We start from the raw sequence: 46,298 nt of genomic DNA on the forward strand, positions 1-46,298 counted from the left end.
GTATTAAAAAATATAGATAGTTCTATAACAATAGATGAAAGTAGTGTTAGAACTCAAACTATAAACAATGAAGAATGGTATGTATTTTCAGCTAAAAAAGAAGGTATATCCTTTAACTATTATGTATGTACAACCAAAGACGAAAATGGTAATATCAGAATGTATAATGATTTAGATAATGCTGGACCAAATGAAACACCAACTCCTGGAACTGATCTATCAGATGATCCTAACGGAGATACTGGTGACGACTACAACCAAACATAAAAATAATTCATAGGTAGATGCTTAAATTTCTAAAAGGATTTATTAAGACAATATTATTTATTTTTGAGATTAAGTAAAATCTCAAATTATACTTTTTTTATAATTAATTTTTAATTAATTTACTTTTTAAATACTAATAACCAAAATATAAATAGTAAAGAAATCATATAATAATATAAGCTTAAGTACTAAAATGTACTTTTTAAGGAACGAATTATTAAATAAAAAAAACAGGGGTTAAAACATGGATTTTGTAACAATTGTAAGTTTCATTGTTGTAGGAATGGTTGTTATAACATTAATCGGACAAGCAATGGGTAGTTCAATAGAATAAAAATATAAATACTTTTTTTTTAAAATATTTTTTTAAAGAAGTTTATGCTTGCATTTATTATTCATAGCATAAAAACTTATAAGTTATTAAATTATAACTAACTAAGTTATAAAAATTAGATATCATAACCAAAAAGTAATGAAAAATAAATACGGATTTGGAGGGATTTGAACCCTCGGTCTCCAGATTAGGAGTCTGGTGCCCTATCCAGACTAGGCTACAAACCCATATATAATAAAATCACGAGAAAATCAATTAAAAATAGTTTTTATAGTATAAAAGATAGCGGACCTGGGGGGATTTGAACCCCCGGCCTTTGGATTAGAAGTCCAACGCCCTATCCAGTCTAGGCTACAGGCCCATATATTAATACATATACTACTATTATTAGTTTCTATAGTTTATCCTTTTTATACTTTACTATTTTAAAATAAAAATAAAAACAAAATATAAAACAAAACTGTATTCTATTCAATTTATTTTAAAAAAAAAGATAAAAAAATAATATGAATTAATTAATTAATTATAATTAACCTCACCATACTGTCCTCCACGACCAGGAATTACATCTAGAGTGTTATCTCTATATGATTTAATAACATTAGCTAACAACATATCGACAGTGGCTATTTTTTCTATAGGAGTATTAAGTAAAACATCAATCTCATTTCCAAATAAATCTAACAATCTATCATATCTTGTTTGAACATACTTCGTAGTAACACCCTTATCATGCACAGTACTTAATAACTCAGCAAGAGGTAATAAATACTGATAATGTGGACGATGACTTGGATGATGAGGTTTATCAAACGATGCTAACTCTTGTATTCTACCTTTTACTCCCTTCTTTATTCTTCCACCACAGGAACATTTCATATCACATTCAACTGCATCATGGATATTATATATTCTATGACAGTCAATACATCCAGTTTCATGATATTTACCCATACGAGGATCAAAACCATAATTCTCAATTATATCATTATTTTTTATTGAAAAACATAACGACTTAAATGATAAATCCTTAAGTTCCATTCTATTAAATTCCCTACCTATTCTATGAGGCCATGGTGAATGTGAATCAGAATTTGTTAAAAATGTATAATCTGCTAATTCCTTTATTGTATCAGCCAAATCAGAATCACTAGATAAACCTAATTCTACAAAGTCAGGTTGTTGACCATAACAATCAGTAACTGAATCATAGGATTTATATAAACCAGTCCATGGTGTAAAAATATGAGCAGGACCAATAATACAATTATAATCTCTGGCAATATCCATAATTTCTGCACCATTCATACGAATTCTTGGTCTTCCATCAGCATCCATATTCTTAACAGTAAATTCATCCCTCATATTCCATGCTACTTCAATAGATGGAATTATAATTAAATGATGTATCCTCTGATTATCTTCTACTTCAGTAGTAGTTATAAATTTAGTATTGTTAGTTTCAATAGTATCATTTGTTTTGTAAATTCCAGTATTATCAATTTCCACTAATGAATCTTCTAATTCATTCAACCATCCAGAATGGAATGCATCACCTGTAGCCACAAGATCTAAACCCTTTTTAACAGATTCAAGAGCCATTGTTTCTGGATCCATATTTTTAGAAGTTGCCATTGAATATTTACTATGAACATGTAAATCTGCATTAATTATCATAAATATCATCAAAAAATAGTTAAAAGAGAATTTAACCAATATAACGTAGATCTTCACCAGGTTGATTTACACCATGTTCCACCATATTTTGGTTAAATTTTGGATTAAGAGCTAATCTTTCATTTGTAACTTTTATTTGCTCATCTAATTCTTCAAAGTCTAATTCAAATCCAAATAATTTAAATAATACAAACAATACTTCCTTTGCTGAGCTAGGATCTACATAAAATCCAGGTGTTTCTCCCATTAGACATGCAGCATCAATACCTTTTTGTTGTGCATAATATAATAATAATCCAGAAGCTCCAACTATTGCTCCACCTTCATCTTTTCTAACTTCAGTATTGTCGATTTCAAGTATTTCATCGATTAAATCCTTATTATTTCCAGCAACAAATACTTTACTTCTTTCACTTAATTCACCAGTACCTAATCCACCAATTGTAAAGATTTTTTCTGAACCAAGATCTTCAAAATAATTCATTAATACTTTAGAAATCATTATTTGTCCTTCAAAATCAGATCCTTGAGTATTTCCCGTTAATAATACTATATCCTGATTATTTTCTCCAAAATCTTTAATATAAAAGAATTCCATTTTCATATGTTCAATAAGTCCATCCTCTTTCATTGTAACTTGTGGAGGGAAATAATCTGATTGAAGTTCTGCAAATTTTTCACCATTTAAATGTTTAACTATTTGGTCTACAACGATTTTTCCTACAAAACCAATTCCTGGTAATCCTTCAATAACTATTGGATTATTTAAGTTTACTTCCCCTATTTCTGTTATTTTTGTCTCATTTTCCATGTTATTCCCCATTTATTTATTTTAATAGATGATATGATGAAAATTATTTTTCCATTTGTTGTCTTTTTAAAATACGTCTATATTTACCATATTTATCTTGTGGTGAATATCTTGCAGGAAATATTACTCCAGTTTTAACATTACATTCTGGACATGATTCCTCTAATGTATATTCTCCACATTCTTTGCATTTTCTCATCTGAAATTTCATATTATTATATCTTTGTTTATGAATACTTATAAATTATATAATTAATTATCAAGAGATATAATTTCTAAATTTTTACACTTGAAATACACGTCTAAAAAAGTAAATATATGAAAAATATTTTCTTTATTTAAATGATGCAAGAAAATCTTCAAGTTCATCATGAATCTTATCAAGTTGTGATGAACCTACATGTCCAAGATATGAATTAAAACAAACTAAAGTAGAATCTTTAATTAAAGTATGCATTGGAATAGCATCTAATTCTGGTGGAAAATATTGATCCTCATATATTCCAATAATTAAAGTTTTAGCAGTGATATTTGAAATAATATCTGTTAAATCATAATTCATAGATGCATTGTTTCTATAATAAGCATCAAGAACATCTTCTTGTGAATCTTCCATTGCAAATTCATCCATATACTTATCAATATCAGATGTGGACTGATCCATATAGAATTGACGAGATAATCCAAAGGAATACATTGCCTTGCTAGATAATTCAAGAGCTCTTTTAAGATCTCCTGTTACTTTTTTATTGTTGAAATCCTTATCAGATGTTATAATATCGTTCATAACCTTGCTTAAAACGTAATTTTGGCCACCAACTTTATAACTACTTACTAAAGATATTAAAAAAGAAATATCATCAGGATATACTGCAGCCCATGTTACTGCTTCAAATCCCCCCATTGAATTACCTATAAGTCCTAATGGTGAAACAATATTTAAACATTCATCTAAAAACTTTTTATTAAAATTAACCATGTCTAATATAGTGTATTCAGGATAATCTGAATTTAATTTAGAAGTACTTGGACTACTACTACCTGGTGTTCCAAGTGTTGATAAAGATACAAAGAAAAACTTATTTGTATCAAAGGGTAAATTTTCACCCAATGCCACACCTATTCTTTTTATTGATCCATAATTTCCACTTGTACCATGGAAATATATTATAGCATTTGTTATATGTCCTTCATCATCATACTGTGGTGTACCCATAGTCATGTATTCAACAGTCTGATTTTCAAGTACTTTACCATTATTAAATTTAAATTCCTTTAAAGTATAATATTCAGGCGATATTGATTCTATATTCATAATAATCTCCTCATTTAATAAAAAAGATATTTTTCATAAAAAAAATAAATTTATTTTTAATTTACAAAATTTAATAAAAAAAAATAGTATAAAAAAGAATTAATCAAAGAATTAATCTTCTAATTCACGATGGAAAGAACCTTCCCCATCATTTTCTTCAACAATTCCAATACATTTATTAGCTGCTTCACTTAATATTTTTTCAGCTGTAGGGTAATCCTCAGTTGTTACCATGATTCTGTATGTAGGTGATCCAACACATTGAACTTCAACATTATCTGATTCAATAGATTGAAGAGCTTCAATAATTATTTCAACACCATTTGATTTATATGAGGTAAGATCCACATACCCTGTTATTTGTACTTCAGGTGTTGATATATTTTTCTTAGCAACTTCTGTAATTATTTTAGCCCATTCTGGACTAACATCCACATCTAAAAGTACGTTTTCCCCATCATCTGATGCTAATTCGAATCCTTCGTATAAATCTCCAAATTCTTCCATTATTAAATATCCTACTTCATCATAAGCTTCATCTAAAGTTTTATTAATTGATTTAGCAGATATTTCTAATAATTTTTCAGCTTTTTGTTCTATTTTCCATTGTTGCATTCTACGTGTTCTTTGATCTTCACGTATACGTTTAAGAGATGCATCTACATGACCTTTTTTAGGATTAACTCTTAATACACGAGCTACAATTTTTTGATTTTCTCTAACATAATCTCGTATATTTTTAACCCAACCCGAAGATACTTCAGAAATATGAATAAAAGCTTCTTTACCTTCATATTCTTCTAGTTTTGCAAATGCACCATATCCTAATACTTTATGTACGGTTCCAACAATTAGATCACCTTCTTCAGGCCATTCTTTGCTCATTCTAACCATATAATCACCTGGATAAGTAATCTATTTTTAATATTTAGTGATCTAGAACTTCTACAATTTGTGCACAAATTTTAGAACGGCCACCTTTTGGTTCAACTAATGTTTTACCACAGATAACACATTTTACTGTTGATGCTGCATGATCAAATATTATTTGGTGGTTTTCACAGTCACCACATTTAACTTTTAAAAAATTACTTTGTTGTTTAGGCATAAATAGTTCCTCCTTAAGTTAGTAATTCATCATTTTTTTAATAGAAAAATTTAAAAAAAGAGATAGAAAAATAAAATTCTATTACTTTATAACTTCTAAATAAACCTATTGTGAAATCCATTCAACTTTTCCAACACGGATGTTTGTTGAACTTTTAATGTGAGCTTTTCCACATTCTTTACATTTGTATCTTAAATCTAATTTTTTAATAGGTTTACTTCCTGATGGTAAAGGCCTTGGGTATCCTCTGTAACCAGCAGTTACACGCCTAAATTGACGTTGTCCCCATTTTAATTCGCTAGCTTTTCTTTTTTTTGCTGTGTGTACTTCATGTACTGTGTGTTTTTTACATTTTGGACAGTAAGTCCTTCTTTCTCGTGGTATTTTCATCCTTTTCGCCTCGTTTTCTTTTATAAAAAATAAATTATCCTTTGATTGAAATAATTTTTATTTAAAATGTTAAAGTAATGACAACAAGTCTTACTTCAAGATATCTTAATTTAGATATATAAATAACTCTTAATTACCTTCAGAGTAAAAATTCATTGAAAATTTCAATATAATACAATTAAAAATATTGTATTTTTCTTAGAAATATACATAATACTCCTTTAAACTATTAAAATTGATAATAGTTTTAAATCCATGTATATTATGTCTTATAATTAAATCCTAATCGTTCTTATAAATCTTAGAACAATCAATAATTTATCTATATATTATTATGATAAACATCTATATTTATAATTATGTATAGTATATATTCTAAAAAAATGTTATTATAATCTCTTAAAAAAAAATAGTTTCATGTAATTAATATTTATTTTATTATGTTAATTACATTTCTATGATTTAATATTTTTACAATAGATTTAGGTAGTAATACCATGTCTTTATTTTCAAAAGGACCATATGTTTTCTCATTCTCATCTAATATATCAGTACATATATCTTCTTTAAATTCCACTAACTCTTCACTATTATATATTACAGTATCATCTACTTCATCATTTAGTATTTCATCAGGTACTACTAGATCTTCTTCTGTTTGATTAGATTTATCATCAATATTAGGTTTAGATTGATTATTTTGTAACACCACAGTATCTTCTACTGGTGGCTTTGGTGGTGTAAATGGTGTTGTTATATCGGTTTTCTTTTGTTTTACTTCTTTTATGGGATTGTTATTTTCATCAAACAATAGTTCATCTGGTGCTTTTCCATACATCATGGCTATTTGACTTTCATCAAGTTTAGGTGCTGGTGGTTGTTTTTCAACTTCCATGATATGTTCATGATGTATTGGTCTATCTACCTTTGTAAATTCTTCTTTAATCTCTTTAGAAACTTCATTTGGCTTAAAACCGATCTTCGTTTCACTATTTCTATGTGGAATAATTTCTTCCATTAAGTTTTCACGATGAGATATAATTGTATTTACAACATCTTTATATAATTTCTCTTCTTCTGGTGTTACATTATATGGAATAACTTCATATAATTCAGAGTTTTTATTATGTCCTTTAAATATATCATGTGCCTTTTGAACATTAGATATTGCTGATGAAATTATTTTTGCTTCCCTTCTTTCACAGATTTCAATGGTTATTCTTTGAGCATCTCTTAATTGGTATGCTTCTAAGGATAGGGGATTATCATCAACTACTTTTAATAGACTTTGAAGATAATTAGATGCATCATCATAAAAAGAATCATCAATTTCAGATAATGGTCCATCAGTTCTTTCTTTCTTTTGTATATCTCTTAACTTTCGAAAAAAATCATTCAATTATATTATCCCCTTTTTTTAGTATTTTTTATATAATTCAACTACTATTTTTTCCTAATTTAAATTCTTTATTAAAAAAAATAAAGAGAGCATCACGTTATTATTAATCTTCTTCTTCAAGTCTAGGTGCTAATAGGAATGAAAGTAATCCTTCCTCATTTAGAAGTTCTAAATATAATGTTAAAGGCATGTCTGTACCTATTGAGAGATATGTGTTGTCTGAAAATTTTTCTGCTTTTAACATTTCCTTAATATTACTTATAGCATAAACAGCTCTTGCTTTTTCATTTATTTTTTCACCATGAAGATATTCTATTTTTGCATCAGCAAAGTCTCCAACAGCCTCTAGAGTTAATTTATCTTCATCTACTTCAAATGATACTCTATCAGATACTATTTCAATATCTTGTATTGCTTCTTTAAGTATTGAAACTGGAATAGGTATTTTTATGTCATATGGAATATCTGGTTGGGAGGGAGTATCATATTCTAAATCTATAAGTTTTACTTTGAATGTCTTTTTAACTGCTCCTTCAAATGTTAAAATAAGATTACCAACATCTACTGTTAATTCCATTACATCATCATTTTTTGATCTTTTAAGTACTTTCATTAATTCTTCAGTATCTAAATTTAATTTAATTGGTTTATCACATTCATAAATATCAAATAAACTTTCCTTTAATTCCAGGTGTACATATGTAATATGGCTTCTGTCAATTGCATTTAATCTAAGTCCATCAGAATCAACTTCTATTTGTACTTCATCAACTATTGATGAAATTGCATCAAAACTTGTTTTAAAAATACTTGGATCACTTAATACTAGTTTAAACACTATAAAATACTCTCCTTTATAAATTCAATTTTTTTATATTATATATAAGATTTGAATTTAGATAATAATAAATTTATCATTTAATAATGAATTATTATAAAAATAGTACTGCAATACTTAAAAATAGAATGAATCATATAAACAACTACTTTAATTAAAAAAAGATTTTTCATGAATCGATACCTAACTTATTTTTCCTTTTTTTCATGTTTTGGTTTAGGCATTTCATCATTTGAATCAAAATTAGCAATTTCATTAAGTCCAAGGAATGATATTATTTTATTGTAGAATGCTAATACCATAATAAGTATTCCAAGTAATATAAGTCCCATTGCAAAGGATTCATGTTCTCCATTTATTACATGATCTGATACTGTAATAACTTCAGTAAATGATTGTATTACTCCTATCAAAAATATAATTACACCCAATACACATATTGCAGTTTGAAGTAGTGAATTTTTGTTAAATTTAAAATTACCAGATACTGATACTTTTTTCTTAATTCTATCTGTGTTAAATTGATTTAATAATGGAACTCCATTTTCATCAACTTTAACATCATCAATTATTTTAGTAGATTTATTTTTAGATAAAGATTTATTTGAATCGAATTTTTCATCTTCATTTTTATCTTTAACTTCAGATTTAACTTCTTTTACATCTTCAGATTTAGTATTATCTTTAACTTTAGGTTCTACTATTTCTGTACTTTCTTCATTATCATTATTAATATCAACTTTATCAATGACTTCCATTAGTTTAGATGCTTTATATGATGAATTTTCTTTAACAATAGCCCCTGATTTACTATCATATTCTGGAATAAATTCAGCACCTTGTTGATCTATTACATCTAAAGGATCTTTTTCTGTTTCAATAGTAGGTTCATCAATTTTATTTAATTCATCCAAGGGATCAATTTCAGCATGATTATCCTCATTTGAGTTTTTATCTTTATTTGACACTGTCATCACAAATTAAATAATTAGGATATATTTCCTTATTTTATTAAAAGTTAATAATATAATTCCCAGTTCATGTAACAAAAACAATATAACAACATGAACATATGTTTTAATTCTTAATTATTAATTTAAATCTTAATATAATAAATAACTTACTATTAAGTAAAATAATACAAAAATAAAATATAGTAATATTTTTCTTTAAAAAAAGATAATATTAAAGATTATACTTAATCATATTCTCTCCAAGTATAATCACATTCAGTACATCTGAAAAATCTTGTTTCTGATTCATCAGCACTTCTTGTTTGTTGTAACCACCAAAATGCTAATTTATTACCACATTTTGGACAAATAACCTTTATTGTAGGTAATGTTTTTACATTTCCATCTGTAACAATCACTGTATCTTCTTTATCAACCTTTTCAGCAACTTCGTATTGTTTTTTTGATTCTTCAGTTACTCCTTTTTCATATCCACATGCATCACATGTAAATTTACCATCTTTTGGAAATAATACTTTTCCACATTCAGGACAAAATTCCATTTGTAATCTAAATCTCCTTATTTTTTTATGATTTATTAAGTTATATTTTATCTATTACAATTAATATTAAATTATGTATAATTACTTTTATTTATAAACTAGCATCATTAATTATAATTTCATGATCAAATGCTAAATCTACATCTTTTAAATCATCAATTTCAATAAATATTGCATCTTTTGCATCAGAATCAGAATGAAGTTTTCCTCCAATTATATGTGCAATATATGCTACTGTAACAGTATGTCCTCTCGGGTCACGATTTGGATCTGAATAGACCCCTACTAGTTTATCTAATGCTATATCCAATCCAGTTTCTTCTTTTGCTTCTCTCACTGCAGCATCTTCAACCTTCTCCCCATATTCCACAAATCCTCCAGGTAGAGCCCAGTGATTTTTAAATGGATTGTTTAATCTTTTTATGAGAACAATTTTATTATTATCTATAATTAAAGTATCTACTGTTAATGCAGGATTTCTATATTTTGACATGAAAAAATATATATTTAAAATAATTAATGTAGATTTCGAATATTAAATTTCATAAAAAAAAGAAGAACGTTATTAATTTATAAAATATCATTAATAATATTAAAGATATGATGATAACATCGATTAAAATATTCACAAAATCAATTATTTGATAATTAAAAATTTAATAGAAAATAAGTTAAAAATTTCAAAAATCCAAATAAAAAAAATAAAAAAGAATTAATTATTCTTCAAATCCCTTAATTAATGCATCTTTAAATGATAAAGCTTCTTCTTTAACTTCTTTTGCAGCGTTAGTCATTGATTTTCTTGGATTTGAACTACGAATTTCAAATTCTGGTTGTCCAATAAGAGGATGTGTAATATCATATGCAGCAGCATCAACCTCATCATAATCCATGAGTCTTTTTCTTAAAATATTACATATTGTATGACTTTCTCCAGTAATTTCCAATACTAATTTTTCAGGTTGTTCTTCAATAACTTTCATCTATATATTCTCCATATTTACTTGATAATTTACGTGAATCAATAGTTCCACATTCACATTCTAACACATGTTTTTTATTTAACTTCATGTATTTACGGCAATTAACACACATTGCCTTTATAACACCTAGATTATCCTGTAAAGTTGATAATTCAATATACTCTGGACCTAAAATAGAGTTTACCTCTGCTTCAACAATATCCCCTATCTTAAATAAATCATATACTGTTGAATTATACTCATCAGATACCTTTGATATATGAATATAACCCTTATAAGCTGCAACCAATTCACGATTAGAACCCACAATCTTCTTAATTGTAATTAGTACTTTATGTGCTTTAACATCAGTCACATACCCAATAACAGTATCTCCTACTTTTATCTGCTTTGGAGCATTTCTAGAAATTACAGATATTGTTTTTTCAACATCATCAACAGATACTCTACCATAAATACTTGATTTAACATATCCCTCATCAATATATGTCCAATCAGAGGGAGTATATTCCTCATAAGTACATAGAATTTCTCCAGGTAATACTATTTCATTTTCTTCATGATTCATTTAAATTACTACCTATAATAACATGAACTAATGTTTTATCAATAGAATTCAATAAATTTATATTATATTAATATCTTTTTTTAATTAATAATAAAATTATCCATAACTCATGTTTGTTCATCATGGATTATAATCTCATCCATTTGATAATCATCCCAATCCCTAATACCTAACACAATTTCCAATTCACCTGGTGTTAAAACAGGCTTCTTATACATTGCACTATCATCAATAGCAATTCTTGGACATGCAGTCATTACAAATGCATCCAAATCAAATGGTAATAACCTATCTGGAGAAATATAATCCATATTTAGTAATTTAGCCTTGAATCCATGCTTTTTAATTAAATTTTGTAATGATATGGCTAAATCAAAACGTAATTGACCTTTTTTTGAAGAAATTATAATTCCATATGATTTTGCCTCTTTAGCTTTAGTTATTCTTGCAAATCTTACACGAAGAATCTTATCATAAAATGCTTCAATATCCCTTGACTTACCAGTAAATGGATCAGCCAATAGAACAGGTTTTTTTGTAAATAATTTAACTCCAAGAGCATGAAAATCTCCACTTCCCACATAGATTATAACATCAACATCTAAATTCTTTATAGACGTAAAATTACAACCTAACACCTGTGCTTGAGAGGTTCCCATACCATTATCAAGTTTTACAATATAACCTTCATCTTCTATCAATGAAATCATTTCATCTAATTTATGAATATGTTGTGTTGTTGTTACAAGACCAATTGTTTTAACATCATCATCTAAACTAGATAATGCATCTTTAATTGGAACTTCAACATCAGCACTAGAATATGCTTCTATAAACAAAGTAGGACATTCTGTTTTAATAGGCAATGGAGTATGTGCAAAATGCACAACTAAATCAATATGATGATTTACTTTATTATCTGCTAAATCACATGCCCCAAAACATGGATCTGCATCTATTATAATGTTAACATCATCTACAACTTCACTAATTCTATCTGCAACATCCATTGCATCAACTTTAAGTCCTTCTGGAAATTGTAAAATAACATTAGAAGCACCTATTTCTTCGATTTTATCTCGAATAACATCTATTTTATAGTCATAATCTATTGTTGCCATTATCATACACCAAATTAATCTTCAACAATTGTAACTTTTCCATCAACCATTTTAATTCTAACTAGTGTATCTATAGTATATCCTGTTTCTTTTTCTACAATTTCCCTACCTTGATCTTTTTCTATTGGTAAAATAATATTAACCAGATTTGCTCCAATTCTATCAAATGCTTTTATTACACTAAGAAGAGTTCCACCAGTACTTACAACATCATCTATAAGTAATATATTATCATTTTCATAAATTCCATTGATATATAATTCATTTTCACTATAACCTGTTTGTTGATGTACTTGACATTCACCTTCAAGACCATATGATCTTTTACGTACAACAACAAAAGGTATACCTGTTTTAATAGATAAAGCTGTAGCCAATGGAATTCCCATTGATTCTATACCTACAATTTTATCAATTAATTCAAGATTATAATTATCAATAATATAGTCAATAATATCATTTAATAAATCTGGTTCTACAAGAGGTACACCATCACTTATAGGATGTACAAAGTAGTAATAATCACCTTTTTTAACAACAGGACATTCTAATAACGATTTTTTTAACTCATCTAACATGCAAAAACCCCATATCAATTAATAAAAAGTATAATTCCCATTAAGTATTCAATGTTTATAATGAATCCAATTAAGATAACTTTTCTATTAAATATATATAAGTTGTTCTAAATTATTATTTTTTAAGGAAGATATTCCATATTAGAAAAATAGGAAAATATTTAGATAATTTTATTAAATTCATAATATCAATATAAAAGTAGATAAAAATAGTATTTAATTATAATCTATTACCAAGGAGGTCAAAAATGCTAGAAGGATTAAGTGAGAGTCTAACACAAACAATGAAAAAATTAGCGGGAATGTCTATAATCGATAAAAAAACATTGAAAGATGTTACAAAGGATATACAAAGAGCACTCATACAATCAGATGTAAATGTTAAAGTAGTATTTGGTCTTACAAAAAAAATAGAAAAACGAGCACTTGAAGAAGAATTACCAAAAGGACTAAGTCCTAAAGAACATGTAATGCGTATTGTATACCAAGAGCTAGTAAATTTAATTGGTGAAAAACCTGAAGAACTAAAAATTAACAGGAAACCATACAAAATAATGATGTTAGGTCTACAAGGTAGTGGTAAAACAACTACAACAGCAAAATTAGTGAAACATCTGAAGAAAAAAGGACATACATCAGCAATAGTATGTACAGATACTTGGAGACCTGCAGCATATGAACAGTTAAGACAACTAACAGAACCATTAGATGTACCAGTATTTGGAGATCCTGAAAATAAGGATGCAATTGATCTTGCCAAGAAAGGACTTGAAAAATGTGGTTCTAAATACGATGTAATATTAGTTGATACAGCAGGAAGACATAAAGAAGAAAAAGACCTACTTGACGAAATGGCTGAATTAAGCCAAATAGTTCAACCTGATGAAGTAATACTTGTTATAGATGGAACAATAGGACAACAAGCACGTAGCCAAGCAGAAACATTCAAGAAAACAACAGATATTGGTTCAATTATAGTAAGTAAACTTGATGGATCTGCAAAAGGTGGAGGTGCATTATCTGCTGTAGCTGAAATAAGAGCACCAATAAAATTTATAGGTACAGGAGAACGTGTGGATGACTTTGAAGCATTTGATCCTGAAAGATTTATTTCACGATTACTTGGAATGGGCGACCTTGACACATTAATAGAAAAAGCTGCAGAAGTAACTTCAGAGAAATCTGATAAAGAAATGATAGATTCCATCATAAGTGGTAAATTTACATTAAAAGATATGGAAAATCAGTTAGAAATGATGAATAAAATGGGACCTATCCAACAAATAATGAAATTAATACCAGGTCTTGGTAATCAACTACCAGCCAATGCATCAAAAGTAACAGAAGAGAAACTAGGAATGTATAAAATACTAATGAATTCAATGACAACATATGAATTGGAAAATCCTGAAGTAATTAAAAAATCAAGAATAAATCGTATAAGTAGAGGAGCAGGACTTACAAATGATGATGTTAAAGACCTACTTAAATACTATAATGTAACTAAGAAAGCCTTAAAAGGTATGGGTAAACGTAACATGAGTGGACCTATGGGTAAACTTATGCGACATATGCAAAGATAACCCCCATTCACCTTTTATTTACCACACTTTTTTTCATAATCATCAATAATTTTATCAACACGTTTCTTAAATGTATGCTCTTTTACAAGACTTGGATTAATAGGACCTATCTTTAAAGCTTCTTCTATCTTATTATTAATGTCTTTTTCACCATCATACAATACAACAGCATTTTCTGGGAAAATATCCCTAATACCATATATATTATCTGACAAAACAACAGTTCCACAAGCTACAGCATCAAATATTCTGTTGGATATAAATCCCTTTTCACGCATATCCTTCCAATGATCATTTAATACAACTTTTGTAGATGAATATGCTTTATATAACTGTTTATTTGGAATATGTTCCGCTATAATGTATTTATCATCAACAATTCCATTCCAACCATCACCATACACATTCAGGTCATATTCTGTTGGTAATAAATCATGAAGTACTTTTCTATATACATTTCTTGAATTACCTACAAACAATAATTGAGTATCATATTCTGGTGTATATTGTCTATGAAATAGTGTTGTGTCAGTACATTGTAATAATTCTTCAACATCTGTTTTAAGAACATTCTTAAGTGCATTTGTCCAGTATTTTGATGCAACATAAACCTGATTATATGAATCATACTCACCAACACTTACCAAATCAGGATGAGATATGTTCCACATGATATTATAATGTATTATTTTAGGAACATATTCATATAATCCCCTAAGTAGAATTACAACATCATACAATCCATCACTAACTGAATCCCAGTTAATTTTTTTCTGTAATTTACAATAATATCCTTTTTTATTAAATTCATGTTGTAAGTGGATGGCAAAATGGTAATCACCCCATATTCTTTTATCATATTCCTCAGTTACTGGTATTTTTATTAGAATCTTTGTGGATTTAACATAATCTAAAAGAATTTCAACAAGTTTATTAGCACGTATATCATATGTATGATGTTTTAATACCATTGATTGAAGTTGTTCTACTTTTGCTTTTCTTCTATCTGGATTTGATATATAAAAGTCCAATAATTCCTCAAGTGATTCCTTTGAATCATATATTGGCAATTTATCTCCAAAAAATTCCCGTATACCCTCTTTTCCATTACTTATTACAAGTACACCTACAGCTAAAGCATCAAATACTCTTGTATTAATAGATGATGATGTGTCTGTAAAGTCTGTTGCATCATCAAGTACTATTTTTGTAGATGCATATACCTTTGGCATGTTCATATAGGATATTCTCTTCTTATAGAATGATTTAAGTTTGGTTTTATCCCACCAGTTACCATATAAATTAAAGTCATATGGAATATCCTCTGGAACAAGAGAATTTACTAGATCTCTTTCTCTATCATCCCAATAATTACCAGCAAAACAATAATCACATTCATATTTTTTTACACTTTCCACTTTTGAATTATACATAGATGTGTCTGTTGCCTTTGGAAATAGTATTGGTTTATATCCAGTATTTTTTTCAATATATTTAATTCCTTCAGTATTTGAGACAAGAACAATATCATATGATTCAAAATAGGATTTATTAACCCACCATTCAAACCAATTAATTACCCATGCAATTTTTATTAGAAGAGAATTTTTTGTCTTAATTTTATCAATATCATACCTATTTAAGAATGATATTAAAACATCAATATCTTCATTTATATTATAAATATCATCAATTTTTTCAGATAGAAATTCAGTTTCATATCCCATATTATTAAGACTTCTAGCCAAACCCATACCAATAAAATAATCAGCTATATTTGCATGTTTACCCTTTTCTGATACTACAAATGCAATTTTTAATGGTTTATCCGTGAATATATTATTTTTATTGATTTTATCTATGAATAATTCTTTTTTTAGAAAGGTATTCCATTTTTTTACGAAAAATGTTCTATTTTTTTCCTCTCTTTTATCTAATAAATCCTGTATAGGTGATTTTTCAGATTCATCCACAGAATAGAACAGTATTGAATCTGTATTACAGTAATTTACATAGCCCTTCTCATATAATTTTAGACATAAATCCTCTATTTCAAAACCATTATCATATTCTAAACTAAAACCACCTACTTCATTAAATTTAGATTTCTCAACAAGTAACATATGTGATAATGCCGGTACTGGTTTAGTACTTGTTTTACTAGGAACATATGGTTTTTTATCATTAATATCATAAGGCACTATTTGAGTATTAATTTCCTTAAAACTCGTACCATCGTTTTTAATATATAGTTGATTGTTTGATACTTCCTTAGAATATACTATTCTTGAACCTACAGCCCCTACATCATCATGAGAGGTTGCTGTATCTAATAGATGATTAAGCCATCCATCCACCACATTTACTGAACTATTTAAAAATAGAACATAATCTCCAAATACATATTTCATAATTTGTGAATAAATGTTTGAAAAGTTCTGATTTTTTTGATTATATATTTTTAATGGTATATTTCTAGATATTGACTTTAAAGATTCCATTAAAGTGCTTTCTATTCCATTATTAATGAGAATCAATTCATAATTGGGATAGTCTGTATGTTTTATAATTGAGTTAAATAATTGTTTTAAATGGGAAGTATTATTATTGAAAATAAAAATAGATATTTTTGGAGCATTATCATCATATTTTTTGTATGGTTTTACTTCTATATCCTTTATTACTTTATTAGGTTCATGAATGTGAGTAAATTCCCTAATTTTCTTAAATAATTTATCTAATGATTTAATATGAGTTATTTTTTGAGCATTTATTACCTGATTTTTATTCTGTGTATGCTGATTTGATAAGGAATTTTTATATAGATAGCATTTGCTAAAGAATCTACTCTCATGTAGAAGTTCCTTAATATTCCCTGTTAAATCACTGATTTTATTCTCTTTAAATAACATCTGCATAACCATTAACTTTTTAATAATAATTTATTTAATTAGATATATAAGAATTTAATAATAATATAGTATAATATAACATAGAATTATAGGAGTATTAAATGACAGAAAAAGAATATAATACAAGACAAACACAAAACTATGCTTTATGTCCTAAATGTCTATCTAGAATATATAGAAATCCAAAAGATAGAGACAATTCAATAATACCATTGATTAATAATACTCAAAAATGTAGTATTTGTAACAATCTACTTTTAAATGAAGATAAAATATTTAAACTTATTCTAAAAAAAATAAAGATGTTAAAAATTGAATTTGACACTTTTTTAATAGCAACACAAATAAATAATCAGACAATTACTAAAAATCAAAAAGAAATTTACAAAATAACAAATTATCATGGAAATAATGACATAAAGCACCAAATAAGACGGGATATAAGTCGTTTAATTGAAGAAAAATTAGGTAAAACCTATGATTATAAAAATCCTGAAGTTGTGATAATGGTAAAAATAAGAAAAAAACCATATAAACACAATCCATACCCAGAAATAAGTAATGTTAATATTTTTATTGATTCTAACCCAATATTTATTGAAGGTAAATATCGTAAGTTAGTACGTGGAATTCCACAAACAAAATGGCCATGTACACATTGTAAAGGAAAAGGATGTGAAGCTTGTGATTATACAGGACAACAATATAAAGATACTGTTGAAGACCTAATATCAAGAGAGATACTTCCAATGACAAATGGAAACACGACAAAATTCCATGGATCTGGAAGAGAAGATATTGATGTTAGAATGTTAGGTGAAGGTAGACCTTTTGTAATTGAAGTAAAACATCCCTTTAAAAGAAAAATCGATTTAAAATTTCTTAGAGTTCTTGTAAATAGTCATAGTGATGGAAAAATAGAAATAAATGACTTAAAATACGTTACTAAAGAAAGAAAAGCAAGTATAAAAAATAGTTCTGTTGAAAGTTACAAAATATACTCTGCAATAGCTGAATTTGAAAATGGAGTTACAAGTAAGGATATCTATAACATTGAAAAATTAAAAACCATAGATCAAAGAACTCCAATACGCGTAGAACATAGACGTGCTGATTTAATAAGAACAAGAGAAATTAAAAATATTGAAGTTGAACGGATAAATAGTAAAAAATTACATCTTATAATTAAATGTCAAGGTGGATTATATATCAAAGAACTTATATCTGGAGATAATAATCGTACAAAACCAAGTGTATCAAGTATAACCAATAATCAAGCAGAATGTACACAATTAGATGTTTTAAAAGTACACATCCCAGAATAATAAAGATATAATTCAATTTCTATATAAACAATAGTTATACTTATAAACTATAAAATAAATAAATATTACACAATATTAAAACATAGAATATTATTCTAATTTATATTAATGAAATTCTATAAAAAAACCTATAATCTTATAGAATCATTGCTAAGAAAAAATATTTTAAGAATTATATAAAAGAACTATGTTTATAATGTAAAAAATAATTTCTTTCTAGCTCTGAAGAAATCATAGATAATAACTCATTAACGGATAATTAGAATTTAAGTATTTACTTAACATAATTAGTTATACTAATATAGCTAAAGTCAAACCTAAGACTTATAATTAAACCTATAAAAGTGATTAAATTTAAATCACAAAAAATAAATTAAATTCTAAACATAATTGAGATGATATAGATGAGAAAATCAAAAGGATTTAAAAGTCGATCAAGATATAAACTTAAAAGAAGCATCAGACCTAAACGAGCTAATCCAATATCCAGAAAAATACAAGTATTTGAAGTAGGAAACAAAGTACATATAATAGTAGATTCAAGTATCCACAGAGGACAACCACATCCAAGATTCCATGGAAAAACTGGAGAAGTAGTTGGACAAAAAGGAAAAGCTTATCTTGTTGCTATTAAAGATGGAAACAAAGCAAAAGAATTAATTATAAGACCAGAACATCTTAAATTACAAGAGTGATTATGATGATTGGAAAAAAAGTCATTGATACAAAACCTATTACAATATCTGAAGCAAAAGAAATTCTAATGAAAAAAGTAGAAGAAAAAGTGGATGAAAATAACGAAATCGATGGCCACCAATTTACATATGAACAGAATCTCACTATTGACTATGTCAATAAATTTGCACTATTAGATGCTGATGATGCTAAAGAATTAAGAACTAAATTAGAAGAGTATCTTACACCTGTGCAAGCTGTAAAAGTAGTGGACTTAATGCCTGAAGATCTTGATGATCTTAGATTAATCTTTGCAAAAGAAAGAGGAACTTTCGAAACAGATGCATTAAAAAACATTTTAGATTTATTGGATCAATATCGATAAACCTTCCCCTACTTTATTCTTTCAATAACCACCAAACAAATAAACTTATTTTAATTAATTACTAGTTAATCTAAAAACCATTAATAGGACAATAAAACTATGTCAAATACAAAAGAGATACTAGAAAAATATAATATTAAACTAGATACAAATAAGAGTCAAAACTATCTAATTGATGATAATAAACTTAACATAATTCTAGAAAATGCAGATATTCAAGATAATGAAACAATTCTTGAAATTGGTGCTGGAATTGGAACACTAACACTTCCTATGGCTAAAAAAGCTAAAAAAGTAATAGCCATAGAAAAGGATCCTGTTATAGTTGACATACTAAAACAACAAATCATAAAAGAAAAACTAACAAACATAGAAATAATCAAAGATGATGCTCTAAAAGTAGACTTTCCAAAGTTTGACAAAGTAGTTTCAAATCTACCATACCAGATATCTTCACCAGTGACATTCAAATTACTAGAATATCCCTTTAAAAAAGCTATTTTAATGTATCAACTAGAATTTGCAAAAAGAATGCAGGCAAAACCAGATACGCATGAATATTCTAGATTATCAGTTGCCCTATCCTATAGAGCAGATACAAAAATTATAGATACTTTACCTCCTGAAGCATTCATACCAAAACCTAAAATTAAAAGTGCAGTAATAGAATTAATACCTAAAAATAACAAACCAATTGATAAACTATTAGATAATACAATACGAGCCTTATTCCAACATAGAAATAAAAAAGCAAAAAAAGCATTAATTCAATCAGCACATGAATTAGGTGTTGATAAAAAGGTATTAAAACAAAAATTAAGTAATGTTACTAATGACTTATTTGAAGAAAAAGTATTTAAACTAACTCCAACTCAAATAAAAGAAATATCATTAATATTAGAGGGAAATCTATGAAATATGAAAATATTAAGTATAATGAATGTGATGAAGTATATCCTCCAGCAGAGGACACTTTTTTATTAATTGATAATCTTATTGTTAAAAATAACGATTCTGTTCTAGAAGTAGGTTGTGGATGTGGAATTGTTAGTATTGCTGCATCATTAAATGCAGAAAAAGTAACATCTATTGATATTAATCCACATGCTATTAAATGTACAAAAGAAAATATTAAATTAAACAATAGAAAGAACATTGAAGTAATAGAAAGCAATTTATTTGAAAAAATAGATGATAAATACGATTTAATACTATTTAACACACCATATCTTCCAGTGACAGAAGAAGAACATGATGTTGATGATGATTATAGTAAAGCATGGGATGGTGGTGTAGATGGAAGAAAAGTTATTGATGCTTTTTTAGAAGAAGCACCAAAATATTTAAAGGAAGATGGAACAATTCAATTAGTACAATCATCCCTTAGTGATAATGAAAAAACATTAAATTATCTAAATAACAATGGATTTAATGCTAAAATCACAGAAAAATATCATCAATTTTTTGAAGATATTACATTAATCAGTGCTAAAAGAATTCTATAAATCAAGAACTCTACCATTATTTAGTGATAAATTAGAATCTTCCACTTCTTCTTTATTTTTAAGAGAATTTATATATGTTTTAATTCTGTCTATTACTTCAAGTATTTCATCCATTTTAGAGTATGTTCTTTGAAGTTTTTCTTCAATATCCCCACATACATCATCATACTGTTTTAAATAGTATAATTTTTCTGTAGTAAACTCATTTAATAAAATTTCCTTAGTTGATGTTAATTCTTTTTCTGTATCAAGAACATTATTCAAAAATGTATCTTGTAATTGTGGATTACAATCTAATTCATGTTTACTTTCCTCAAAATCATCAATATCCTCTTCAAGTAAACCATTATAGAAGTTATCTATAATTTCATGATATTCCCTTACTTCAAATTCAGCATTGGTATTTTTATAATCATCAGACTTTACTAATGATTCATATTGAGTTGTAATAACCATCTGTTCTCTAGCCATGAGTAATGCATCGTTTAATTTTGTCTCCATATCACCAAAAATATCATCCATTGATTTTAAAGCTTGTACTTGAATAGGATCATTTACAATATCGTATAATGAATCTGTGAAATTAACTAAAGCTTTTTTTTGAGTACTAATATCATTTAATATCTTTTGTTTTTCCGATTTTGATAGCATGAAAATTCTAGAGGGATGATTTAAGTAAAATTCTATTTCTTCCTTTGTAGTTTGAGCATCCTCCATTGTTGTGTTAATTGAATCATTCATAGCATATAGTGATTCATAGAGATTTTTTATATAAATCTTGTTGTTTATAACAACAAGTTCATTATTACAGTTTGAACAAATACCACCTTCATCCATATTTAGATTATTTCCACAGAAAGGACAATTATAAAACAATAATATCACCACGTACTAATTTAATCTACCAATAATTATTTCTCGTATCATTTCACCATTAAATAGAACATTATGTTGTCTACCTTCAATATTTATTGTAATAGAATTATTATCTACGCCAATAAAGTATTCAGGTTTTTGTTTATTTGATCTTTGAATTTTAATTCCATCAAGATAATCTTCAATTGAAACTATCTTATTTATATCTATATTAGTTGTTCTATTAGAACCTAAAAACATGATTCTTTTATTTGTAATTAAGAGTTTTCCATTATCAATATTTCTTATCTCATCATGTGATTCACTTCTACCTCTTGTACCACCAGTATGGAGAGTAATTCCCTTTGCAATTCTAATTGATGTTCCACCATATCCTCCCCTACTAACCCTTACAGCACGAGGCTCTTGCAAAGTTATATTTTCCAATTCAAGTATTGGATGTTCATTTTTCTTTAATAATAAGTCTACTGAATTAATTTGTGGTAACATGGGATTATCAGTACTTAAAGTATCCATAAATACTTGAATATCACTATCACGTATTCTTGCTAATTCTTCTCTTTGTGCTTGTTCTATTTCTCCATTTGACAGTCCACCTTCTGTAATCCTATCCCACTCTTCCATTGTTAACGGTTGATTATAATAATTCCATAAAGGAGTATTGGTAATAGCTGTGTTAATAAATTTATATAGATTATTTTCTTGTTTAAATGATGTTTTACAAGTATTACACATCAATATTATAGAATCTGAGAATAATCCATCTTTTTCATAAATATTAAGCCTATTATGACATAATGGACAATCTATAGATGAAAAACCATTGTTTTTATATTCATATATCTCATTTATTTCACTATTTGATAAATTATCAGAGAATATATTTTGCCATTCACCTATTGTAAAACTCTTATATAAATACTTGTTTCTAGCTCTTGTACCTTCATGTGCATTTGTAAGGGTTAAATTAGTATTATCTTCACGAAATTCAAGACCACAATTTGGACAATTATGATAAGTTCCTCCAGATAAAGCCTGTTTTTGTGTAAGTATTCAGTTGACTACTACAATGTGGACAAATACTATTATCATCCACATGGGAATTATCTCCATTATAGTTAAAATTGTTGTTATTTTCATTATAATTGTTGTTATAATCTACATCATAATTTGGCTCAAAATTATCTTCATTTGAATATTGATTATTTTCTACTGGAAATTTATATCCACAATTTATACAATACTTTGAATTTTCAATACGTTCACTTCCACATTCTGGACAAAAATTATTCATAATAACACCTACATCATATTTTCAAAGAGTTTTCTAATTTCTTTATTATTACCCATACCATTTACAACAAAAGAACCATCTTTATTTAATCTAATTTCAATCTTATTTTCTATAGAATCTAAATTATTCTCTAAATAACTGTATTTATCTGTTAAAAAATGATATTTCTGATTTAATGATCCAATCCAAGGTTTTTTATACGTGATTTTATCTTGATTAAAAAAACCAGATATTAAAATATCAGTTTGTGATAATAACTTATTCCAATTGCTACAATTAATTTTTCTAATAATATCATAAGTATATCCTGTAAAAGTAACAATAGAAAGACCATTATCATGTAATATTACTGCTAATTCACCTAACGCCTTTGATTGTAGAAATGGTTCTCCACCAGAAAATGTAACACCTTCAATATCCTTATTTTTAAGTATATTCTTAGCTAACTTCTTAACATCATACAAAATACCCCCATCTAAATCCCATGTTTGGGGAGAATTACATCCAATACAATGTTTTAAACATCCTTGTACAAATATAGAAGTTCTATTTCCCGGTCCTTCCACCATAGTATTTTCAATAATAGTATTTACTCTTAAAAACATAAAATCACTATAACCTCCGAGATATTACTAGAAATCTAATGTTCTTCCACCTCTAGAATCACTAATTTCATCATCAGGAGTTGGAATTTCTGGTTTTGGATTATTAGAATCTGTTGATGTTTGTGTATACTCCATTCTATCTTCTTGTGCTGTTGCTGCTACTGCTCTTACATTAGCCCAATTACGTATACTTATTATTTGTTCTGCTTGTGTTACACTTAAAGGTACTGTATTTTTAACAGCATTTTCAAAGTCATTTAATGTTATGCTACGATCTTCAGAAAATGCATCATATAATCCCATGACAACAATTTGTTCCAATTCAGATCCACCAAATCCTTCAGTAATATTAGAAAGATGTTTTAATGTTTCATCATTAATTTCAAAATCTCCCCTTACTTCAGGATAAGTTAATCTAGACTCTAAATGTACTTTAAATATCTGTTTTCTTTCATTAAATGTTGGTAAATCAATAAAAAATATTTCATCAAATCTACCTTTACGCATCATTTCTGAAGGTAGGCTATCTATATTGTTTGCTGTTGCTACAACAAAAACTGGTTTTGTTTTTTCCTGCATCCAACTAAGAAATGTTCCAAATATACGACTTGTTGTACCACTATCTCCACTACCACCAAGTCCACTAAAACCCTTTTCTATTTCATCAATCCAGAGAACACATGGTGAGATTGCTTCAGCCATTTTTATTGCTTCACGCATATTTGATTCACTATTTCCAACATACATGTTAAATACTTTTGAAACATCAAATCTAAGTAGAGGTAAGTGCCACATTGAACTTATAGATTTAGCTATTAAACTCTTTCCACAACCAGGAACACCTGTTAATAACACCCCTTTGGGTGAAGGAAGTCCATATTTTTTTGCTGAATCTAACCATGATTTATCACGTTTTGATAACCATTTCTTTAGATTTTCTAGTCCACCAACATCTTCTATTTTTACTTTTGAATCTATGTATTCTAGAATATCACTTTTTTTAATAACTTGACTTTTTTCCTTTAAAACAATATCCACATCCTCAGAATTTAAACATCCGTCATTAACCATAGCTCTTGCAAATGCGTTTTCAGCTTCTTGTAATGTTAAACCTACAGCTGCTTTAACTAATTCTTCTTTTTCTTTTGGATTTAGATTTACTTTTAAATTTCCACCACTATTATCCCTTATTATTCCATCAAGAACAGATGCTATCTCATCTGATGTTGGCAAATCAAAATCTAAAACTGTAATATCCTTTTTTAAATCATCAGGTAATGTGAATGTTGGTGACACAAAGATAACATTTCTAAAATTTCTTGCTTGTTTTAAGTTAGGAATAAGATCTTTAAGAAATCTTACAACAGTATCATCAAAGTTACCTGAAGTATTTTTACAGAAAACATGGAAATCCAAGAATATAAATAAAGCATCTTCTTCACATTTTCTAACAAAATTCAATGCTTGTATTTTCTCATAAGTATCCTCCTGTATCATCCCATTTGAGTCTTTAAATCCCTCAGAGGATTTCCATACATATACCTTTCTTACACTATTAATTAAATCTGGTGTAGATACAATTCTTGTTAATTCCTTTATTAATCTAGTTTCCTCATAAGTTGTTATGTGAATATATGGAAATCGAGCCCTTAATAAATCACATGTTTCTTTCTCAAAATTATTCATTTTCTTGCCCTTTTTTAGTTAGTATGAGAAGTAATAATATTAATCAATGTTTAAAGTTAATATTATAGAATTGTTGTTATCAACTACTTCTGATTCTACCACATATTTTTCTTTTTTGATTTTATCCATAACTTTATTATATGTTATTTCTTGAATAGCTTCCTTATATTCATCAGTTAAGTTTTGAACATAACTCTTAGCTTCTTTTCTATTAAAATCTCCTACAAACATTATGTCATATGTTCCTTCAGTTGTTTTGTTAAGTAATATTTTACCATTACCTTTAAATTTCATTAAATCCTCTTGAGAAGCAAATCCTAAAAAACTACTTCTCATTATAGATTCTATTACATAAGAATTAGTCATAATAGTAGAAATTTTAAATTTAGGAAGTTCTTTTTTCTTTTCTTCTATTTTTTCTGAAGAATCAATTTTTAATATAGGAGCTCCTGTAATTTTTGTATATTCCGCACATATTGCATTGACAAAATTAATTGTATCTTCTCTAGGGAAGTTTCCTGTAAAAAGAATTTCAACTTTCTGACCACCCTGTGTATAAAATAACATTTCCCCTTTATTTCTAAATTCCATTAGTTTTTGTTTATTTTTAAAACCAAAAAAATTATTGGGGTTATCAAACACTACATCCATTCCTGCTAAGTTATCAACATTTGTTTTAACTTTGAAACTAACACCATTTACCTTATCGCCTAATTCTGTTATATCAACAGCCGCATCAATTTTATCAAGATCACTACTTCCCAATGAACGTGGAACTGATTGTAGATGTAAACTCATAAAATCAGCTGAATTTAATAATTTTTATTTAAGAATTCTTTATTCTGAGTATTCATTTCTTTTTCATAGTATTCTGGAGTGTACTCTTTTTTAACTACTTTAGAATCAGTTAATTCCTCTATAATTTTTAAATAATCCTCACATTTTTGACCTTTAATTCCTTTTGTTTCAGCTTCAACTACGCCATCTTTACGAATCTTAATAATTAATTTTTTAGACATAATTCCACCATGTTATTAAATTCTTATTATTATATTTCTTTTTAAATTAATAAATTTATTCTATTACTTTTTGATAAAAGATAATCTAAAACTACTATGAGAATATTAGAATTATTTAAAATAGATAAGAAAGTAAAAAAACATTATATACTCTATTTATTAGATAAAAGTAATTTTTATTAATGAATAAGTATAAAAGTAGAATAAAAGAAATATATTTTAACTTATATCATTTTAGAAATTAATAAAAAGATATTGAAAGTTTTTAATTTAAAAGAAGGAGATTCAATTGTCAGACAATGATGCGTGTATTGGATGTGTAGCACTTATATTTTTAATCTCTATTGTTGGAGCTTTGTGGCCTGCAGGAAGTGTTATTTTATTTTTTATCATTGGTTTTTATATTTTATATCTATGTTTTAAACCTCCTGAAAATAAAGATGAACATACCTATAACAACACAGAAAACCAAAACAATAACAGAAACAATAACAGAAATAAAAACCAAAACAATAAACATAACCCAGCTGATGACTTCAATAATATAAATAATGAAAATATTAGACCAAATGAAGTTAATAGAAAGAACAAAAACATTAAAAAAATAGATATTAATACTGCAGGAATTGATGATATTAAAAAGTTACCTGGAATAACTATAATTTCTGCTAAAAAACTTATCCAATATCGTGAAAATGGAAATTATGTTAAATCAATGTATGATTTAGGAGAAAAACTAAATTTAAAAGATTATCAATTAGAGCAACTACGACCTTATGTGTTGATTTCTAAAAATAAAGAATACACAACAACCAACTACACCAGAAGGGTAGATTTATAATATGTAATAAATACATATACTTCTTTTTTTATTTAAGATAAAAATAAACAATATTTAAAAAAATAGAAAAAAATAAGAAGTTTCTATTACATGAAACTTGTTATTACCAATATAATTACAAGTATAGTTATTATAACTGTAATTATCCATGCTACTATATTATACCATTTAGAGTTTACATACTCCCCCATTATTCTTTTATCATTTATTATCATTAGCATCAATACCAATATAAATGGGAGAAGTATACCATTTAGTACCTGTGAAAAGAGTAATATTTGCATTAAAGGTATATTTGGTATTAATATAATTATTGCACATACAAATATCATACCAGCATATAATCCATGGAACATTGGTGCTTCTTTAAAGCTTTTTGAAATTCCTGTTTCAAATCCTAAACTTTCACATACATAGTATGCTGTGGATAATGGAAGAATAATTGCACTAAATAATGATGCATTGAGAAATCCTAATCCAAATAATATTCCAGCATATTCACCTGCAACAGGAATTAATGCAGTTGCTATATCTTTTACATCACTAACAGGTGTTCCTACAACATGTATTGTTGCTGCACATGCTATTAATATAAATAATGCTACTACTCCAGTAAATATTGGTCCAAGTATTGATTCTGCCCTTGAATACTTAAGTTCATCCTTACTTACTCCTTTTTCTACAACTGATGATTGTAGATAGAATTGCATCCATGGAGCTATTGTTGTACCAATAAGTCCTACAACCATTGTAATATATGGCGTATCTAGCTGTACCTTTGGTACTACGGAACTTGCTACTAGTGACCAGTCGGGATGTGCCATTAATCCTGCTACTATATATGAAATATATACTAATGAGAATATTATGAATATTTTTTCAACATTTTTATAATTTCCCTTTATTACAAGTAACCATATTATTATTGCAGCCAATATTACCGATATATATGATGGTATACCAAATATTTCTGAGGATACCACTATACCTGAGAATTCTGCTAGTGTATTTCCCATATTTGCTATTAACAATCCTATCATTATAAATATGGTTATTTTTACCCCTACTTTTTCACGTATTAAACTTGCAAGTCCCTTACCTGAAATTATTCCCATTCTAACACCCATTTCCTGGGCTACTATTAATGAGAATATCATTGGTATAAATGTCCAGATGAGATTATATCCATACTGTGCTCCTGCTAAACTGTATGTTAATATTCCTCCACTATCATTATCTACCATTGCTGTTATTAATCCCGGTCCTAATACTGATATAAATATAAATATAGAAGCAAGAGTTGGATAATTTTTTAATTTATGTTTTACAAAGTCTGAAAATGTCATTATATCTTACCTCATATTTTATCTAAACATTTTTGGAATTCTCTTTTTCCATGCTGTAGGTAGTATAATATCTATTGCATCATCTACTGTAATTATTCCTTTCATCTTATTGGATTCATCAACAACTGGAAGTGCTATTAAGTTATATTTAGCAACTATTTTAGCTACTTCATCCTCTTCTTCATGTACATCAACAGATATGAATTCATGTTTCATATAATCATATATTGGAGTATTATCATCATTTAAAAGTAATTCTCTTATTGTTAAAATTCCCTTTAATGTTTCATCATCAGATAATACATAGATATAGTATAAAGTTTCCACATCATCTGCTATTCTTCTCAATTCATCCATTACTTCTTTTGTAGTTATATTTCCTTTTACTGATGCATATTCAGTTGTCATTATACCTCCAGCAGTATTTTCTGGATATCTTAGTAATTCCCTTAATTCTCTTGATTCTTCAGGATCCATTAATTGAAGAATTTCTTCTTTTTTCTCATCAGATATTGATGCTAATAGGTCTGCTGCATCATCTGGTGACATTTCATCAATTAAATCTGCTGCTTCGCGTTTTTCCATTTCTGTAAGAATTGTCTTCTGTTTTTCGGGAGATATTTCTTCAAATGCATCTGCAGCTGATTCATCATCTAATGAATTTAAAATACTCATTGAATCTGATATTCCTAAGTTATCCACAATATCTGCTATGTCTGCTGGATGTAATCTTGTTAATTTTTTCTTGGAAACTTTAAGTTTTAAATTTGTAAAATCCAATGAATCTATATCATTCCATGAAATTATATTATCTTCTTTATAGAATTTTTTTGAGATATTTCCAAGCCCCAATCTTCTAAATAGACCATTTATTCCAATATCTACACCTATTATATAGTAGTTTCCCCTCTTACATGATATTTCCACATCATTTACTCGTCTTATTTTACTTCCTTCCATGTCCACTACTTGTCTATCAAGTATATCTCTTGATAATTTAATTGTTGAATCTTGTTTTGGATATTGTTTTATGTCTTCTAATGGTTTATTTAATTTTATTTTTGTCTTAGTGATTTTTTCTATGTTCGATGAGGGTATAAAATAATTTTCTCCATTAGCTCTTATTTTTATTGCTTCTATGAGAGGATATGTTCTGTCAGAAGATATAATTATATCTTTAACTTTCCCATAATCCTCATTATTAAGGTCAAAAACTTTTTTATTTAATAATTCTGTAAGATACATTGTTCTACCCTCATTTTACTATGTTACGATATTTATCCATCCAAATCTACTTTTAGAGGTTCTTCTTTTAATTTTTCCATTACTATTAATTCTCGTAATTCTTCTATTCCATCTATTGTTCTAATTTCTGAATTAACTATATCATTTAATTCTTCTAGTGTATGTGCCCATACTTTTATTAAAATATCATATTCTCCAGAAATACTGTATACTTGTGATACTTTGTCTAGTTTTGGTAATTCTATTTCTACATTTTCATGTTTTTCTGTTTCTGTTTGAATAATTATCATTGCAATAACTTTTATTCCTATGGCTTCTGGATTGATTATTGTCGTGTATTGTTCTATTATATTGTTATTTTCTAATTTTTTAATTCTATTTGATACTGTTGAGTCAGGTATTCCTGTTTTTGAAGATATTTTTGATATGGGCATTCTCGAATTAGATATTAGTTCTGTTAAAATCTTTTTATCATTTTCATCCATTGAAAATCATCCACTTTTTTTATGGTATCTTTTTATCTAGATTATATTTTTCTAAATAAAACTATATATAATTTGGTGTATTTCCCAATTATTATAATAAATATGGGGAAATTCCTCATTTAATTAAAAAAAATTGTTGAAAACCTCAAAATTTATAAAATATTTAAGAATAAAAGAACATGATTAAATATGATGATTTACAAGTAAAGATAATATTAAAAAAAATAGTTAAAAAAGAATATAAAGAAGATTTATTGATGTTTATTTGTTAATAAAAGAAATAGTTTCCTATAAAATCTTACAATACAACCAACAACAACACCTGCAAATATAGTTCCAAGACCCACTCCCTTAAATGTACCAAAGAAAATTAATGACATGATAACTCCTAAAATCACGTTTGTTGTGTCAAAATATGTTTTAAGTTTTCCAAAATCAGTATGTGTAACTGAATGAATAGCTAATGATACTCCTTCTCCTGGAAGAACTATTGCATGAGAATTAACTTCAAAAAAAACTCCTAATGCTATTATAATACAGCTTATAAAACAAATAAACCATTGCATCACATAAGATGTTGGTATTATATTTATTGTTAAATATAATGAGAAATCTATAAAATAGCCAAAAATAAAATTCACAATTATTTGTAATAATTGAATTTTTGGAAATTTTGATCTAAGAATCAATATTTGAATTATAATAAGTAATGTATTAAAAAGAATAGTGATTGTTCCCAGTGATAATGGAAATTTAAAACTTAACACATAAGGTATACATGAAATTGGAGTAGTACCAAGATTAGATCTTACTGATAATGCTACACCAAATGACATTATAAATAAACCTATTATTAAAATTGAATAATTATTTAGTACTTGTTTATAATCTATTTTATACAAATCTAGTTTTATATAATCATTTATAGTTTTCATAATCTCTTATACTAGTATATCTCTTTTTTAATATTTAAAAGAAAGTTTAATGTGGAAATATGATATTTCCACTAGATTATTAATTAGAAATACTTAATTTTAATATGTATATTTCAGGATCATATATAGAATCTAAGTATTTTTCCAGATTATTTTCATCATAAACTAAATATGATGTTGTATTTGTATTTATATGAATGTATATTGTATCACTTTCTGAATTAAGTAAAGATTCAACCTCTTGATTTATATTCTTTTTATTAGATACTGTGTTATTTACTTGTTGATTGTATGTATTTGATAATATGTAATTAGTTTCATTATTTGAGACCATATAAAATATTCCATTATACATTGATGTTCTATTAATTGAAAAAGGTTTACATTGCCAAATACTACTTGAATTATTATGATTATATGGACAATAATTCATATACTTATGACTTTTAATAGTGTAAATATCATAGCCATAATCAATTATTATAGGAACTTCCTTCGAATAAATATTATTTCTATTCTCTAAGCTATATTCACCCGCAATATATTCTTGATTTTTAGGATTATTTTTAGGATATACTATTAATGAATAAGACAAACCTTTTGGAAAAAAATCATCGATTAAATCAGTATTATTTTTAAGTTTAGATAACTTATTATAACTTATTTGATAAGATAAACTATTTTTTCTAAGACCAATTGTTTTTATATCTTTATCTGAAAGATTATCCCAATTACTTGGAGTTCCCTCACTCATAATAAGAGTATCCATTGTATCCTCAAGAATTTGATTTGTCATTCTATTATCCAATATCATTACTTGATTATTATTAATTGTATTAAATATGTAAAGTATCATAGAAATACAAATTACTATAATTATAATATACAATATTAATTCTGTTATTATTAATTGTCCTTTTGAATTCATAACCCATACTTATTTTTATGACCATTATCCAAGTATAATATCGTATTATTATCTAATATATGTACTTGTCCCATATACTGTCCTTCTGTATCGTTTAATAAAACATGATCTATAGATACTGGTGCTTTTTCTACAATTCCTGTTGGTATTACAAATGTTTCAATACCATAATCTAGACAAGATGTTTTATTTTCTAATCTACAAAATATACATAAACCATCATGACTTTCATGATAATAATGATTATTAATACAATTAAGAATTGTTGTATTGTTATTTCCATGTTCTTCATAATTTGTATATGGACAAGGCTTTATAACACAACCAGATATTGCATTATCATATACTCCACTATTTTCTAATTGAGTTATTTGATTATAATAAACAATATCATTTGAAAGAGTAGTATCTGCTTTTAATATGGCAAATGGATCATATACTGGATATTCATCATCTACTAATTCAACATAAATCTTCTTACCTTGACTTATGTTACTATCTTCTCTAAATTTAGAATCAATTTTATATGATACTTCTAATTGAAATGGATTTGTCTTTGATGTTTTAATATCTGTAACATTACATGATATTATACAACCCATATTTTTTTCATAAAATACTTCTTTTTCTTTTAATTTGTAATTTATATCTGTTATAAGTTCTTCGGTAGCATTCACTAATGGTTTTCTATTTATAATTACAGATAATGTTAGATTATTCATTGATTTTCTTGTTAATAGAGGTATTTCCCTTTGAAAATCATTAGTTACAATGGTTAATTTATTATCCTGAATATTTTCTACTGTTTTATTAATATAGTGATTTTCTTGTTCAATTATTGTTATTAAAAGAAACATAATAGGTATTATCATGACCATAATGAGAATACCAGTTATATATCCCTTATTATCATTTAATAGTTTCATAATTATTATAAATAATATATTAAAAATGTATTACAATATATGTTATATATAAATTGATAATTTATAAAAGTTATTATAATTTTAAACATTGTATAAAATTAATAAAAAAATAAGTTTCTGCTGAAATAATTAATCTATTATTTCAACTGAATTTACAACCACGCCAAGTTTATATTTTTCAGATGAATATTCATCTAATTGTCCCATAATATCCATAATCACGCGCATATTACCATCATCAAGAAAGGATAACAGTCTAGACTGGAAATGTTCCCAATGTTCTTCTTTATCTGTACCAATATAAGTTCTACTTATAGTTGATATATCTTCAAACCATTTTCCAGAACTTTGATATTCAAGTGTTTCATCCACTGGAAAACCAATTGTTGTAATTCTAAGGTCTATTGATAAATTATCATCAACTGATAATATATCTCTTATTGAATAATGAACTATTCTATCCATACAAATTCCTTCAAAATAATTTCTATGTAAATAATATATTTTCTACACATATAATACTATTTATTAAAACAAAATGTAAAGAAAAATTAAATAAATATGATTATTTATCAAATAAAAGTAAGTTTTTCCCCTAGATTAACCTATAAAATAAAAAATTCTATTAAAATTTATTTTATTAAATTAATTATTATTACTTAAAAATATATTAAATTAAATACTTCTTACTTTAAATAAAAGTAATACTTTTTACTCTAAATAAGCTATAAATGTATTAAATACCTTTAATAGTATTAAACTACATAGGATTATTAAAAAATATATTTAAAAGTAATACATTTTATAGATGATAAATATGACAAATAAAGATACAGGAATATTATTAGTAGGACACGGTAGTAGAATTCCATATAATAAAAATATAATAAAAAAGATAAGAGAAAAATACCAAGAAATAATGCCAGACTACAACATAGAAATAGGATTCATGGAATTAGTAGAACCAAACATACCAACAGCATTTAACAAACTTAAAGAAACAGGAGTTAATAAGATAATAGTAAATCCCGTATTTTTAGCACATGGAATGCATACAAAAGTAGATATACCAACAATACTTGGATTAGAACCAGAAGTAGACCTAGAAAAACTACACATGCACCAACATGAACATAATCATAGTCATCACCATCATCATAGAGAAGCAAAATCAGAACCTGTGGACTTTGATGGAGAAATAATATATCTTGAACCATTAGGTGCAGATGATAAAATAGTGGAAATAATTTCCAATAAAATCAATTCAAAACTAGAAAAAGATTCTCAAGATACTGGAATACTATTAATAGGACATGGAAGTAATCTTCCATATAATAATGAAGTTATTAAAACTATTGCAGAAAAATACATTGAAAATTCAGGAGATTATCCTATAGAAACAGGATTTATGCAATTAAGTAAACCTTCAATTCCAGAAGCATTTAATAAACTCAAAGAAAAAGATGTGAAAAAAGTTATTGCTCTTCCAATATTTTTAGCACATGGAATTCATACAAAACTAGATATACCAACAGCACTTGGACTTAATCCACAACCCATTGAAAACTATCCAGTATCTAACGTATCAACAAGTGATGTTGTTGAATTTGATGGAGAAATAATATATCTTGAACCATTAGGTGCAGATGATAAAATAGTGGAAATAATACAAAATCGTGTAAATAAATATTTATAATAGAAACTGTAATATACTTATAAAAATAATCTCCCAATTACATAATTTGTATTAATTAGTTTACATATATTAAATAATATAAAAGTAGTTAATATACTTAATAATAAATAGATGTTAATTTAATATAATAACTAAGAAATAGTTTATTAATAAAAAGAAAATTTCAAATTATTAATAAAAAAAACATAACTCAATACGGAGGATTATATATGAGTGACATTATAAGAGGATGGCGTCATAACGATCAAAGATATAATTTAATAGGAACTAAATGTAAAACATGTGGAGAAACATTTTTTCCAAAACAAGTAGTTTGTCCTAACTGTAGAAGCCACGGAAGCATTGAAGATCTCCAATTTAAAGGAACAGGTAAAATTTATACATACTCAATAATCCATGCTGCTACTGATGAATTCAAAAATAATTCACCATATGCTGTAGGTATAATAGAGCTTGATGAAGGAGCTAAAATAACAGCACAAATTGTTGATTGCGACTTCGATGAAATAGAAATTGGTGACGAAGTAGAAGTAGTATTTAGAAAAATAAGAGAAGATGGAGAAGAAGGAGTAATAACATATGGATACAAATTCAAACTCAAAGAATGATACTGGAATATTATTAATAGGTCATGGAAGTAGACTACCATACAACAAAGAAGTTATAAGTGCAATTGCAGAAAAATATGCACAAACAAAACCTGATTACAACATAGAAGTAGGATTCATGGAATTAGCTGAACCAAACATACCAACAGCATTTAACAAACTTAAAGAAACAGGAGTTAACAGAATAATAGTAACACCTATCTTTTTAGCACATGGAATGCATACAAAAAGAGACATACCAACAATACTTGGATTAGAACCAGAAGTAAAAGAAGAACCTAATGGACACCATCATCACGAACATGAACATCACCATGAACATGGGCATCATCACCACCATCACCATGGTGAAGTAGAAAAAGTTGAGTTTGATGGAGAAATAATTTACACCGAACCAATAGGTGCAGATGATAAAATAGTTGATATTGTATCTGAAAAAGTAAATAAATACTTATAAACAATACAACAAAATAACCTCCCTTTTTTTTAATACTAATTTTAAAAATTTAATTATGATTAATATGAAAATATCAAAGATAGGCGAAAGAAAACTAATACAAAGACTTCTTAAGAAAAGAGATGAAACTCTAGGAAATATTGATAATACAATTCTTAAAAGTTACCATGATGATGCTGCAATAGAAGAAAATACTTCAAAATATACTGTCTTATCAACAGATATGCTTATACAACATTCTCATTTTCCAAAACAAATGACCTATTTTCAGATGGGAGAAAAAATAGTAACAGTAAATGTTAGTGACATTCTTGCAATGAATGCAACACCAGTATCTATTCTCATAGCAATGGCACTTCCTAGCACATTAACAATAGATGAATTTGATGAAATAATTGATGGTATTTTATATAAATGTAAGGAATATGGTGTAACTCTTATTGGAGGAGATCTTAATCAGTCAGATGAAATTATTCTTAGTGCAACTACCACGGGAAAAATAAATAAAAATATTAAATTACAAAGTAATATTCAAGAAGATAATCTGGTGGCTATAACAGGACAACTTGGAATGCCTGCTGCAGCACTAGATTTACTTAGCAAATATGAAATTAAAGATTTATCTAATGAATATGAAGAGATTATAAAGAGCATTCTTGAACCGAATCTACCAGTAAAAACTGCTAAATTTCTTAGAGAACATCCCACACTCATCACTAGTATGACAGACATAACTGACGGACTTGCTATTGAATTAGGACATTTACATGAAAAAAATACCAACATTGGATTTGAAATATATGCAGATAAACTTCCATATAACAAGCACATTTCACAAATAGCTACTGAAAATAACAAATCATTAAATGAATACCTTCTCCATTTTGGAGAGGAATTTGAACTATTATTAACATTAGATAAAAAAGAATACTTGAAATATAAAGATAAATTAAATAATATACATATTATTGGTAAAGTAAATAACTCTGATAAAATTACATTAATAAGTCAAAAATCTGTTAAAACTATGAAAATAACAGGTTATGAACATTTAAAGGAGAATTAGATGACCTGCAATATCTGTCCAAATTATTGTAAATCTGATATAGATACAATTTGTAAACAAAACCCCCAATATGATGATGAAAATGTAATTGATGCAGCCTCAGTTGCAATAGATCCAATAGAAAAAAAACCATTATATCATTACTTACCTGGAACTAAAACATTATCCATAGGAACTGTTGGTTGTAACTTAAATTGTATGAATTGTCAAAATCACACAATAGCACGACCTGAAAATGCTTTAATTGTACCTACAAAATCATATACTCCAGAACAAATAGTTCAAAAAGCAATAGATAATGATATTCCAAGTATTTCATGGACATATAATGAACCAACAATACATCCAAAATGGATAATAAATACATCTCATCTTGCAAAAGAATATGATATTAAAACAATACTTGTTACAAATGGATACACATCCCAAGAAACTTTAGATAATTTATTAGAATATGTTGATGCTGTTAATGTTGATATTAAAAGTTTAGATGATGCATTTTATAAAAATGTTTGTTCTGGACGACTTGAACCTGTACTAAATTCTGTAAGATTCTATGTAAAAAATAATATTCATACAGAAATTACCAATTTATTAATACCAGGATATAATGATAATATTGTTGATATGAAAAAGATAATAAACTTCGTAGTTAAATTATCTGATAAGATACCACTTCATTTCTCAGCATTCTATCCACAATATAAACTAAGTTCACTTGAACCTACCTCTGCAAATATCGTGTATAAAGCATGTGATCTTGGACAATATCTTGGATTAAAATATGTTTATCCTGGAAATGTCCCTGTATCCTACAAGAATAATACGTATTGTAAAAACTGTAGACATCTACTAATTGATAGAAGCAACAGTATAAAAAGTTACATAAAGGATAAATGTGCTTGTCCTAACTGTAACCATAAAGTAGATATTATAATTTAAAATCTTATTTTAAAAAAAAGAATGGGGAAAGAACATGTAGATTATTTTTTTTAATCTAAAATGTTCCACCTCCACCTCCACCAAATCCACCACCAACATCACCAATATCTCCAAAGGAGCCTGTATCTGTGATTGATGTGTCAGGATCATGTAATAATGAATGCATAAACATATTTCCTCCATACATTGAGAAAAATACTGCATCTGATTCATAGTATTGTTCTTCTGGTAGATTTATGTATTTAAAGTATTTTTTCATGTTTCCACTTGCTTCACTTGCACATCCAAGTGCTGTTGCATAGACAAGATATTTTCCCCATACTTGTATAGATGCTGGAGGATATTCTTTTATGAGACTATAATCCTTAATATATTTTTCAAAGTTTTTCCATTTATCATGGAATTCCTTTCCTTCAGATGTCCATTGTCCAAATATTGTATCAGGTAGTGCAAATACTATAGCTGATTCTATCGTTAATATAACACCTAGAACTAATGCAATATTATTATAATCACCCTTTGTAAGGCTACTGTAGATTATTATTATCAAACCACTAATTAATAGCAGTGCACATACTAGTGATGCAACCTGATTACCCCTATTATTAAATAGTTTTCGTACTTCTAAGCTATTTACTTCCTTATTTACATCTATTTTCCAAGCATCCATAAATTTACTAAATTCTACAGAATCCATACTACTTAATGAAATATGTCCTTCATCATCCTTAAATTTTGAAAGATAATCTACAATATCTATTTCATATTGTTTAAGTAGACTCATATCTTTATCTTTTTGTTTTAATACTACATCATCCTCATTACTAGATATTATTTTATAGTATTTCTTATCAATTAAATCAAGTAATGATGCTTGGAATCCATATTCATCTGTCTCACCAATAGCACCTTCTATAATAGTATTAACAAAGACTGGTGAATGTTTTGTTGGTAAATCCATTTCATATTTTTCATTATACTCTATTTTTGGTTCTCTACCATACTTTATATAAATTGGTATTGGTGACAATATACCTAGTATTGCAAAGAAAGATAAGAACTTCATTAAAATATTATGATTTTCTTGACTTTCCTGATATTCCTTTTGATCTTGTTCTATTTGGGCTTTTGCATTCTTATGAATTACATCAGCATTTTGAGTACTTTTAAAGTACTCTTTTGGCATTAATATTCTTTGTTCTGCAAATTGACCACTGCTAAGTGGTTTGAATTGTGTTTTTAATGTATCATCAGAAGTCCATGTGGATTCTTTTACAATATATTGTGGATTGTTCCACATTTCAATATTATTATGACTTCCTGGAATTTGTATGTATGTTACTAAGTTATCTACATCACTATCCCAGTCAGAACCCCATGATTTATACTGTAATTCAGCTATATCATCGTATATTTTAACTCCTTTTATGAAGTTATAATGATATATTACTCTAACATCTTCATCAGATACTTTTTCTGTTTTAGCTTCATCTTTATATAAGTGTACTTTAATTTTGACTTTATTAGAAGAATTTATAACCTCTAATGTATTATAATATCCTGGTGTTTCAACTGATATATTTTCTAATCGTTGATCACCTGATAAACCAACATCCCTATATACCCCATTTATTGTTCCACTAATAGAGTATGTTATATCTTCAGATATAATTGTTGTTCCATCATCTGTAACATTAATATGTTTTTCAACGTTAGGTAAAGTATAATCACCTTCAGCAAATGATAATGGAAGTATGAGAAGTGTAAATACTAAGAGAATTATTGTAAACTTCTTTAGATTTCCATGACTCTTTTTAATCATGATAATACCCCATATTAAATAATTAATCTTATTTTTATAACATGTTAGTAATATCTATTTCTAAAAAAATAAAGGAGATGAATTCTAATTATATGTTCTTAAATTTAGAAGACAATATTGAATATAATTTAATGTACTTTCCATATTCAATATTTTCCATAGTATTATATTTGAAATATAATTCCATATTCCTATTAAATGTTCTTATATCACCCAATGCTATTGAATATATTATGTACTTATTTATCTGATTCATATCTGGAGGATATTGTTTAATTAAATTATAATCTGTAAGATATAATTCAAAATTCTTCCAATTATTATAATATTTAATTCCATAGTTGGTCCATTGTCGTGGAACTTTATATGAAAGTACTGCTGTTAGTATTATAACAGGAATTAGAATTATTGTTGCTCTAAATGCCCAATTTATAGTTGGCACGTCCGGTTGTAATGATAAAACATAGTATAAAGCCCCTATAACATAAATACTTGTTATTATTGAATATATTTTATATAGTTTTTGACTTGTGTTTTGGAAAAAATCCATTTTATTTCTATAAATAGATTCATATGATTTTTTCATCCATTTACTTATAAATTTATTAAAAGATACTTCATCTATTTTATCAATTATAACTTGATTTTTATTTTTTTGATTAATAAAAAAGTTAAGTATATCAATTTCATAATCTAATAGATGTGACTCTTTATTATTTATTTTAAAAGTTGTATCATCTATAAATTCAATATATTTTTTATCTACTAAATCAACAACTGTTGCATAAAACCCATCTATAGTCACATAATTACCATTTCCATGTATAATATTATTTATAAATAATGGTGAATCATTATATGGTATTTTTTGTATTATTTTATTATTTGATGTTTTTGGTTGTCTATTATATTTATAATAGATTCCAAGAGGCGTTAGTAGTAGTATTATAGATAATACACAAGTTATGTATGTTACCATATAATTATAATTCAAATTATCCTCATATTTTTCTTGATTATCTTCTATAGAATTTTTTGCATCTATATTTACTACGTTTGCATTTATTGTTGTGTTAAATTGTGATTTAGGTATTATTAGAATCTGTTGTGCTGTTTTATTTGCTTCAATACTTCTAAATCTTGTTTGTAAAGTGTTATGTGTAATCCATATGTTACTTGAGACATAATATGATGGATTTGTCCAGAATTCTACATTTTCATGATTCTTTGGTAATTGAATGTAAGTTGTCATTCTTACAACACCACTATCCATATCCCATGCATCATATTTAAATTCTGCAACATCATTATACATTGTTATGGCCCTTGTTTTTTTATAATGATAGATTACATTAGCACTTTGATTAACAACAGGCTTTGTTTTTTCAGCATCAGAATATAATGATACATGAATTTGAACACCATTTGATGTATTTGATATGTTGTAGTTATTATAAAATCCTGGTGTTTCAATAGAAATATTAGATATTTCCTGATTATCATCTAATTGAATATTTCTATAGATATTAGGATGTAATCTGAGAGTATAATTAAAATCCTCAGTTATATTTACACATCCATCCTCTTGTATTGAAACTATTTTTTTTACAAAAACATTATCTTTATCATCATTTGCTGATGAAAATGAAAGTAACATTAAAATAAAAAATATTATTGTGAGTATTTTTAATGCTGTGACTGTTTTTTTATTCATAAAATCACCAAAACAAACACTTTTTTAGTTAATAATAATAGTATATAATTAAAAATTAATTAAATTTAAGTGAAAATAAAAAAATAAAAATAAAAAAAGTTTAAATAAATTAGAATTTTACTTTTGGTGTTGCCCTAGTACCTTCTTGAGCTTCAAAGAATTCTGATTCTTCAAAGTGGAATAATTTTGCTATAATATTACTAGGGAATTGTTCACATAAATTATTATATTTAAGAACTGTATCATTATAGAATTGTCTTGCATATGATATTTTATCTTCAGTATCTGACAATTCTTCTTGTAGCTCTAAGAAATTCTTATTAGCCTTTAATTCAGGATATGCTTCTGCTACTGCAAATAATGATTTAAGTGCACCAGTTAACATGTTATCAGCTTCAGCAACTTCTTTTACAGATGTTGCATTTGCCATGTTTGCTCTTGCCTTAGTTACTTCTTCAAATGTACTTTTTTCATGACCTGCATATCCTTTTACAGTTTCTACTATATTAGGTATTAAATCATTACGTCTTTGAAGTTGTACATCAATTTGACTCCATGAATTTTTAACTTTATTACGACCATTTACTAAGTCATTATAGAATTTCACTACTAAAGCTAATACTATTATAATTAACAAAATTACAATTATCAATAGCCAATCCATACCATAACCTCCCTTAACATTACTTATTAACCAATGATAAAACATTATTAATAGATTAATATTTTATTTCTAAGAATTAATATAAAAAGTTTCTTTAATAAAAAAGATTAAAGTAGTTTATAATAAAAAAAGGAGAAATAGCATATGAGTACTTTTCAAGATTTACAGCTTTTATCAGATGCAGCATATTATGATAGATGTAACTATGTTAATTATAATGTAGATAACATTCTCAAAGAAACTGATAAACTTAAAGATGGAATATACCATGCAAAGGCGGGAAATAGAGAAGTACCTTTATTTAAAATATTAATGACCAATCAATGTAATAATGATTGTGCATACTGTACCAACTGTATGAAACATAAGTACCAAAGAGCCCATATTGGTCCTGATGCTCTTGCACGTATATATATGCAGTATTATGAGAATAATATTGTTGAAGGCATATTTTTAAGTTCTGGAATTATAAAAGATGCTGATAGAACTATGGAAGAGATGAATCATGCAGCATATCTTCTTAGAAATAAATACTCCTATAAGGGTTATATTCATCTTAAAGTAATTCCTGGAGCAAGTAAAGATCATATAAAACATGCAATGCAACTAGCAGACAGAGTAAGTATCAACATTGAAGCTGCTACAAAGGATGGATTAAGTGATTTATCAAGTACAAAAAACTACGATAAAGACATACTCAAACGCTTAGATTGGATTGATAGACTCCATAAAAAAAATCATAGTCTGGCAAGTAGTGGACATACAACCCAGATTATTGTTGGTGCTAACGAAGAAAATGATGAAGATATATTAAATAGAATAGATTATCTTAAAAAGAAATACAACGTTCTTTATAACTATTTCAGTAGTTTTAGACCAATAAAAGGAACACCTCTTGAAAATCATGAAGCATGTGATAATAAAAGAACAGGAAGATTATATCAAATGGAATATCTTTTTTCAAAGTATAATTTTACAAAAAAAGATATTGTTTTAGATGATAATGGATTTTTAGATTTAAATAACGATCCAAAATACAATATTGCATTAGAAAATATGGATAAATACCCCCTTGATGTAAATACTGCTAAATACAAAGAATTAATTAAAGTTCCAGGTATTGGATTAAAATCAGCACGACGTATAACCCATCTTCAAAAAATAGGACGTAAAATAAATAATTTAAAACAGTTACAAGAGCTTGGTGTCAATATTAACCAATGTAAAATATTTGTTAAAGTTGGTGGCTCATATCAAAGTACACTACTATAAAAAAAGATAATACAAGTAACAATCTATGTTACTCTCCAGTATAAGTTTTAATCTAAAAAAAACTTATGGGATATAATTATGTTAAATTTTTTAGATTATAAATCTTCAAAAATATCCCAAATTTCAGGATATTTCTTAGCTATAGCTTCTTCTAATATATATGAAGCTTCACTACTAATACTAAATTCAGGTGTTGTTTTCTTAAGATATCTTAAACATGCAGCAGATTTAGCAGACCATAAACTTATTCTTGGATTTTTTTCTATTTCATCCTTAATTTCTTGAATTTTTTCATCAGATAATGCATAATTATTATTATTTTCATTCTCAGATTTAACATTCTTCTTTTGTTTTTTTGTAGTTTCAGGTTTTTGTATTAGAGCATCTAATCCTCTTCCCAATGCATTATCACTCATTAGATTCACCTTCTAATTTAATTAATTCTTCAGCTAGTTTCATATAAGATTTAGTTCCATTACACTCTGGATCATATGTGATACATGGTTGTCCATGACTTGGTGCTTCAGCTAATTTTACATTACGTGGTATTTTTTCTTTAAAAATGTATTCAGTATCTTTAAAGAATGTTTTAACATTATCAACCACGTCCCTAGCCAATCTAGTTCTAGGATCATATAATGTAATTAATATACCTTTAATAGGACATGGATTATTTAATCTAGATTCTACTAAATTAATAGTTTTAAGTAAATCAGCCATTCCTTCCAATGCATAAAATTCTGATTGAATTGGAATAATAACACTATCAGTTGCTACTAATGCATTTAATGTTAGTATACTTAGTGATGGTGGAGCATCGATGAATACATAATCAAACATATTACATTTATCTTCTATTTTTTCATTTAAAATATAATGATAACCTATCTCTTTAGTTAGTTCCATTTCTGCCCCACTTAAGGATATGTTACTTGGAATAACATATAAATTAGGAGTTGATGTCTCCATAATTGCCTCATCAAATGAACATTTACCTAGAAGCAAAGCATAAGTTGATGTTTCAATTTCACTCTTATTTATTCCCAAACTTGTTGTTGCATTACCCTGAGGATCTATATCAATTACCAACACTTTTCTACCTAGTTGAGCCAGTGCTGCTCCAAGATTTACTGCAGTTGTTGTTTTTCCACAACCACCTTTTTGATTTAATATTGTTATAATTTCACTCATATACTAACTCCTAAAAGAATTAATTACATCTTTTTTTCTATAATAATATTTATATAACAACATACTATTTATAAGTTATAAAAGTAAAAGTTATAACTTAATAAATAAAAAGTTATACTTAAAATAGCTATTTGCACTTAATTATACAAAAAAGTTATTGAAAGACTAAAAAAGAAAAAAAGAAAAAAAATACTTATATAACTTCAACAGTAGCATTTAATTCACTTTCATAGAAGTTTGATGAACCAGAATAGAGAAGTGTTAATTTAAATACTGAACCTGATTTAGCATTTTTAGGAATTGTATATTTAAATATTGCCTTGTTATCTTTAATAGGAGCAGTTAATGTTTTATTATTAATCTGATATAATTTATCATTAACTTTCAAACTTATATTACCACTTGAAGCAATATTTCCTGTTACTAATCCATTTACTGAAACTGCTAAGTATAACACTTCACCTGGACCTACAAATTCAAATGAAGGATCAAAATACGGATGATATTGATCATAGGGTATGAATGATATTACTGATTGTTGTTTTTTAATTGTAAGGGTTTTATTTAATTCATATCTTGCATATTTATCATCTTGTACATGTATATATTGTAACTTATAGTCTTTTACAGAATAATTTGGTATTACAAAACTATTCTCAAATTTTCCATTTACTATAGGACAAGATAAAGGTGCATTCCAACCCATCACTGTTTTACCATTTATTTTAATTATAATACTACCATTATTTAAAGGATGTCCAAATTCATCTTTTACTGTTCCTTTAACAGAAACTCCTCCTCCAGCATAACAGGTTATGTCACTGGCATTGATTATGACTTTTGTTAATGGATCTTCTTTGTTAGTTATTGATAAAATCCTATTTGCTTCTGAACGGTCATATAAACCTATAAGACCATATGCAAATGTTAATTCATAATTTTTAAGTCCCATATTATGTATTACTTTTTTAAATTCAAAAGTTCCATTTATTACAGGTACAAACTCCACTGTATTACCATTTAATTTATATAAAATATTACCTCCATTTACAAGTTTCTGGTTACTGTCTACAACCTTTCCAGTCATAGTTAATAAGCCACCATTATATGTTTCAAAATCATCCACCAGTATTGTGGTTGATTTCATTTTTTCATCATTATTTATGATTAATGTTTTATTTAATTCATATCTATCATACTTATCATTTGCAACATAAACATATTGTAAGTTATATTTTTTAGCCTCATAATTAGGAATAGTATATGTGTAATTAATTTTATTATTTGTAATATTACTTATGAGATGTGTTTTACCATTTAATTTAATTACAATTTTACCATAAGGTACTACTTTATTATGTTCATCAAGAACATAACCATTGACATTTAC

52 protein-coding genes and 2 tRNA genes are annotated in these 46,298 nt (G+C 26.7%); 15 read left to right on the forward strand and 39 right to left on the reverse strand.

The window, feature by feature from the left end; translation table 11 throughout:
• The coding region (locus BZ132_RS07355; protein ID WP_286940706.1) for a hypothetical protein at positions 1 to 267 on the forward strand (267 nt) is incomplete at its 5' end.
• A 486-nt stretch (positions 268 to 753) separates the two neighbouring features.
• Here the strand turns inward: BZ132_RS07355 and BZ132_RS07360 are convergent.
• The 18 genes from BZ132_RS07360 to hpt all read right to left on the reverse strand — a co-directional run bounded on the left by BZ132_RS07360 (position 754) and on the right by hpt (position 12,905).
• Positions 754 to 828 (reverse strand) — tRNA-Arg (locus BZ132_RS07360).
• A 59-nt stretch (positions 829 to 887) separates the two neighbouring features.
• Positions 888 to 962, reverse strand: a tRNA-Arg gene (locus BZ132_RS07365).
• A 158-nt stretch (positions 963 to 1,120) separates the two neighbouring features.
• Positions 1,121 to 2,278 (reverse strand): TIGR00375 family protein, encoded by a 1,158-nt coding sequence (locus tag BZ132_RS07370; protein ID WP_011407089.1) that lies wholly within the window; start codon positions 2,276 to 2,278, stop codon positions 1,121 to 1,123.
• 31 nt (positions 2,279 to 2,309) lie between these two features.
• A complete protein-coding gene (locus BZ132_RS07375; RefSeq protein WP_011407090.1) occupies positions 2,310 to 3,089 on the reverse strand; it encodes a proteasome assembly chaperone family protein in 780 nt (259 codons plus the stop codon).
• A 43-nt stretch (positions 3,090 to 3,132) separates the two neighbouring features.
• Complete coding sequence (locus BZ132_RS07380; RefSeq protein ID WP_011407091.1) at positions 3,133 to 3,300, reverse strand: RNA-protein complex protein Nop10; 168 nt, start codon at positions 3,298 to 3,300, stop codon at positions 3,133 to 3,135.
• Positions 3,301 to 3,423: 123 nt separating this feature from the next.
• Complete coding sequence (locus BZ132_RS07385) at positions 3,424 to 4,404, reverse strand: alpha/beta fold hydrolase (protein WP_011407092.1); 981 nt, start codon at positions 4,402 to 4,404, stop codon at positions 3,424 to 3,426.
• A gap of 111 nt (positions 4,405 to 4,515) precedes the next feature.
• The gene (locus tag BZ132_RS07390; protein ID WP_011407093.1) at positions 4,516 to 5,298 is read right to left on the reverse strand and encodes a translation initiation factor IF-2 subunit alpha; all 783 of its coding nucleotides are present in this window, start codon (positions 5,296 to 5,298) and stop codon (positions 4,516 to 4,518) included.
• 34 nt (positions 5,299 to 5,332) lie between these two features.
• Positions 5,333 to 5,512, reverse strand: a complete 180-nt coding sequence (locus BZ132_RS07395; RefSeq protein WP_011407094.1) for a 30S ribosomal protein S27e — start codon at positions 5,510 to 5,512, stop codon at positions 5,333 to 5,335.
• Positions 5,513 to 5,617: 105 nt separating this feature from the next.
• Positions 5,618 to 5,902, reverse strand: a complete 285-nt coding sequence (locus BZ132_RS07400) for a 50S ribosomal protein L44e (protein WP_011407095.1) — start codon at positions 5,900 to 5,902, stop codon at positions 5,618 to 5,620.
• Between the two features lie 430 nt (positions 5,903 to 6,332).
• Positions 6,333 to 7,301, reverse strand: a complete 969-nt coding sequence (locus BZ132_RS07405) for a hypothetical protein (RefSeq protein ID WP_112149774.1) — start codon at positions 7,299 to 7,301, stop codon at positions 6,333 to 6,335.
• Between the two features lie 103 nt (positions 7,302 to 7,404).
• Entirely contained in the window at positions 7,405 to 8,139 is a 735-nt protein-coding gene (gene pcn, locus BZ132_RS07410; RefSeq protein ID WP_011407097.1) for a proliferating cell nuclear antigen (pcna), read from the reverse strand.
• Between the two features lie 188 nt (positions 8,140 to 8,327).
• A complete protein-coding gene (locus BZ132_RS07415) occupies positions 8,328 to 9,107 on the reverse strand; it encodes a hypothetical protein (RefSeq protein WP_146737683.1) in 780 nt (259 codons plus the stop codon).
• Between the two features lie 230 nt (positions 9,108 to 9,337).
• Positions 9,338 to 9,655 (reverse strand): transcription factor S, encoded by a 318-nt coding sequence (locus tag BZ132_RS07420; RefSeq protein ID WP_011407099.1) that lies wholly within the window; start codon positions 9,653 to 9,655, stop codon positions 9,338 to 9,340.
• A 91-nt stretch (positions 9,656 to 9,746) separates the two neighbouring features.
• Positions 9,747 to 10,148, reverse strand: coding sequence for an NUDIX hydrolase (locus BZ132_RS07425; RefSeq protein ID WP_112149776.1), 402 nt, complete (start codon positions 10,146 to 10,148; stop codon positions 9,747 to 9,749).
• 223 nt (positions 10,149 to 10,371) lie between these two features.
• Positions 10,372 to 10,638, reverse strand: coding sequence for a DNA-directed RNA polymerase subunit L (locus BZ132_RS07430; RefSeq protein WP_011407101.1), 267 nt, complete (start codon positions 10,636 to 10,638; stop codon positions 10,372 to 10,374).
• Positions 10,625 to 11,206: an exosome complex RNA-binding protein Csl4 gene (locus BZ132_RS07435; protein ID WP_286940707.1), complete on the reverse strand. Its 582-nt coding sequence runs from the start codon at positions 11,204 to 11,206 to the stop codon at positions 10,625 to 10,627. Before BZ132_RS07435 ends, BZ132_RS07430 begins: the two co-directional genes overlap by 14 nt.
• Positions 11,207 to 11,313: 107 nt before the next feature.
• Positions 11,314 to 12,327, reverse strand: a complete 1,014-nt coding sequence (gene dph2 / locus BZ132_RS07440) for a diphthamide biosynthesis enzyme Dph2 (protein WP_112149778.1) — start codon at positions 12,325 to 12,327, stop codon at positions 11,314 to 11,316.
• 14 nt (positions 12,328 to 12,341) lie between these two features.
• Positions 12,342 to 12,905, reverse strand: a complete 564-nt coding sequence (hpt, locus tag BZ132_RS07445; protein ID WP_011407104.1) for a hypoxanthine/guanine phosphoribosyltransferase — start codon at positions 12,903 to 12,905, stop codon at positions 12,342 to 12,344.
• 248 nt (positions 12,906 to 13,153) lie between these two features.
• On the opposite strand from hpt, the gene BZ132_RS07450 reads away from it, so the two are divergent.
• The gene (locus BZ132_RS07450; protein WP_011407105.1) at positions 13,154 to 14,488 is read left to right on the forward strand and encodes a signal recognition particle protein Srp54; all 1,335 of its coding nucleotides are present in this window, start codon (positions 13,154 to 13,156) and stop codon (positions 14,486 to 14,488) included.
• Positions 14,489 to 14,502: 14 nt separating this feature from the next.
• On the opposite strand, the gene BZ132_RS07455 is transcribed toward BZ132_RS07450, so the two are convergent.
• Positions 14,503 to 17,406, reverse strand: coding sequence for a glycosyltransferase (locus BZ132_RS07455; RefSeq protein ID WP_181454870.1), 2,904 nt, complete (start codon positions 17,404 to 17,406; stop codon positions 14,503 to 14,505).
• 95 nt (positions 17,407 to 17,501) lie between these two features.
• Between BZ132_RS07455 and BZ132_RS07460 the strand changes: the two genes are divergently transcribed.
• The 5 genes from BZ132_RS07460 (at position 17,502) to BZ132_RS07480 (ending at position 21,290) form a co-directional block, all read left to right on the forward strand.
• The gene (locus BZ132_RS07460) at positions 17,502 to 18,725 is read left to right on the forward strand and encodes a tRNA pseudouridine(54/55) synthase Pus10 (protein ID WP_011407107.1); all 1,224 of its coding nucleotides are present in this window, start codon (positions 17,502 to 17,504) and stop codon (positions 18,723 to 18,725) included.
• A gap of 404 nt (positions 18,726 to 19,129) precedes the next feature.
• A complete protein-coding gene (locus BZ132_RS07465) occupies positions 19,130 to 19,420 on the forward strand; it encodes a 50S ribosomal protein L21e (protein ID WP_011407108.1) in 291 nt (96 codons plus the stop codon).
• A gap of 2 nt (positions 19,421 to 19,422) precedes the next feature.
• Complete coding sequence (locus BZ132_RS07470; protein WP_232048249.1) at positions 19,423 to 19,785, forward strand: RNA polymerase Rpb4 family protein; 363 nt, start codon at positions 19,423 to 19,425, stop codon at positions 19,783 to 19,785.
• Between the two features lie 99 nt (positions 19,786 to 19,884).
• Entirely contained in the window at positions 19,885 to 20,700 is an 816-nt protein-coding gene (gene rsmA / locus BZ132_RS07475) for a 16S rRNA (adenine(1518)-N(6)/adenine(1519)-N(6))-dimethyltransferase RsmA (RefSeq protein ID WP_112149780.1), read from the forward strand.
• On the forward strand, positions 20,697 to 21,290 hold the full coding sequence (locus tag BZ132_RS07480) for a HemK2/MTQ2 family protein methyltransferase (RefSeq protein WP_011407111.1): 594 nt from the start codon (positions 20,697 to 20,699) through the stop codon (positions 21,288 to 21,290). The genes rsmA and BZ132_RS07480 overlap by 4 nt, the downstream gene beginning before the upstream one ends.
• Here BZ132_RS07480 and BZ132_RS07485 read toward each other — a convergent pair.
• On the reverse strand, positions 21,285 to 22,166 hold the full coding sequence (locus BZ132_RS07485) for a hypothetical protein (protein ID WP_048059781.1): 882 nt from the start codon (positions 22,164 to 22,166) through the stop codon (positions 21,285 to 21,287). The genes BZ132_RS07480 and BZ132_RS07485 overlap by 6 nt on opposite strands.
• A 15-nt stretch (positions 22,167 to 22,181) precedes the next feature.
• The gene (locus tag BZ132_RS07490) at positions 22,182 to 22,904 is read right to left on the reverse strand and encodes a hypothetical protein (RefSeq protein ID WP_220084918.1); all 723 of its coding nucleotides are present in this window, start codon (positions 22,902 to 22,904) and stop codon (positions 22,182 to 22,184) included.
• Positions 22,905 to 22,989: 85 nt separating this feature from the next.
• On the opposite strand from BZ132_RS07490, the gene BZ132_RS07495 reads away from it, so the two are divergent.
• Complete coding sequence (locus BZ132_RS07495) at positions 22,990 to 23,181, forward strand: hypothetical protein (protein WP_143740854.1); 192 nt, start codon at positions 22,990 to 22,992, stop codon at positions 23,179 to 23,181.
• Here the strand turns inward: BZ132_RS07495 and BZ132_RS07500 are convergent.
• From BZ132_RS07500 to BZ132_RS07520, 5 genes are read right to left on the reverse strand one after another with little or no spacing between them, the layout of a single operon-like run.
• A complete protein-coding gene (locus tag BZ132_RS07500) occupies positions 23,176 to 23,460 on the reverse strand; it encodes a zinc-ribbon domain-containing protein (protein ID WP_011407114.1) in 285 nt (94 codons plus the stop codon). The two genes, BZ132_RS07495 and BZ132_RS07500, sit on opposite strands and share 6 nt — an antisense overlap.
• A gap of 8 nt (positions 23,461 to 23,468) precedes the next feature.
• Positions 23,469 to 24,065 carry a 4Fe-4S single cluster domain-containing protein gene (locus tag BZ132_RS07505; RefSeq protein ID WP_112149782.1) on the reverse strand — a complete coding sequence of 199 codons (597 nt, stop codon included), beginning with the start codon at positions 24,063 to 24,065 and terminating at the stop codon, positions 23,469 to 23,471.
• Positions 24,066 to 24,092: 27 nt separating this feature from the next.
• A complete protein-coding gene (locus BZ132_RS07510) occupies positions 24,093 to 25,751 on the reverse strand; it encodes an AAA family ATPase (protein WP_011407116.1) in 1,659 nt (552 codons plus the stop codon).
• A 39-nt stretch (positions 25,752 to 25,790) separates the two neighbouring features.
• On the reverse strand, positions 25,791 to 26,549 hold the full coding sequence (locus BZ132_RS07515; protein ID WP_112149783.1) for a hypothetical protein: 759 nt from the start codon (positions 26,547 to 26,549) through the stop codon (positions 25,791 to 25,793).
• Between the two features lie 14 nt (positions 26,550 to 26,563).
• Positions 26,564 to 26,770: a DUF2997 domain-containing protein gene (locus BZ132_RS07520; RefSeq protein WP_011407118.1), complete on the reverse strand. Its 207-nt coding sequence runs from the start codon at positions 26,768 to 26,770 to the stop codon at positions 26,564 to 26,566.
• 289 nt (positions 26,771 to 27,059) lie between these two features.
• Here BZ132_RS07520 and BZ132_RS07525 point away from each other — a divergent pair, with 289 nt between their 5' ends.
• Complete coding sequence (locus BZ132_RS07525) at positions 27,060 to 27,611, forward strand: helix-hairpin-helix domain-containing protein (protein WP_286940708.1); 552 nt, start codon at positions 27,060 to 27,062, stop codon at positions 27,609 to 27,611.
• Positions 27,612 to 27,697: 86 nt separating this feature from the next.
• Here the strand turns inward: BZ132_RS07525 and BZ132_RS07530 are convergent, their stop codons facing one another.
• From BZ132_RS07530 to BZ132_RS07560, 7 genes are all read right to left on the reverse strand, one after another.
• The gene (locus tag BZ132_RS07530) at positions 27,698 to 28,957 is read right to left on the reverse strand and encodes an Nramp family divalent metal transporter (protein WP_011407120.1); all 1,260 of its coding nucleotides are present in this window, start codon (positions 28,955 to 28,957) and stop codon (positions 27,698 to 27,700) included.
• Between the two features lie 18 nt (positions 28,958 to 28,975).
• Positions 28,976 to 30,202 carry a magnesium transporter MgtE N-terminal domain-containing protein gene (locus tag BZ132_RS07535; RefSeq protein ID WP_011407121.1) on the reverse strand — a complete coding sequence of 409 codons (1,227 nt, stop codon included), beginning with the start codon at positions 30,200 to 30,202 and terminating at the stop codon, positions 28,976 to 28,978.
• Positions 30,203 to 30,234: 32 nt separating this feature from the next.
• Complete coding sequence (locus BZ132_RS07540; protein ID WP_011407122.1) at positions 30,235 to 30,687, reverse strand: Lrp/AsnC family transcriptional regulator; 453 nt, start codon at positions 30,685 to 30,687, stop codon at positions 30,235 to 30,237.
• A gap of 251 nt (positions 30,688 to 30,938) precedes the next feature.
• Positions 30,939 to 31,622: a YitT family protein gene (locus BZ132_RS07545; RefSeq protein WP_286940709.1), complete on the reverse strand. Its 684-nt coding sequence runs from the start codon at positions 31,620 to 31,622 to the stop codon at positions 30,939 to 30,941.
• A 79-nt stretch (positions 31,623 to 31,701) separates the two neighbouring features.
• Positions 31,702 to 32,550 (reverse strand): hypothetical protein, encoded by an 849-nt coding sequence (locus BZ132_RS07550; protein WP_048059784.1) that lies wholly within the window; start codon positions 32,548 to 32,550, stop codon positions 31,702 to 31,704.
• Entirely contained in the window at positions 32,547 to 33,428 is an 882-nt protein-coding gene (locus BZ132_RS07555) for a hypothetical protein (protein WP_220084919.1), read from the reverse strand. Before BZ132_RS07555 ends, BZ132_RS07550 begins: the two co-directional genes overlap by 4 nt.
• Before the next feature lie 177 nt (positions 33,429 to 33,605).
• Positions 33,606 to 33,941 (reverse strand): hypothetical protein, encoded by a 336-nt coding sequence (locus BZ132_RS07560; protein ID WP_011407126.1) that lies wholly within the window; start codon positions 33,939 to 33,941, stop codon positions 33,606 to 33,608.
• Between the two features lie 352 nt (positions 33,942 to 34,293).
• On the opposite strand from BZ132_RS07560, the gene cfbA (BZ132_RS07565) reads away from it, so the two are divergent.
• The 5 genes from cfbA (BZ132_RS07565) (at position 34,294) to amrS (ending at position 38,245) form a co-directional block, all read left to right on the forward strand.
• On the forward strand, positions 34,294 to 35,172 hold the full coding sequence (gene cfbA, locus BZ132_RS07565) for a sirohydrochlorin nickelochelatase (RefSeq protein ID WP_232048223.1): 879 nt from the start codon (positions 34,294 to 34,296) through the stop codon (positions 35,170 to 35,172).
• Between the two features lie 209 nt (positions 35,173 to 35,381).
• Positions 35,382 to 35,780, forward strand: a complete 399-nt coding sequence (locus tag BZ132_RS07570; protein ID WP_112149786.1) for a Zn-ribbon domain-containing OB-fold protein — start codon at positions 35,382 to 35,384, stop codon at positions 35,778 to 35,780.
• Positions 35,752 to 36,237, forward strand: a complete 486-nt coding sequence (gene cfbA / locus BZ132_RS07575; protein WP_011407129.1) for a sirohydrochlorin nickelochelatase — start codon at positions 35,752 to 35,754, stop codon at positions 36,235 to 36,237. The genes BZ132_RS07570 and cfbA (BZ132_RS07575) overlap by 29 nt, the downstream gene beginning before the upstream one ends.
• Before the next feature lie 55 nt (positions 36,238 to 36,292).
• Entirely contained in the window at positions 36,293 to 37,303 is a 1,011-nt protein-coding gene (gene thiL / locus BZ132_RS07580; RefSeq protein WP_112149787.1) for a thiamine-phosphate kinase, read from the forward strand.
• On the forward strand, positions 37,304 to 38,245 hold the full coding sequence (amrS, locus tag BZ132_RS07585; RefSeq protein ID WP_011407131.1) for an AmmeMemoRadiSam system radical SAM enzyme: 942 nt from the start codon (positions 37,304 to 37,306) through the stop codon (positions 38,243 to 38,245).
• Positions 38,246 to 38,300: 55 nt separating this feature from the next.
• Here the strand turns inward: amrS and BZ132_RS07590 are convergent, their stop codons facing one another.
• The 3 genes from BZ132_RS07590 to BZ132_RS07600 all read right to left on the reverse strand — a co-directional run bounded on the left by BZ132_RS07590 (position 38,301) and on the right by BZ132_RS07600 (position 42,445).
• Positions 38,301 to 40,067, reverse strand: coding sequence for a DUF2207 domain-containing protein (locus BZ132_RS07590; protein ID WP_286940710.1), 1,767 nt, complete (start codon positions 40,065 to 40,067; stop codon positions 38,301 to 38,303).
• An 88-nt stretch (positions 40,068 to 40,155) separates the two neighbouring features.
• The gene (locus tag BZ132_RS07595) at positions 40,156 to 41,781 is read right to left on the reverse strand and encodes a DUF2207 domain-containing protein (RefSeq protein ID WP_286940711.1); all 1,626 of its coding nucleotides are present in this window, start codon (positions 41,779 to 41,781) and stop codon (positions 40,156 to 40,158) included.
• A gap of 109 nt (positions 41,782 to 41,890) precedes the next feature.
• Positions 41,891 to 42,445 (reverse strand): LemA family protein, encoded by a 555-nt coding sequence (locus tag BZ132_RS07600; RefSeq protein ID WP_011407134.1) that lies wholly within the window; start codon positions 42,443 to 42,445, stop codon positions 41,891 to 41,893.
• A gap of 144 nt (positions 42,446 to 42,589) precedes the next feature.
• On the opposite strand from BZ132_RS07600, the gene BZ132_RS07605 reads away from it, so the two are divergent.
• Positions 42,590 to 43,717, forward strand: a complete 1,128-nt coding sequence (locus tag BZ132_RS07605; protein ID WP_011407135.1) for a radical SAM protein — start codon at positions 42,590 to 42,592, stop codon at positions 43,715 to 43,717.
• A gap of 95 nt (positions 43,718 to 43,812) precedes the next feature.
• On the opposite strand, the gene BZ132_RS07610 is transcribed toward BZ132_RS07605, so the two are convergent.
• The 3 genes from BZ132_RS07610 to BZ132_RS07620 form a co-directional block, all read right to left on the reverse strand.
• Positions 43,813 to 44,133: a hypothetical protein gene (locus BZ132_RS07610; protein ID WP_011407136.1), complete on the reverse strand. Its 321-nt coding sequence runs from the start codon at positions 44,131 to 44,133 to the stop codon at positions 43,813 to 43,815.
• Positions 44,126 to 44,908, reverse strand: a complete 783-nt coding sequence (locus BZ132_RS07615; RefSeq protein ID WP_011407137.1) for a ParA family protein — start codon at positions 44,906 to 44,908, stop codon at positions 44,126 to 44,128. The genes BZ132_RS07610 and BZ132_RS07615 overlap by 8 nt, the downstream gene beginning before the upstream one ends.
• Before the next feature lie 193 nt (positions 44,909 to 45,101).
• Positions 45,102 to 46,298 (reverse strand): hypothetical protein (locus BZ132_RS07620; protein ID WP_286940712.1); only part of this gene is annotated, 1,197 nt, incomplete at its 5' end.

Origin of the sequence: Methanosphaera sp. DEW79 (genome assembly GCF_003266085.1) — an archaeon.
Taxonomy (GTDB): domain Archaea; phylum Methanobacteriota; class Methanobacteria; order Methanobacteriales; family Methanobacteriaceae; genus Methanosphaera; species Methanosphaera stadtmanae.

Excerpts from the sequence above, each read along its gene's own strand:
- BZ132_RS07370 (WP_011407089.1), bottom strand. The coding sequence starts at position 2,278 with ATGATAATTAATGCAGATTTACATGTTCATAGTAAATATTCAATGGCA.
- BZ132_RS07375 (WP_011407090.1), bottom strand. The coding sequence starts at position 3,089 with ATGGAAAATGAGACAAAAATAACAGAAATAGGGGAAGTAAACTTAAAT.
- BZ132_RS07380 (WP_011407091.1), bottom strand. The coding sequence starts at position 3,300 with ATGAAATTTCAGATGAGAAAATGCAAAGAATGTGGAGAATATACATTA.
- BZ132_RS07385 (WP_011407092.1), bottom strand. The coding sequence starts at position 4,404 with ATGAATATAGAATCAATATCGCCTGAATATTATACTTTAAAGGAATTT.
- BZ132_RS07390 (WP_011407093.1), bottom strand. The coding sequence starts at position 5,298 with ATGGTTAGAATGAGCAAAGAATGGCCTGAAGAAGGTGATCTAATTGTT.
- BZ132_RS07395 (WP_011407094.1), bottom strand. The coding sequence starts at position 5,512 with ATGCCTAAACAACAAAGTAATTTTTTAAAAGTTAAATGTGGTGACTGT.
- BZ132_RS07400 (WP_011407095.1), bottom strand. The coding sequence starts at position 5,902 with ATGAAAATACCACGAGAAAGAAGGACTTACTGTCCAAAATGTAAAAAA.
- BZ132_RS07420 (WP_011407099.1), bottom strand. The coding sequence starts at position 9,655 with ATGGAATTTTGTCCTGAATGTGGAAAAGTATTATTTCCAAAAGATGGT.
- BZ132_RS07425 (WP_112149776.1), bottom strand. The coding sequence starts at position 10,148 with ATGTCAAAATATAGAAATCCTGCATTAACAGTAGATACTTTAATTATA.
- BZ132_RS07430 (WP_011407101.1), bottom strand. The coding sequence starts at position 10,638 with ATGAAAGTTATTGAAGAACAACCTGAAAAATTAGTATTGGAAATTACT.
- BZ132_RS07435 (WP_286940707.1), bottom strand. The coding sequence starts at position 11,206 with ATGAATCATGAAGAAAATGAAATAGTATTACCTGGAGAAATTCTATGT.
- dph2 (WP_112149778.1), bottom strand. The coding sequence starts at position 12,327 with ATGGCAACAATAGATTATGACTATAAAATAGATGTTATTCGAGATAAA.
- hpt (WP_011407104.1), bottom strand. The coding sequence starts at position 12,905 with ATGTTAGATGAGTTAAAAAAATCGTTATTAGAATGTCCTGTTGTTAAA.
- BZ132_RS07450 (WP_011407105.1), top strand. The coding sequence starts at position 13,154 with ATGCTAGAAGGATTAAGTGAGAGTCTAACACAAACAATGAAAAAATTA.
- BZ132_RS07455 (WP_181454870.1), bottom strand. The coding sequence starts at position 17,406 with ATGCAGATGTTATTTAAAGAGAATAAAATCAGTGATTTAACAGGGAAT.
- BZ132_RS07460 (WP_011407107.1), top strand. The coding sequence starts at position 17,502 with ATGACAGAAAAAGAATATAATACAAGACAAACACAAAACTATGCTTTA.
- BZ132_RS07465 (WP_011407108.1), top strand. The coding sequence starts at position 19,130 with ATGAGAAAATCAAAAGGATTTAAAAGTCGATCAAGATATAAACTTAAA.
- BZ132_RS07470 (WP_232048249.1), top strand. The coding sequence starts at position 19,423 with ATGATGATTGGAAAAAAAGTCATTGATACAAAACCTATTACAATATCT.
- rsmA (WP_112149780.1), top strand. The coding sequence starts at position 19,885 with ATGTCAAATACAAAAGAGATACTAGAAAAATATAATATTAAACTAGAT.
- BZ132_RS07480 (WP_011407111.1), top strand. The coding sequence starts at position 20,697 with ATGAAATATGAAAATATTAAGTATAATGAATGTGATGAAGTATATCCT.
- BZ132_RS07500 (WP_011407114.1), bottom strand. The coding sequence starts at position 23,460 with ATGAATAATTTTTGTCCAGAATGTGGAAGTGAACGTATTGAAAATTCA.
- BZ132_RS07505 (WP_112149782.1), bottom strand. The coding sequence starts at position 24,065 with ATGTTTTTAAGAGTAAATACTATTATTGAAAATACTATGGTGGAAGGA.
- BZ132_RS07510 (WP_011407116.1), bottom strand. The coding sequence starts at position 25,751 with ATGAATAATTTTGAGAAAGAAACATGTGATTTATTAAGGGCTCGATTT.
- BZ132_RS07515 (WP_112149783.1), bottom strand. The coding sequence starts at position 26,549 with ATGAGTTTACATCTACAATCAGTTCCACGTTCATTGGGAAGTAGTGAT.
- BZ132_RS07520 (WP_011407118.1), bottom strand. The coding sequence starts at position 26,770 with ATGTCTAAAAAATTAATTATTAAGATTCGTAAAGATGGCGTAGTTGAA.
- BZ132_RS07530 (WP_011407120.1), bottom strand. The coding sequence starts at position 28,957 with ATGACATTTTCAGACTTTGTAAAACATAAATTAAAAAATTATCCAACT.
- BZ132_RS07535 (WP_011407121.1), bottom strand. The coding sequence starts at position 30,202 with ATGTATCTTACAGAATTATTAAATAAAAAAGTTTTTGACCTTAATAAT.
- BZ132_RS07540 (WP_011407122.1), bottom strand. The coding sequence starts at position 30,687 with ATGGATGAAAATGATAAAAAGATTTTAACAGAACTAATATCTAATTCG.
- BZ132_RS07545 (WP_286940709.1), bottom strand. The coding sequence starts at position 31,622 with ATGAAAACTATAAATGATTATATAAAACTAGATTTGTATAAAATAGAT.
- BZ132_RS07550 (WP_048059784.1), bottom strand. The coding sequence starts at position 32,550 with ATGAATTCAAAAGGACAATTAATAATAACAGAATTAATATTGTATATT.
- BZ132_RS07555 (WP_220084919.1), bottom strand. The coding sequence starts at position 33,428 with ATGGTCATGATAATACCTATTATGTTTCTTTTAATAACAATAATTGAA.
- BZ132_RS07560 (WP_011407126.1), bottom strand. The coding sequence starts at position 33,941 with ATGGATAGAATAGTTCATTATTCAATAAGAGATATATTATCAGTTGAT.
- cfbA (WP_232048223.1), top strand. The coding sequence starts at position 34,294 with ATGACAAATAAAGATACAGGAATATTATTAGTAGGACACGGTAGTAGA.
- BZ132_RS07570 (WP_112149786.1), top strand. The coding sequence starts at position 35,382 with ATGAGTGACATTATAAGAGGATGGCGTCATAACGATCAAAGATATAAT.
- cfbA (WP_011407129.1), top strand. The coding sequence starts at position 35,752 with ATGGATACAAATTCAAACTCAAAGAATGATACTGGAATATTATTAATA.
- thiL (WP_112149787.1), top strand. The coding sequence starts at position 36,293 with ATGATTAATATGAAAATATCAAAGATAGGCGAAAGAAAACTAATACAA.
- amrS (WP_011407131.1), top strand. The coding sequence starts at position 37,304 with ATGACCTGCAATATCTGTCCAAATTATTGTAAATCTGATATAGATACA.
- BZ132_RS07590 (WP_286940710.1), bottom strand. The coding sequence starts at position 40,067 with ATGATTAAAAAGAGTCATGGAAATCTAAAGAAGTTTACAATAATTCTC.
- BZ132_RS07595 (WP_286940711.1), bottom strand. The coding sequence starts at position 41,781 with ATGAATAAAAAAACAGTCACAGCATTAAAAATACTCACAATAATATTT.
- BZ132_RS07600 (WP_011407134.1), bottom strand. The coding sequence starts at position 42,445 with ATGGATTGGCTATTGATAATTGTAATTTTGTTAATTATAATAGTATTA.
- BZ132_RS07605 (WP_011407135.1), top strand. The coding sequence starts at position 42,590 with ATGAGTACTTTTCAAGATTTACAGCTTTTATCAGATGCAGCATATTAT.
- BZ132_RS07610 (WP_011407136.1), bottom strand. The coding sequence starts at position 44,133 with ATGAGTGATAATGCATTGGGAAGAGGATTAGATGCTCTAATACAAAAA.
- BZ132_RS07615 (WP_011407137.1), bottom strand. The coding sequence starts at position 44,908 with ATGAGTGAAATTATAACAATATTAAATCAAAAAGGTGGTTGTGGAAAA.